Source organism: Mesorhizobium sp. C395A (assembly GCF_030323205.1).
In the GTDB taxonomy this organism is placed as follows: domain Bacteria; phylum Pseudomonadota; class Alphaproteobacteria; order Rhizobiales; family Rhizobiaceae; genus Mesorhizobium.
Map to the genome: position 1 here is coordinate 3,319,956 of NZ_CP100473.1, position 55,470 is coordinate 3,375,425.

At 62.2% G+C, this 55,470-nt stretch carries 57 protein-coding genes and 1 tRNA gene (2 of these 58 running past the window's edge); 35 read left to right on the top strand and 23 right to left on the bottom strand.

Going from position 1 to position 55,470, the window contains the following annotated elements; translation table 11 throughout:
• On the top strand, positions 1–461 hold the final stretch of the coding sequence (locus NLY37_RS16270) for a formate--tetrahydrofolate ligase (RefSeq protein WP_023741051.1). Its footprint begins 1,219 nt before the window's first position; the window shows 461 of its 1,680 coding nt (coding positions 1,220–1,680); the start codon falls outside the window, past its left edge; it ends in the stop codon at positions 459–461.
• A 73-nt stretch (positions 462–534) separates the two neighbouring features.
• Here NLY37_RS16270 and NLY37_RS16275 read toward each other — a convergent pair whose 3' ends face one another.
• A complete protein-coding gene (locus NLY37_RS16275; protein WP_023741050.1) occupies positions 535–1,173 on the bottom strand; it encodes an isochorismatase family protein in 639 nt (212 codons plus the stop codon).
• A 123-nt stretch (positions 1,174–1,296) separates the two neighbouring features.
• Between NLY37_RS16275 and NLY37_RS16280 the strand changes: the two genes are divergently transcribed.
• Positions 1,297–2,286, top strand: coding sequence for a helix-turn-helix domain-containing protein (locus NLY37_RS16280; protein WP_023741049.1), 990 nt, complete (start codon positions 1,297–1,299; stop codon positions 2,284–2,286).
• A gap of 73 nt (positions 2,287–2,359) precedes the next feature.
• Here the strand turns inward: NLY37_RS16280 and NLY37_RS16285 are convergent, their stop codons facing one another.
• The gene (locus NLY37_RS16285) at positions 2,360–3,316 is read right to left on the bottom strand and encodes an SEL1-like repeat protein (protein WP_023713957.1); all 957 of its coding nucleotides are present in this window, start codon (positions 3,314–3,316) and stop codon (positions 2,360–2,362) included.
• Between the two features lie 226 nt (positions 3,317–3,542).
• Positions 3,543–3,755: a hypothetical protein gene (locus NLY37_RS16290; protein ID WP_156933895.1), complete on the bottom strand. Its 213-nt coding sequence runs from the start codon at positions 3,753–3,755 to the stop codon at positions 3,543–3,545.
• Positions 3,756–3,934: 179 nt separating this feature from the next.
• Between NLY37_RS16290 and NLY37_RS16295 the strand changes: the two genes are divergently transcribed.
• Entirely contained in the window at positions 3,935–4,540 is a 606-nt protein-coding gene (locus NLY37_RS16295; protein ID WP_023683658.1) for a hypothetical protein, read from the top strand.
• A gap of 35 nt (positions 4,541–4,575) precedes the next feature.
• A complete protein-coding gene (locus NLY37_RS16300; RefSeq protein ID WP_023713959.1) occupies positions 4,576–5,025 on the top strand; it encodes a hypothetical protein in 450 nt (149 codons plus the stop codon).
• A 15-nt stretch (positions 5,026–5,040) separates the two neighbouring features.
• On the opposite strand, the gene NLY37_RS16305 is transcribed toward NLY37_RS16300, so the two are convergent.
• On the bottom strand, positions 5,041–5,598 hold the full coding sequence (locus NLY37_RS16305; RefSeq protein WP_023741047.1) for a sugar O-acetyltransferase: 558 nt from the start codon (positions 5,596–5,598) through the stop codon (positions 5,041–5,043).
• 154 nt (positions 5,599–5,752) lie between these two features.
• On the opposite strand from NLY37_RS16305, the gene NLY37_RS16310 reads away from it, so the two are divergent.
• The 4 genes from NLY37_RS16310 (at position 5,753) to NLY37_RS16325 (ending at position 10,043) form a co-directional block, all read left to right on the top strand.
• On the top strand, positions 5,753–6,214 hold the full coding sequence (locus NLY37_RS16310; protein WP_023695827.1) for a membrane protein: 462 nt from the start codon (positions 5,753–5,755) through the stop codon (positions 6,212–6,214).
• Positions 6,211–7,602: an FAD-containing oxidoreductase gene (locus NLY37_RS16315; protein WP_023741046.1), complete on the top strand. Its 1,392-nt coding sequence runs from the start codon at positions 6,211–6,213 to the stop codon at positions 7,600–7,602. Before NLY37_RS16310 ends, NLY37_RS16315 begins: the two co-directional genes overlap by 4 nt.
• A 115-nt stretch (positions 7,603–7,717) precedes the next feature.
• Positions 7,718–8,896, top strand: coding sequence for an MFS transporter (locus tag NLY37_RS16320; RefSeq protein ID WP_023741045.1), 1,179 nt, complete (start codon positions 7,718–7,720; stop codon positions 8,894–8,896).
• Positions 8,897–8,987: 91 nt separating this feature from the next.
• Entirely contained in the window at positions 8,988–10,043 is a 1,056-nt protein-coding gene (locus tag NLY37_RS16325) for a succinylglutamate desuccinylase/aspartoacylase family protein (protein ID WP_023741044.1), read from the top strand.
• 1 nt (position 10,044) lies between these two features.
• On the opposite strand, the gene NLY37_RS16330 is transcribed toward NLY37_RS16325, so the two are convergent.
• Positions 10,045–10,815: an isocitrate lyase/PEP mutase family protein gene (locus NLY37_RS16330; protein ID WP_023741043.1), complete on the bottom strand. Its 771-nt coding sequence runs from the start codon at positions 10,813–10,815 to the stop codon at positions 10,045–10,047.
• A 321-nt stretch (positions 10,816–11,136) separates the two neighbouring features.
• Here NLY37_RS16330 and NLY37_RS16335 point away from each other — a divergent pair, with 321 nt between their 5' ends.
• Positions 11,137–13,326, top strand: a complete 2,190-nt coding sequence (locus NLY37_RS16335; protein ID WP_023741042.1) for an anthranilate synthase — start codon at positions 11,137–11,139, stop codon at positions 13,324–13,326.
• A 23-nt stretch (positions 13,327–13,349) separates the two neighbouring features.
• Entirely contained in the window at positions 13,350–14,279 is a 930-nt protein-coding gene (locus tag NLY37_RS16340) for a cation diffusion facilitator family transporter (protein ID WP_196813681.1), read from the top strand.
• 6 nt (positions 14,280–14,285) lie between these two features.
• Here NLY37_RS16340 and NLY37_RS16345 read toward each other — a convergent pair whose 3' ends face one another.
• The 3 genes from NLY37_RS16345 to NLY37_RS16355 all read right to left on the bottom strand — a co-directional run bounded on the left by NLY37_RS16345 (position 14,286) and on the right by NLY37_RS16355 (position 16,067).
• Positions 14,286–14,672 (bottom strand): type II toxin-antitoxin system VapC family toxin, encoded by a 387-nt coding sequence (locus NLY37_RS16345; protein ID WP_023741041.1) that lies wholly within the window; start codon positions 14,670–14,672, stop codon positions 14,286–14,288.
• Positions 14,669–14,914 (bottom strand): antitoxin, encoded by a 246-nt coding sequence (locus tag NLY37_RS16350; protein ID WP_023711113.1) that lies wholly within the window; start codon positions 14,912–14,914, stop codon positions 14,669–14,671. The genes NLY37_RS16345 and NLY37_RS16350 overlap by 4 nt, the downstream gene beginning before the upstream one ends.
• A 64-nt stretch (positions 14,915–14,978) precedes the next feature.
• Positions 14,979–16,067, bottom strand: coding sequence for a hypothetical protein (locus NLY37_RS16355; RefSeq protein ID WP_023741040.1), 1,089 nt, complete (start codon positions 16,065–16,067; stop codon positions 14,979–14,981).
• Between the two features lie 100 nt (positions 16,068–16,167).
• Between NLY37_RS16355 and NLY37_RS16360 the strand changes: the two genes are divergently transcribed.
• The 5 genes from NLY37_RS16360 to NLY37_RS16380 all read left to right on the top strand — a co-directional run bounded on the left by NLY37_RS16360 (position 16,168) and on the right by NLY37_RS16380 (position 19,804).
• The gene (locus NLY37_RS16360) at positions 16,168–16,596 is read left to right on the top strand and encodes a DsrE family protein (RefSeq protein ID WP_023683648.1); all 429 of its coding nucleotides are present in this window, start codon (positions 16,168–16,170) and stop codon (positions 16,594–16,596) included.
• Between the two features lie 73 nt (positions 16,597–16,669).
• Positions 16,670–17,449, top strand: coding sequence for an SDR family NAD(P)-dependent oxidoreductase (locus NLY37_RS16365; RefSeq protein ID WP_023741039.1), 780 nt, complete (start codon positions 16,670–16,672; stop codon positions 17,447–17,449).
• A 79-nt stretch (positions 17,450–17,528) separates the two neighbouring features.
• Complete coding sequence (locus NLY37_RS16370; RefSeq protein WP_023691624.1) at positions 17,529–17,837, top strand: putative quinol monooxygenase; 309 nt, start codon at positions 17,529–17,531, stop codon at positions 17,835–17,837.
• A gap of 80 nt (positions 17,838–17,917) precedes the next feature.
• Positions 17,918–19,006: an AbrB family transcriptional regulator gene (locus tag NLY37_RS16375; protein ID WP_023741038.1), complete on the top strand. Its 1,089-nt coding sequence runs from the start codon at positions 17,918–17,920 to the stop codon at positions 19,004–19,006.
• A gap of 45 nt (positions 19,007–19,051) precedes the next feature.
• Positions 19,052–19,804 (top strand): SDR family NAD(P)-dependent oxidoreductase, encoded by a 753-nt coding sequence (locus NLY37_RS16380; protein WP_023669968.1) that lies wholly within the window; start codon positions 19,052–19,054, stop codon positions 19,802–19,804.
• A 56-nt stretch (positions 19,805–19,860) separates the two neighbouring features.
• Here the strand turns inward: NLY37_RS16380 and NLY37_RS16385 are convergent, their stop codons facing one another.
• Positions 19,861–20,757, bottom strand: coding sequence for a LysR family transcriptional regulator (locus NLY37_RS16385; protein ID WP_023669967.1), 897 nt, complete (start codon positions 20,755–20,757; stop codon positions 19,861–19,863).
• A 146-nt stretch (positions 20,758–20,903) separates the two neighbouring features.
• Between NLY37_RS16385 and NLY37_RS16390 the strand changes: the two genes are divergently transcribed.
• Positions 20,904–22,439, top strand: a complete 1,536-nt coding sequence (locus NLY37_RS16390) for an MFS transporter (RefSeq protein ID WP_023741037.1) — start codon at positions 20,904–20,906, stop codon at positions 22,437–22,439.
• Between the two features lie 10 nt (positions 22,440–22,449).
• Here NLY37_RS16390 and NLY37_RS16395 read toward each other — a convergent pair whose 3' ends face one another.
• From NLY37_RS16395 to NLY37_RS16405, 3 genes are read right to left on the bottom strand one after another with little or no spacing between them, the layout of a single operon-like run.
• Positions 22,450–22,764: a nuclear transport factor 2 family protein gene (locus NLY37_RS16395; RefSeq protein WP_031196475.1), complete on the bottom strand. Its 315-nt coding sequence runs from the start codon at positions 22,762–22,764 to the stop codon at positions 22,450–22,452.
• Positions 22,764–23,540, bottom strand: coding sequence for an esterase family protein (locus NLY37_RS16400; protein WP_023741035.1), 777 nt, complete (start codon positions 23,538–23,540; stop codon positions 22,764–22,766). The genes NLY37_RS16395 and NLY37_RS16400 overlap by 1 nt, the downstream gene beginning before the upstream one ends.
• A 5-nt stretch (positions 23,541–23,545) precedes the next feature.
• On the bottom strand, positions 23,546–24,712 hold the full coding sequence (locus tag NLY37_RS16405; RefSeq protein WP_023741034.1) for an ATP-grasp domain-containing protein: 1,167 nt from the start codon (positions 24,710–24,712) through the stop codon (positions 23,546–23,548).
• A gap of 482 nt (positions 24,713–25,194) precedes the next feature.
• On the opposite strand from NLY37_RS16405, the gene leuA reads away from it, so the two are divergent.
• From leuA to NLY37_RS16425, 4 genes are all read left to right on the top strand, one after another.
• Positions 25,195–26,871 carry a 2-isopropylmalate synthase gene (gene leuA / locus NLY37_RS16410; protein ID WP_023741033.1) on the top strand — a complete coding sequence of 559 codons (1,677 nt, stop codon included), beginning with the start codon at positions 25,195–25,197 and terminating at the stop codon, positions 26,869–26,871.
• Between the two features lie 193 nt (positions 26,872–27,064).
• Positions 27,065–28,834 carry a tetratricopeptide repeat protein gene (locus tag NLY37_RS16415; protein WP_023669961.1) on the top strand — a complete coding sequence of 590 codons (1,770 nt, stop codon included), beginning with the start codon at positions 27,065–27,067 and terminating at the stop codon, positions 28,832–28,834.
• A gap of 103 nt (positions 28,835–28,937) precedes the next feature.
• Positions 28,938–29,741: an alpha/beta fold hydrolase gene (locus NLY37_RS16420; RefSeq protein ID WP_023699706.1), complete on the top strand. Its 804-nt coding sequence runs from the start codon at positions 28,938–28,940 to the stop codon at positions 29,739–29,741.
• Between the two features lie 84 nt (positions 29,742–29,825).
• On the top strand, positions 29,826–30,443 hold the full coding sequence (locus tag NLY37_RS16425; RefSeq protein WP_023741032.1) for a hypothetical protein: 618 nt from the start codon (positions 29,826–29,828) through the stop codon (positions 30,441–30,443).
• On the opposite strand, the gene NLY37_RS16430 is transcribed toward NLY37_RS16425, so the two are convergent.
• The gene (locus NLY37_RS16430) at positions 30,444–31,370 is read right to left on the bottom strand and encodes a metallophosphoesterase family protein (RefSeq protein ID WP_023683636.1); all 927 of its coding nucleotides are present in this window, start codon (positions 31,368–31,370) and stop codon (positions 30,444–30,446) included.
• A gap of 70 nt (positions 31,371–31,440) precedes the next feature.
• Between NLY37_RS16430 and NLY37_RS16435 the strand changes: the two genes are divergently transcribed.
• Positions 31,441–31,941 carry an NUDIX domain-containing protein gene (locus tag NLY37_RS16435; RefSeq protein WP_031195394.1) on the top strand — a complete coding sequence of 167 codons (501 nt, stop codon included), beginning with the start codon at positions 31,441–31,443 and terminating at the stop codon, positions 31,939–31,941.
• 16 nt (positions 31,942–31,957) lie between these two features.
• Here NLY37_RS16435 and NLY37_RS16440 read toward each other — a convergent pair whose 3' ends face one another.
• Entirely contained in the window at positions 31,958–32,944 is a 987-nt protein-coding gene (locus tag NLY37_RS16440) for a glutathione S-transferase family protein (RefSeq protein WP_023741031.1), read from the bottom strand.
• Between the two features lie 271 nt (positions 32,945–33,215).
• On the opposite strand from NLY37_RS16440, the gene NLY37_RS16445 reads away from it, so the two are divergent.
• The 6 genes from NLY37_RS16445 (at position 33,216) to NLY37_RS16470 (ending at position 37,957) form a co-directional block, all read left to right on the top strand.
• Entirely contained in the window at positions 33,216–33,752 is a 537-nt protein-coding gene (locus NLY37_RS16445; protein ID WP_023741030.1) for a GNAT family N-acetyltransferase, read from the top strand.
• 106 nt (positions 33,753–33,858) lie between these two features.
• Positions 33,859–34,620, top strand: coding sequence for a 3-hydroxyacyl-CoA dehydrogenase (locus NLY37_RS16450; protein WP_023741029.1), 762 nt, complete (start codon positions 33,859–33,861; stop codon positions 34,618–34,620).
• Positions 34,621–34,626: 6 nt separating this feature from the next.
• Entirely contained in the window at positions 34,627–35,793 is a 1,167-nt protein-coding gene (locus NLY37_RS16455; protein ID WP_023741028.1) for a CaiB/BaiF CoA transferase family protein, read from the top strand.
• 35 nt (positions 35,794–35,828) lie between these two features.
• Positions 35,829–36,599, top strand: a complete 771-nt coding sequence (locus NLY37_RS16460) for a HugZ family pyridoxamine 5'-phosphate oxidase (RefSeq protein ID WP_023741027.1) — start codon at positions 35,829–35,831, stop codon at positions 36,597–36,599.
• 153 nt (positions 36,600–36,752) lie between these two features.
• Positions 36,753–37,091, top strand: a complete 339-nt coding sequence (locus NLY37_RS16465) for an ArsR/SmtB family transcription factor (RefSeq protein ID WP_023669951.1) — start codon at positions 36,753–36,755, stop codon at positions 37,089–37,091.
• 71 nt (positions 37,092–37,162) lie between these two features.
• Complete coding sequence (locus tag NLY37_RS16470; protein ID WP_023683629.1) at positions 37,163–37,957, top strand: TrmH family RNA methyltransferase; 795 nt, start codon at positions 37,163–37,165, stop codon at positions 37,955–37,957.
• 38 nt (positions 37,958–37,995) lie between these two features.
• Here the strand turns inward: NLY37_RS16470 and NLY37_RS16475 are convergent, their stop codons facing one another.
• Together NLY37_RS16475 and NLY37_RS16480 are read right to left on the bottom strand one after the other, a co-directional pair.
• Positions 37,996–39,156 (bottom strand): coiled-coil domain-containing protein, encoded by a 1,161-nt coding sequence (locus NLY37_RS16475; protein ID WP_023741026.1) that lies wholly within the window; start codon positions 39,154–39,156, stop codon positions 37,996–37,998.
• Between the two features lie 155 nt (positions 39,157–39,311).
• On the bottom strand, positions 39,312–39,848 hold the full coding sequence (locus NLY37_RS16480; RefSeq protein WP_245259859.1) for a DUF1134 domain-containing protein: 537 nt from the start codon (positions 39,846–39,848) through the stop codon (positions 39,312–39,314).
• Between the two features lie 391 nt (positions 39,849–40,239).
• Between NLY37_RS16480 and chpT the strand changes: the two genes are divergently transcribed.
• Entirely contained in the window at positions 40,240–40,869 is a 630-nt protein-coding gene (chpT, locus tag NLY37_RS16485; RefSeq protein ID WP_023669947.1) for a histidine phosphotransferase ChpT, read from the top strand.
• Between the two features lie 244 nt (positions 40,870–41,113).
• Positions 41,114–41,482 (top strand): response regulator transcription factor, encoded by a 369-nt coding sequence (locus NLY37_RS16490; RefSeq protein ID WP_023669946.1) that lies wholly within the window; start codon positions 41,114–41,116, stop codon positions 41,480–41,482.
• Positions 41,483–41,567: 85 nt separating this feature from the next.
• Here the strand turns inward: NLY37_RS16490 and ctrA are convergent, their stop codons facing one another.
• Positions 41,568–42,263: a response regulator transcription factor CtrA gene (gene ctrA, locus NLY37_RS16495; protein WP_006203583.1), complete on the bottom strand. Its 696-nt coding sequence runs from the start codon at positions 42,261–42,263 to the stop codon at positions 41,568–41,570.
• 449 nt (positions 42,264–42,712) lie between these two features.
• On the opposite strand from ctrA, the gene NLY37_RS16500 reads away from it, so the two are divergent.
• Positions 42,713–43,090: a flagellar export protein FliJ gene (locus NLY37_RS16500; protein WP_023669945.1), complete on the top strand. Its 378-nt coding sequence runs from the start codon at positions 42,713–42,715 to the stop codon at positions 43,088–43,090.
• A 108-nt stretch (positions 43,091–43,198) separates the two neighbouring features.
• Here NLY37_RS16500 and NLY37_RS16505 read toward each other — a convergent pair whose 3' ends face one another.
• Entirely contained in the window at positions 43,199–43,600 is a 402-nt protein-coding gene (locus NLY37_RS16505) for a winged helix-turn-helix transcriptional regulator (protein ID WP_023741025.1), read from the bottom strand.
• A 92-nt stretch (positions 43,601–43,692) separates the two neighbouring features.
• Between NLY37_RS16505 and NLY37_RS16510 the strand changes: the two genes are divergently transcribed.
• A complete protein-coding gene (locus tag NLY37_RS16510) occupies positions 43,693–44,622 on the top strand; it encodes an NADP-dependent oxidoreductase (RefSeq protein WP_023741024.1) in 930 nt (309 codons plus the stop codon).
• Positions 44,623–44,689: 67 nt separating this feature from the next.
• Here the strand turns inward: NLY37_RS16510 and sciP are convergent, their stop codons facing one another.
• Complete coding sequence (sciP, locus tag NLY37_RS16515) at positions 44,690–44,965, bottom strand: CtrA inhibitor SciP (protein WP_013529904.1); 276 nt, start codon at positions 44,963–44,965, stop codon at positions 44,690–44,692.
• A gap of 257 nt (positions 44,966–45,222) precedes the next feature.
• Between sciP and mnmA the strand changes: the two genes are divergently transcribed.
• Entirely contained in the window at positions 45,223–46,413 is a 1,191-nt protein-coding gene (gene mnmA, locus NLY37_RS16520; RefSeq protein ID WP_023683624.1) for a tRNA 2-thiouridine(34) synthase MnmA, read from the top strand.
• A 64-nt stretch (positions 46,414–46,477) separates the two neighbouring features.
• Here mnmA and NLY37_RS16525 read toward each other — a convergent pair whose 3' ends face one another.
• Positions 46,478–47,437 carry a Gfo/Idh/MocA family protein gene (locus NLY37_RS16525; RefSeq protein ID WP_023733399.1) on the bottom strand — a complete coding sequence of 320 codons (960 nt, stop codon included), beginning with the start codon at positions 47,435–47,437 and terminating at the stop codon, positions 46,478–46,480.
• 236 nt (positions 47,438–47,673) lie between these two features.
• Between NLY37_RS16525 and NLY37_RS16530 the strand changes: the two genes are divergently transcribed.
• Positions 47,674–47,750, top strand: a tRNA-Met gene (locus tag NLY37_RS16530).
• 305 nt (positions 47,751–48,055) lie between these two features.
• Here NLY37_RS16530 and NLY37_RS16535 read toward each other — a convergent pair.
• The 3 genes from NLY37_RS16535 to NLY37_RS16545 all read right to left on the bottom strand — a co-directional run bounded on the left by NLY37_RS16535 (position 48,056) and on the right by NLY37_RS16545 (position 52,404).
• Positions 48,056–49,210 (bottom strand): GNAT family N-acetyltransferase, encoded by a 1,155-nt coding sequence (locus NLY37_RS16535; protein ID WP_023696861.1) that lies wholly within the window; start codon positions 49,208–49,210, stop codon positions 48,056–48,058.
• A complete protein-coding gene (locus NLY37_RS16540) occupies positions 49,207–50,199 on the bottom strand; it encodes a sterol desaturase family protein (protein ID WP_023686296.1) in 993 nt (330 codons plus the stop codon). Before NLY37_RS16540 ends, NLY37_RS16535 begins: the two co-directional genes overlap by 4 nt.
• A gap of 198 nt (positions 50,200–50,397) precedes the next feature.
• Entirely contained in the window at positions 50,398–52,404 is a 2,007-nt protein-coding gene (locus NLY37_RS16545) for a heparinase II/III family protein (RefSeq protein ID WP_023671805.1), read from the bottom strand.
• A gap of 16 nt (positions 52,405–52,420) precedes the next feature.
• On the opposite strand from NLY37_RS16545, the gene NLY37_RS16550 reads away from it, so the two are divergent.
• The gene (locus NLY37_RS16550; protein WP_023741023.1) at positions 52,421–53,662 is read left to right on the top strand and encodes a glycoside hydrolase family 5 protein; all 1,242 of its coding nucleotides are present in this window, start codon (positions 52,421–52,423) and stop codon (positions 53,660–53,662) included.
• 223 nt (positions 53,663–53,885) lie between these two features.
• Positions 53,886–55,470, top strand: partial view of an asparagine synthase (glutamine-hydrolyzing) gene (asnB, locus tag NLY37_RS16555; protein WP_023741022.1) — the 5' portion only. It continues 305 nt past the right edge of the window; only the first 1,585 of its 1,890 coding nucleotides appear in the window; it begins with the start codon at positions 53,886–53,888; the stop codon falls past the right edge of the window.

Consider the following 55,470-nt stretch of genomic DNA (forward strand, 5'->3'; position numbering starts at 1 on the left):
TCCTGTGCAAGCATTGGGCCAATGGCTCTGCCGGCATTGAGGAGTTGGCGCGCAAGGTCGTCGAGATCGCCGAATCCGGCGCCTCGCAGTTCGCGCCGCTCTATCCCGACGCAATGCCGCTGTTCGAGAAGATCAACACCATCGTCCAGCGCATCTATCGCGGCGACGAGGCGATCGCCGACAAGTCGGTGCGCGACCAGCTGCATGCCTGGGAGCAGGCCGGCTACGGGCACCTGCCGGTCTGCATGGCCAAGACCCAATATTCCTTCTCGACCGACCCGAACCTGCGCGGCGCGCCGACCGGGCACACCGTGCCGGTACGCGAGGTCAGGCTTTCGGCGGGCGCCGGCTTCGTCGTCGTCATCTGCGGTGAGGTCATGACCATGCCCGGCCTGCCCAAGGCGCCGTCCTCGGAAAAGATCTTCCTCAACGAGGCCGGCCAGATCGAAGGCCTGTTCTGAAAATTTCGAGATCGTTGCGAGATCCAAGAAGGGCGGCCACTGGCCGCCCTTTTGCTTTTCGGGCGCAGATTGCCTATGCAGCGTTGCGCGCCAGCGCGCGCTGGTTGGACGCATAAGGCGTGTCGCGTTCGGGCAAAGCACCGGTCTTCAGGCAATCGATCCATTCGGCGGTCTTGAGCACGGCCGCAAAGCGCGACTGCAGGATGATGGACACCACGCGGTGGATCTCCTCGGCCGAGGCGTAGCCGGCGCTGTTGGCGTAAGGCAGCGAACCGGCGGCGTCGGACAGGAACTCGACCGCAAAGCCGACATGCGCAGCGTGGATGATGGTCGACAGGTCGCAATTATGCGTCATGTAGCCGATCACCGTTATCGTATCGATGGTATTGGCGCGCAGCCACGCCTCGAGGTCGGTGCCGGCAAAGGCGCTAGGCAGTGACTTCTCGACATAGTGGTCGCGGCTTCGCCGGGCGATCTCGGGATGCAGTTCGCCGCCATGGCTGCCCTTGGCGAAGACTGGCGAGGTCTCGGGCGCCATCTGCTTGACGACCACCACCTTCACGCCGGCCGCAGCGGCGGCATCCATAGCGCGCGCGACATTGACGACGCTGTCGCGGAACGGCGGACACTGGATGGCGAGGTTGCCGCCATCATAATCATTCTGGACATCGATAACGATGAGTGCGCGGCGCGGCGTGATATTGGCGGACATGGTGTTCTCCTTCGAGCTTGAATGGGACAGGAAATAGGCGAATCGCCCGACTGCCAAAAGTGGCCCGATTGACATCAGTCGAAAGAATTGGGACAATCCGCTTTTCGCTTGCTGGAAACACGCATGGCCGACCCGATCATTGTCGTTCTCGCCTTTGACGGCATCAGCCCGTTCCACCTCTCCGTGCCGTGCGTGGTGTTCGGCACCGACCGCACCAAGCTTGGCCTGCCGCGTTTCGACTTTCGCGTCTGCGCACTCGACGATGGAGCGATCCACACCGATGCCGGGCTGACCATCGCGGTGCCGTATGGCCTTTCCGCATTCGACGATGCCGACATCGTCATCATTCCGAGCTGGAAGGATCTCGAGGCCCCACTTCCGCCGCCGCTCCTGGCAGCGCTCACCCACGCGCACCGGCGCGGTGCGCTGATCGTCGGCCTCTGTCTCGGCACCTTCGCCATTGCCGCCGCCGGGCTGCTTGCGGGCCGGCGTGCGACGACACATTGGGCCTCCACCGACCGGCTGCAAACATTATACCCGGACATCGAAGTCGACGCCGACGTGCTCTATGTCGACGACGGCGACATCGTCACCTCGGCCGGCGTCGCCGCCGGGCTCGATTGCTGCCTGCACATTGTGCGCGCCCGCTATGGCGCAGAGGTAGCGCTGCGGCTGGCCAGGCACATCGTGCTGTCGCCGCACCGGCAGGGTGGGCAAGCGCAGTTCATCGAGCGCCCGCTGGCGAAAACCCCGGCCACCGACCGCTTCACCCTGGCGCTCGACACGGTGCGGGCAACGCTCGGACAAACGCACAACCTCGACCGCGTCGCGGAGGCCGCGGGCCTGACCCGGCGCACTTTCACCCGCCGTTTCCAGAAATCGATCGGCACCAGCTTTGGCGAATGGTTGGCCGGCCAACGCATCGAACTGGCGCAACGGCTGCTGGAGGCGACGGAAAAATCGATGGACATGGTGGCCTTCGAAGCCGGCTTCGGCAGCGCCACCTCGCTGCGCCAGCATTTCGCCGCACGACTGCGGACCTCGCCGGCGCAGTACCGGCGCGAATTCTCCAGGCGGACCGGCGAGCAGGCGATGTCCGCCCTGTCTCATTGATCATCGGCGGACACGTATTCAACAGGTGTTGCCCACCAGTTATGAGCTTCGAAATTCTCAGAAATAGCGAATCTTAGGCCTTTTTTGCCGGCGGATCCAACTTGATAAGATTGGCCTTGGCAGTGGAATCTCCTCGATCAGCGGCCTTGCGAATCAAAATGAGAGCTTGGGCAGTATCCTGCTTCACACCATGGCCATCCAGGTAAGCTACTCCAAGACTATTCTCGGCTTTAGCGTTCCCTTGGTCGGCAGACTTCCGCAGCCAGGCAACGGCCTGCACATAGTCTAAAGGAACCCCTAGCCCTTTGTAGTACGAAACACCTAGGTCGTACTCAGCACCAGCATTCCCCTGGTCCGCAGCCTTCTGGAACCACGAGTCGGCTTGCGCATAGTCAAGCGTAACTCCGAGACCCTCCGCATAAGCCACGCCAAGATCATGCTGCGCCAGTGCGTTTCCCTGCTCTGCCCCTTTGCGATACCATGCGATTGCCTCGGCATAATCCTGGGCGACGCCCTGACCTTTGGCGTAAGCCAAACCCAGAAAGTATTGGGCAATGGGCGTTCCTTGGCCGGCGGCCTCACGGAACCACGTGGCAGCTTCTCTATAGTCCTGCGGGACGCCTCTTCCATCTCTGTACAGCAGCCCGAGATTGGTCTGAGCGACCGCTAATCCTTGACCGGCAGCTTTACGAAACCAAATTGCAGCTTCGGCATAGTCCTGCTTGACGCCTAGCCCACGGTCGTAAAGAGAGCCGAGATTGTGCTCTGCTTGAGCATCGCCCTGGTCCGCTGCCCTACGATACCAGGCGACAGCTTGAACGTAATCCTGGACGACACCATGCCCTTCGGCGTAAGCGGTGCCAAGATTGTCCTCCGCCTGGGCATCACCGGTCTTAGCCATGACGCTCCACAATTCGACAGCCGTTGCGTAATCTCCTCTTTTATAGGCCTGTTCCGCTTGTCCAGCATGGGCGACGCCGGCCATAAGCATGCCGGAGACGAAACAAAGCGACTTCGAAAACCTCTGCATTGTGGGCCTCCGATTTAAGGATTCAACCATTCTTTGATTCCCTTCACTCCGATCCGAATCCTCTCGGAAAAAGGTCTCTCATTCAGCTTGGCTCTAATAAATCTTCCCTGTGCACGGGCCATTCTCGTATTAAACTTTGCCAAAAGATACGAATCCCAAATTATCAAAATAATTCCGGGAGCAAAAACAACTTTGTCCGGCAGTAAAATTATCTTTGATAATATCACTAGTACGACAACGGAGAAAAGAAATTATATATGACAAAGATGCCATCTTTCCACATACGATTTCGTGGGAGGTATTGTGTCATCCAAGGCATAATGAACGGGTTATCATCCCAGAATTGATCGATAGTAATGGTACCATGCGTAATACCGTCGGTCTTGGTAACTTCAGCCCCAGCCTCAGCAGGATTATTCGGACTGACCTCTTCAGCCATTCCTTCCTCCATTTCTCGTGATTAGAAGGAACTTGCTTCGCCTCTTTGAAGTCAATCCAAGATGGAGATCAACTTTGCGTTAGCGGAGGGGCGATGTGCCGACTGGATGCGGTCTGTTCCTGTTGTCAGTCGATTTAGCGAACGCTAATATCTGGACATGGAGAGAACAGGAAGGCGATATGGACCCTGTGACTGAAATCGAACTTCGGGCCATTCATGCGTTCGTTTCGGCCCGCATTCCTTATACGTCCAGAGTCGCCCGGCTTATGCGGACCACCACAGAGGCCTTTCACTTCTCTGGACGGTATTATGCGAGCACGCTCGCAAAGGGCATCAACCTGACAATAAGTCGGCATGCAGCAGAGTTGATGGCTGTTTCCAATAGGGCAGAATTCAGCAAGGGAACCATCTTGGAGCACATGCTCCCGCTGAAAGCGATGTATGCCGAAATGCTCACGTTGGGTAGCCAGGTGAGCTTTGAGCAGATTGTGTCATACTTCACCGACACGCTTCAGAAGTGCCCCCTGGTCACGGTGACCAAGGAGGAAGACCGCCGGCTTCGCAACGACTTGCCGCATCCTGAGCGCTACCCTGCCGCCGGCATCGAAATCGGATCTCTGGACGCAATGACGTTTGGTTCGATGCCGAGGTGGACTCCTTTGAAAAGGGAGGACCTTATTGTGCCTGGCAATCCCGAGGTCGAGGGCGAAGCCGATTTCGAGCCGGTTCAGGCAGCTCGAAGAGGGCATTTGAGCTGGGGTGCCGGAGACCTCGAATTCGAGTAGCTCGACATAGCTGCCAAACCACGGGAGGACAGAGGATGGGGCAAATTTCTGAAGCGCACTATGCCAAGATGAAAACGAAGTTTCGCTTAGACGTGGCCAGTTTCCTCGCCGCAGTGGCAACGGGGAAGGGGACAATCACCTACGGCGAACTTTCCAGAAAGTTCGGCGTGGCTACAAGAGGCTGGGGCGACATTCTCGGCGGCATAGCGATTTGGTGTTATGAAGTAGGGCATCCATTGCTCCCTGTGATCGTTGTGAAGGCTTCCACCAAGATGCCCTCAGAAGCGGCCGTTCTGTACTCCGATCTCGGCTTGCGGTCTGACGCCCTGATTATCCAGGAGCAGCAGAAATGCTTTCTGACCGATTGGGAAGCAACGCCCCTCAAAGCCAGCGGCTTAGCTCCGTCGAGCGGTAACTGTGGAGAATTCTCGTCCGCAACTCCGCCCGGCGCTGTCGCTCGATCCGTCGATAAACTCCCAAAATAACAATTGGCCACAAACTCAGCCGTGCCTGACCATCCGCGCCGGATTGCCGACCACCGTGGTGTTGTCAGGCACGTCGCGCGTCACCACCGCGCCGGCGCCGACTATGGCGCCATCGCCGATGCTGATGCCGCCGAGGATGATGGCGCTGCCGCCGATCCAGGCGTCATTGCCAATGGTGACCGGCCGGGCAATCTCCAGTCCCGCCTGACGGCCCGCGGCCTCCTTGTGGTGCTCGGCGCAGTAGATCTGCACATTGGGGCCGAGAAGCGTCCGCCTGCCGATACGCACCGGCGCGGTGTCGAGGATGGTGCAGCCGGCATTGAGGAAGGCGCCGTCGCCGAGATGGATGTTGAAACCGTAGGCGCAGTGGAACGGCGCCTCGATGCGGCCGCCCTCGCCCGCGCTGCCGAGCAGCGCCAATAGCGTCGGGCCGATATTGCCGCGTTGCTGGGGCGGCAGCGCATTGTGCTCGAACACCGCATCTCGCGCGATCACGCGGAGCGCCTCCAGTTCGTCGTCGATGCAGGTGTACCATTCGCCTGCAATCATCCTTGTGCGTTCGCTTCCGGCCATCACAGCGACTCCGTCCCTTCGTCGTGTTCGACTGTTTACCAAAGTACAATGCTCACTGATGGAAGAAGCACCATCGCCTACTCTCGTCAAACGCAGGACCTATGCTAGCTTGCCCTCGTGGGCCAGTCCCGGGCCTGCTTTCGAGGGGATCTACATGCTCTATTTGCTTGCACTTCTGATCGGCGTCATTGCCGGTCTTCGCGCCATGACCGCGCCGGCCGCGATCGCCTGGGGCGCGTATCTCGGCTGGCTGCCGGTGGCCGGCACCTGGGCAAGTTTCATGGGCCATTGGGCCGCCGTCGGTATCTTCACCATCCTCGCCATCGTCGAACTGGTCACCGACCAGCTGCCCTCGACGCCGAGCCGCAAGGTGCCGCAGCAATTCGGCGCCCGCATCCTGCTTGGCGCCTTCAGCGGCGCGGTGATCGGCGCCACCGCCGGTTCCACCATTGGCGGCCTGATTGCCGGCGCCATCGGTGCTGTCATCGGCACCTATGGCGGCGCCGAAGCGCGCGGCCGGTTGGCCGCCGCCTTCGGCAAGGATTTGCCTGCCGCCCTCATCGAGGACGCGGTGGCGATCATCGGCGGTCTGCTGATCGTGGCGGCGGTGGTATGACTGCCCAAGCCTCAGACGCCAAGACATACGACGCCATCATCATCGGCGCCGGACAGGCCGGCCCTCCTCTCGCCGGCCGGCTGACGTCAGCCGGCATGAGCGTGGCGCTGATCGAGCGCAAGCTGGTCGGCGGCACCTGCGTCAACACCGGCTGCATGCCGACCAAGACCATGGTCGCCAGCGCCTATGCCGCGCATCTGGCGCGGCGTGCCGCGGACTACGGCGTGACGTTCTCAGGCCCTGTCGGCGTGGACTACAAGAGGATCAAGGCGCGCAAGGACAAGGTCACAAACGACTCCCGCAGCAATCTGGAGACGTGGATCGCCGGCATGAAGGGCTGCACGCTTTATCGCGGCCACGCCCGCTTCGAATCCGCCAACACCGTGCGTGTCGGCGGCGACCTTCTGACCGCCGAAAAGATCTTCCTCAACACCGGCGGCCGCGCCTCGGTGCCCGACCTGCCGGGCGTCAACGACGTCGACTACCTCACCAACTCCTCGATGATGGATCTCGATGTTTTGCCGCGCCATCTTATCGTCGTCGGCGGCAGCTACATCTCTCTTGAATTCGCGCAGATGTTTCGCCGCTTCGGCTCTGAAGTCACCGTCATCGAGAAGAGTTCGCGCCTGACCGGCCGCGAGGACGAGGACGTGTCGGCGGCCATCCTGTCGATCCTCGAAAACGAAGCCATAGAAGTCCATGTCGGCGCCGACGACATCCGCTTTGCCAGACAGGGCAAGGACATCGCCGTGACCTTCTCATCCGGCAAGCCGCCGGCGGTCGGCTCGCATGTGCTTCTGGCACTCGGCCGCACCCCCAACACCGACGATCTCGGCCTCGATAAGGCCGGCGTCGCGGTCGATCTGCGCGGCTTCGTCACCGTCGACGACCAGCTGCGCACCAGCGTGCCCGGCATCTGGGCAATGGGCGACTGCAACGGCAAGGGCGCCTTCACCCACACCTCCTACAACGATTATGAGATCGTCGCCGCCAATCTGCTCGACGACGATCCGCGCAAGGTCAGCGACCGCATCGAGGCCTACGCGCTCTACATCGATCCGCCGCTCGGCCGCTGCGGCATGACCGAGGCGGCGGTGAAGAAATCCGGGCGCAAGGCGCTGGTCGGCCAGCGGCCAATGACCCGCGTCGGCCGCGCCATCGAAAAGGGCGAGACGCAAGGTTTCATGAAAATCCTGGTCGATGCCGACACCAGGCAAATCCTCGGCTGCTCCGTGCTCGGCCCCGGCGGCGACGAGGCGGTGCACTGCGTGCTCGACCTGATGTACGCCAAGGCGCCGGTCGATACGCTGGCGCGCGCCGTGCATATCCACCCCAACGTCTCGGAGCTGTTGCCAACCATCGCCCAGGAGCTGAAGCCGCTCGCCTGATATGACTCCGCGTCAAGCTCAGCGCTTTCTGCATTGGTGCGTTGCAGCAATGTGCATTGCGCGCGGCAAGGCTTCTCGTTCAGTCTGAATTGAACCGATTCAGTCTGGATTTTCCATGCCTTTGCCGATCCTTGCGCTTGCCATTGGGTCCTTCTGCATCGGCACCACCGAATTCGTCATCATGGGCCTGTTGCCGGAGGTTGCGGCCGATCTCGGCGTGTCGATCCCCTCGGCCGGCCTGCTGGTCACCGGCTATGCGCTGGGCGTCGTCTTCGGCGCACCCATCGTTGCCATGGCCACCGCGCATCTGCCGCGCAAGCCAGTGCTGGTCACGCTGACGGCGATGTTCGTCGTCGGCAATCTGCTCTGCGCCATTGCGCCCAATTACTGGCTTCTGATGGCCGCGCGCGTCTTCACCGCGTTTGGTCATGGCGCCTTTTTCGGCATTGGTTCCGTCGTTGCCGCCAGCCTGGTGCCGCGCAACAAGCGCGCCAGCGCCATGGCGATGATGTTCGCGGGATTGACGCTCTCCAACATTCTCGGCGTTCCTGCCGGCACCGCGCTTGGCGAAGCCTTCGGCTGGCGCTCCACCTTCCTTGCCGTCGTCGGCATCGGCCTGATCTCTGTTGCCGCCATCGCCTGGCTGGTGCCATCCAATGTCGTCGAACCGAGCGGCGGCGGCCTGCGCAGCGAACTGCGCGTGCTGGGCAAGCTGCAGGTCTGGCTCGCCATGCTGATCGCCTCGCTGGCCTCGGCCAGCCCGTTTGCCGTCTTCACCTACATCAAGCCCTACCTTACCGATGTCTCCGGCCTGTCGACCTCCGCGGTCACCTGGGTCCTGCTGCTGTTCGGCGCCGGCATGACCATAGGCAACATCATCGGCGGCCGGCTGGCCGACTGGAAATTGATGCCGACGGTCATCGGCACGCTGCTTTTGATGGCAGTTCTGTTTGTCGGCTTCATGCAGTACGGCGCGATCGCCAGCGTCGCCATCGGCATCGTCTTCTTGTGGGGACTGCTGATCTTCGTCGTCGTGCCGCCGCTGCAGATCCGCGTCGTCGAAGCGGCTTCGGAAGGGCCGAACCTCGCCGCCACGCTCAACCAGGGCGCATTCAATGTCGGCAATGCCAGCGGCGCCTGGATCGGCGGCGTGGCTCTGTCGGCCGGCGTTTCCTATGCTCATTTGCCGCTGGTCGGCGCGGTGCTGGCCCTGCTGGCGGTCAGCGTAGCCGTTGTCTCGCAGGCGCTCGAAGGATCGGCGCCGATAACGCCGGTTCCGGCCGCCGCCGAATAATTCCATTGCGCCCATGGCGGCGCGACCTGGACCAATCGACAGCCCTTCGGCAAAAGTGCATGTGTTCTGCCTCTTATCCTGGAGGCATCCCATGCAGAAATCGATCGAACGCATCGTCGGCGATACCGAAGGCGTTTCCTACGAATTCCCGGTGTTCCGCTTCGCCGGCGCCGACAAGGCAGCACCTTCGGCCTATGTGCAGGCAGCACTCCACGCCGGTGAATTGCCTGGTGTCGTCGCCATCGACGCGCTGATGCCGGCGCTGAACAAGGCCGAAGCGGAAGGCCGCATCAAAGGCAGCATCACGGTCGTGCCCTGGGCCAATCCGATCGGCCGCGCGCAATATCATTTCGGCGAGCACCAGGGCCGCTTTCATCTCGGCACCCGCAACAATTTCAACCGCGGCTTTCCGTTGCTCGCAGCACCGGACGCCAAGCTTTTGCCCGACACCACGCTTGGCACCCCCGACCAGCGATTGAAGACCCGTCTGGTGCAGCTGTCGCTCGGCCACGACATCGTGCTCGACCTGCATTGCGACGACGAGGGCCTTGCCTATCTCTACGTCCACGCCAGTCTGTGGCCGGCAATGGCCGATTGCGCCGCCGCCATGGGTATCGACGCCGTGGTGTTGTGGAGCGAGGACACGGACGGCACCTTCGAGGGCGCCACGATCATGCCCTACCAGAACGTCCCCGCCAACGTGGCGAAGCTCGACCGCCGCGTTGCCACTACGGTAGAATACCGTGGCATGCTGGATGTCGACGGCACGCTGGCAAATTCCGATGCCGCAGGCCTCTACCGGCTGCTGGTGGCGCGCGGCGTCATCGCCGACACCGCCCTTCCCCCGCCCAGCCCGTTCAAGGGCCTCGTCGCGCCGCTCGAAAACATCGACATGATGCCGGCGCCCAGGGCCGGCGCCATCCTCTACGACGTCAAGCCCGGTGACCGCGTCGCGAAGGGCGCGCGCCTCGCCACCATCGTCCACACACCGGGCGAGGCCGGCGGCCGCACCGAGGTGCTGGCACCGCAGGACGGCGTCATCCTGACCCGCCGCTCGCGCCGCATCATCCGCGCCGGCGAGGATCTCTTGAAGCTGGTCGGCGACAAGAAGAGCGCCGACGCGAGGTCAGGCACGCTGGAGGACTGAGCTAACCCGAAATCGCCAGCCGCGCCTTGGCCTCGAGCCATTCGGCCATCTGCCGGTACGGCACCGGGCCGTGGCTGACACGGGCGACACCAAGCTCGGCCAGGCGCTGGCGCGGCGGCACATGCGCCAGCGCGATGATGTTGACCGGCAGCACGGTGGCCTTGCACAGCGCCTCGATCAGACCCTCGTCGCCGAGCCCCGGCGCAAAGAAGCCGCTAGCTCCTGCCTTTTCATAAGCGTGCGCCCGCTCGATGGCCTGGTCGAGCAGCACGCTGTCATGCGCATCCGGCTTGGCCTTGAGGAAAATGTCGGTACGGGCGTTGATGTAGGCGGGAATGCCGGAAGCCTTCACCGCCGCCGCTGCCGCCTCGATCCGCTTCACCTGTACCGCGATGTCGTGCAGACCAGCGCCGCCGACGATCTGGTCCTCGAAATTGAAACCGATGGCGCCGGCCTGCAGGGCACGTGTCACCGTCTGGGCGACAGTCTCCGGCTCGACGCCGTAGCCGCCTTCGAGGTCCATGGTCAACGGCAGGTCGACTGCCGCCACGATGCGCCTGATGTTGTCCAGCGCTAGCTCCAGCGGAATTTTCTCGCCATCGGCATAACCAAAAGCAGCCGCGACCGGCCAGCTTCCGGTGGCGATCGCCTTGGCGCCCGCCCTCTCGACGATCTTGGCCGAGCCCGGATCCCAGGCATTGTAGAGAACGATCGGGTTGCCCTTGACATGAAGGGCATGGAACGTGCGTGCGCGCTCGATCTGCTCGGTCATTGCTGTCTTCCCGTCTTTCCGATGTTGGACGAACAGTCTAGGCAGGACCCCAAGCCTTGGCGATGTGCCATGGGCTGCAGAAGCGGCGGCCACAAACAGGCCTTTCAAACCTGTTGCGCATCCGGCTTTTCGCCGCTATGGATTTCGCCCATGAACATGCGCTCGATCAAGACCATTTGGTGGTGGGCTCGCTGACAGCGGCCTGTTCGAACGCGTGCGCGTGAAAATAGAGGGTGGCCGCAACGGAATGTCCGGGCGGCCATTTGTTTTTTCAAAGCCATTCCCGGGTCCGTTGCCCCAACAAGCCATATGGAGACGGCAATGACGATGAAGGCTCTGGAAAACGGCGCGGAAAGCTTCGTGACCGCAGGTGGTGTCACCATCACCCGCGAACGCCACGACAAGCCTTACGCCGGTGCGATCGATGCCTATGTCGATGGCTTGAACTCGCGCCGTGGTGCGGTGTTTTCCTCGAATTACGAATATCCGGGCCGCTACACACGCTGGGATACGGCCATCATCGATCCGCCGCTGGTGATTTCCGCGCGTGGCCGCGCCATGCGCATCGAGGCGCTGAATGGCCGTGGCGAAGTGCTGCTGCCGGTGATCGGCAAGACGCTGGCCGGCATTGCCGAGGTGACGATTGCTGAAACCTCGAAAAAGCTGATCCGCCTCGATGTCGCCAAGCCCGGCCGCGTCTTCACCGAGGAAGAGCGCAGCCGCGTCCCCTCTGTGTTTACTGTGCTGCGCGCCATCACCGCTTTGTTCAAGACCGATGAAGACGCCAATCTCGGCCTTTACGGCGCCTTCGGTTACGACCTCGCCTTCCAGTTCGATCCAGTCGACTACAAGCTCGAGCGCAAACAGAGCCAGCGCGATCTCGTGCTGTTCCTGCCTGACGAGATCCTGGTCGTCGACCATTATTCGACCAAGGCCTGGACCGACCGCTACGACTATTCCGGCGACGGTTTTTCAACCGAGGGGCTGCCGCGGGACGAAATTGCCGAACCGTTCAAGACCGCCGACCGCATCCCGCCGCGCGGCGACCATGAGCCGGGCGAATATGCCAATCTGGTGCGCAAGGCGATGGACAGTTTCAAGCGCGGCGACCTGTTCGAGGTCGTGCCCGGGCAGATGTTCTACGAACGCTGCGAGACGCAGCCTTCCGAAATCTCGCGCAAGCTGAAGTCGATCAACCCGTCGCCCTATTCCTTCTTCATCAATCTCGGCGAAAACGAGTATCTGATCGGCGCCTCGCCCGAAATGTTCGTGCGCGTCAACGGCCGCCGCGTAGAGACCTGCCCGATCTCCGGCACCATCAAGCGCGGCGACGACGCCATTTCCGACAGCGAGCAGATCCTGAAGCTGCTCAATTCCAAGAAGGATGAATCCGAGCTGACCATGTGCTCGGACGTCGACCGCAACGACAAGTCCAGGGTCTGCGATCCGGGCTCGGTGCGCGTCATCGGCCGCCGCCAGATCGAGATGTATTCACGCCTGATCCACACCGTCGATCACATCGAAGGGCGCCTGCGCGAAGGCATGGATGCCTTCGACGCCTTCCTGTCGCATGCCTGGGCGGTCACCGTCACCGGCGCGCCGAAACTGTGGGCCATGCGCTTCATCGAGCAGAACGAAAAGAGCCCACGAGCCTGGTATGGCGGCGCCATCGGCATGGTCAATTTCAACGGCGACATGAACACCGGCCTGACGCTCCGCACCATCCGCATCAAGGACGGCATTGCCGAGGTGCGAGCAGGCGCCACGTTGCTCTTCGACAGCATCCCCGAGGAAGAAGAAGCCGAAACCGAACTGAAGGCATCCGCCATGCTCTCCGCCATTCGCGACGCCAAATTGGGCAATGCCGCAGGCGCCGAACGCACCACCGCGCGCGTCGGCGACGGCGTCAACATCCTGCTCGTCGACCACGAGGACTCCTTTGTCCACACACTGGCCAACTATTTCCGCCAGACCGGTGCCAATGTCTCGACCGTGCGTTCGCCGGTGCCGGAAGAAGTCTTCGAACGGCTGAAGCCCGATCTCGTCGTGCTGTCGCCCGGACCGGGCACGCCGAAGGATTTCGACTGCGCCGCGACCATCAAGAACGCCCGCGCCCGCGACCTGCCGATCTTCGGTGTCTGCCTTGGCCTGCAGGCGCTGGCGGAGGCCTATGGCGGCGAACTCAGGCAGTTGCACGTGCCGATGCACGGCAAGCCGTCGCGCATCCGCGTCTCCAAGCCTGGAATCATCTTCTCCGGCCTGCCCAAGGAAGTGACCGTCGGCCGCTACCACTCGATCTTCGCCGATCCGGTGCGGCTGCCCGACGATTTCATCGTCACCGCCGAGACCGAGGATGGCATCATCATGGCCTTCGAACACCGCAAGGAGCCGATCGCCGCCGTCCAGTTCCATCCGGAATCGATCATGACGCTCGGCCACAATGCCGGCATGCGCATCATCGAAAACATCGTTGCGCATCTGCCGCGCAAGGCCAAGGAAAAGGCCGCTTAGAAACGATGGCGGCGACGGACAACATGGCGGCGATCGCAGCGAAGGCAGCGGCCAGGCAAAGGATCGCCAGCCTTGCCTTCTGGTCGATTGTCATCGCCTGCGTGGTGCTCGCGCTCAAGCTTGCCGCATGGTACGTCACCGGCTCCGTTGCGCTCTATTCGGATGCGCTGGAGTCGATCGTCAACGTCATAGCCTCGGCCGCCGCCTATTGGGCGGTCCTGGTCAGCTACAAGCCGGCCGACCAGGACCATCCGTTCGGCCACCACAAGGCCGAGTATTTTTCGGCGGTGCTGGAAGGCGTGCTGATCGTGCTCGCCGCGCTTTTGATCCTCAACGAGGTCTGGCGCTCCTGGCAGACGCCGACCCCGCTCGAACAACCCTGGGAGGGCCTGGCGATCAACGGCGTCGCCACCGTCATCAACGCCTTCTGGGCCTGGACGCTGATCCGCGCCGGGCGCAGCGCAAAATCACCGGCGCTGGTCGCCGACGGCCGGCACATCATGACCGACGTCGTGACCTCGGTCGGCGTCTTCGGCGGCCTCGTCGGCGCTATCCTGACCGGTTGGCAGATCCTTGATCCGGCGCTTGCCGTCATCGTCGCGCTCAACATCCTGTGGCAGGGCTGGCACGTCATCGGCTCGTCGATGAACGGGCTGATGGACCGCGCAGTGGACACGACCGAACACATGCACATTCGCGACATCATCTCGGCCAATTGCAAGGGCGCGCTGGAGGTTCATGACCTCAAGACCCGCATCGCCGGCCGCGCCACCTTCATCGAGTTCCACCTGGTCGTCGACGCCGACATGACGGTCGGCGCCAGCCACGTCATTTGCGACCGCATCGAGGACGCGCTGAAGGCCGAAATCCCCTCGGTGCGCGTCACCATCCATGTCGAACCGGACGACGAGGCGAAGCTGCCGAAAGGCACGACGGCGGTGCCGTTCGCGTGAGACGAGTTACCACGTTTCGATAGTGAGATCTTTGATCCGCTCGAATTCCCGGATATTGCGGGTTATCAGCGTGAGGTCCCGAGCACGTGCCTGCCCGCCAATCAGCGCATCGTAGGGACCAATCGGGGTTCCCAGTGCCGCAAGCCCAGCACGAATCTCACCGGCATGTCTCGCGTCGTCTCGGTCGAATTCAAGTACCGGGAACTGCAAAGCTTCGATGCGCGCCAGATTTTGGACCTTTCGCTGGCTCTTTTCAGCGCCGTAGTACAGCTCATGCAAAACGACCGCCGAGAGAGCAAAGTCTTGTGGTGCATGCCGTTTGAGCAAAGCCAGCAGACCCTCGTCGCCCGAGATGATCGCTATGACGGCATTGGTGTCGAGCAGGTAGGTCACTTAAAGAGGTCATCCAAAGCAGGTCGATCCTGACCATCCTGACGCTCCAGCGCTCCCTGGGCGAAATCGTCGTCAACCGGTCCGATGACCTGGTCGAGCCATGCCCAATCCTGCGCAAGCGGCTCCAAGATGACAGTTTGCCCATGACGACGGATCGAAACCTCGTCTGCCTCGAACCGAAACTCCTTAGGCAAGCGCACAGCTTGTGACCGGCCTGACCAGAACACCTTTGCCTTGTCCATGTGCATCCTCAAATGAGATATAGCAAAGATATATACCATGGTAGCGTCATAGACAAGATCGAACTCAACGAGTGCAGGCCGACTGCGGCATAGCCTCCAACCGGTAGACCTTGTCATCGGACTTGGTCTTGCCATCCGCCGAGCACAGATCGACAATCGCCAGGCTGCTATTGGGGTTGGCCAGCATGAGGGTGCCGTTGGCGCCGCGCTTGAGGAAGATTTCCTTTTGCGCGATATCGCAGGAAAAGTTGCTCATCTTCGAACTGGCCGCGCAGCGCCATTGATCCGCTTCACCCTGGCAGGAATAGGTCTGCGTGACCTTCGTCCCGTTCTTCCTGGTGGTCACCGAAACGGCGACATCGGAGCCGTCGGGCCAGTTGGCGACATCGCCTGAGGCAAAGGAGGCGAGTTCGACCGGCCCGCGGAAGACCCGGATCGACTGCGTCATCTGGTCGGGATGCGAGGAGAGATGCGCGGCATCGTAATTGCGTCCGAAGCAGAAAGGCTGGTCCGGCTTCAGCCGCTCGCGCAACGGCGCACCCAGCGCCGGATCGATCGGATCGATCTTGGCGAATTCAGCCTGGCAGGTTGCGGCCGGCATCGGCTCGAGGCGGAAATTATCGTCCGCCGAGCCCAGAGCCTGCCGGTCATATTCGGCTTCGCCCAGTTCGTCTTCCGATCCGGCGTCGAGATAGAGATCGGACGAGACGTCGGTGAGGATCAGGCGGCCTTTGTCATCGAGCTTCAGCGACGCCATGGTGCGGTCGCAGTCCATGCCGCAGCGGATCGGACCTGACTTGCCGTCCTCGGACTCGTGATTGCACCAGCCGCCGGCCCATTGCGGCGCCTTGGCGCCGCGCACCGTGGTGGTGAGAAAACCGTTGTAGGAGGTGTCGGCGTTTGCCATCGGCTCCTCGTTCGGATGGCTCACCGGATCATGGCCATAGAGGAAGAAGATCCGCGCCACCTTCTGCTTTGGATGCACCTTGAGGTGCGCCGCATCATAGACGCGGCCGAAACAGGCATCGGCGCCATTCGGGCTGAGTTCGGGTAATTTAAGCACATCGTCGGCCGCGGCCGAACCCGCAAGCGCGCCGAGCAGCACGGCGCCAAATCCAGCGCTGGCAACAACCTTCCACTTCCTGAACGCCATGTGACCCCCTCCTCGCATCGACAGGACGTAACGTGAATTTATGCTAGTATCATGGCCGCAGCCACGCAATTTGCGGGGAGCGCCAAGCCGAGAGGATGCCATGCGTCGACGCGACATGTTCCGGGCCAGCCTTGCCGGTGCCGCCGGCCTGTTCGGGCTGAGCCGGGCCGCCGCCGCTGAAGACAGACCGAAGGTCGCCTATCACCTCAGCGACCTCGATAAGGTCAACTTCGTGCTCGGCAACATCAAGAACCACTATGAAGGCACCGGCGGCAATGTCGACATCGTGTTGGTCGTGCATGGTCCGGCCCTCGCCGGCTTCAAGTCGAAAGGCCTATCGGCGGCGATCTCGGGACGCTTTGCCGGCCTCGTCCAGCAGGGCCTTGAGCCGCATGCCTGCGGCAACACCATGCAAGGCATGGAGATCACGCTTGCCGACCTGCTCGAGGGCTTCCACGCCGCCGACAAGGGCGGCGTCGTCAAGCTCGCCGAACTGCAGCGCCAGGGCTACGCCTATCTCCGGCCCTGAGCCGCCACGGGCTTGAACGTGAAGGCCATGAGAGCCTACGAAGGGTGGCCAAACAGCCCGAAGGAAAGTGCTCATGACCGCGACCACCCTCGTCATCCCCGATCTTGCCGGCAAGGCGGTGCTGGTCACCGGCGCTTCGACCGGCATCGGTGCCGCCCTTGCACTGGCCTACGCCGCCCAGAAATGCCGGGTCGCCCTGCACTACAATTCGAGCCGGGAGGCCGCAGAAACGCTGGCCAAAAACATCCGCGACAGCGGCGGTGAGGTGTTCCTGACACAGGGCGACTTTTCACAGGCAGCCGATGTCGAGCGGGTAGTCGAGGAGAGCGCCGAAAAATTCGGCCGGCTCGACGGGCTGATCAACAATGCCGGCGGCATGCTCGGCCGAGTGCCCTATGCGGAGCAGACCGAGGCGCACTACGACGCGGTGATGGACCTCAACGCCCGCTCGGTGCTGACGGCCTCGCGCAAGGCGATGCCATGGCTGAAGAAGCAGGGCGGCTTCATCGTCAACACCTCGTCGATCGCGGCGCGCAATGGCGCCGGCGGCGGCGCCGGGCTGTACGGTTCGGCCAAGGCCTTTGTCTCCAATGTGACGCGCGGCATGGCCAAGGAACTGATCGGCTTCGGCATCCGCGTCAACGCGGTGGCGCCGGGCACCATCGCGACACCCTTCCATGAGCGCTATTCCACCGACGAGCAGATGAAGGGCATGGTCGCCACCATTCCTCAAGGGCGTGCCGGCACGGCCGAAGACTGCGTCGGCGCTTATCTGTTTCTGTCCTCCGATCTTTTGAGCGGCTACATCACCGGTCAGGTCATCGAGGTGAACGGTGGCCAGTTGATGCCGTGAGCCGGCAATTGCATACTGCGTCTCGAAACCATGCATGTCGTGCGCACGTTTGCTGAGGTTGGAAGAAAGGGGAGAGGCAATGTACGGATTGATCGGAAAGATGCGGGCGGCGCGCGGCCAGCGCGACGCGATCATGGATGTGCTGCTCGCCTCGACCGGCGCCATGCCGGGTTGCCTGAGTTATGTCATCGCCCGCGACCCGGCCGATGCCGACGCGATCTGGGTGACCGAAGTGTGGACCGACGCCGCAAGCCACAAGGCTTCGCTGCAACTGCCGGAGGTCCAGGCAGCGATCGCCAAGGCCCGGCCGATCATCGCCGGCTTCGAATTCCAGGTCGAGACCCATCCGGCCGGCGGTTTCGGCCTGCCCGCCATCAAGAACGAGTGACATCCCAACGCGGGGTCGGGGTCGTGAATTTAGTCCGAGACAGCGTTCGCATTTTTCTCTTCCAGGTCTAAGACCCAAACATGGACTCTTCGCCAGACCAACCGGCCGTCGAACGCATGGCGCGCATGCGTCCGGTTCGGCAGTGGGTGGTGCTGCTGATCGTCTCGCTGCTGTTCGCCGGCGCGCTGGAATACGCCGCACTGCCGGCGGCGCTGCTGATCGGCCCGATGCTGGCGGCGATCCTTGCCGGCACCAATGGCGCCACGGTGCGCGTGCCGCGGCCGCTGTTCGCCGCCGCCCAGGCCTTGGTCGGCTGTCTGGTCGCGGCGTCGATCTCCACCGACATTTTTTCGGTGTTCTACAAGGAATGGCCGCTGGTCCTTGTCGTGGTGCTGGCGACCCTTGCGGCGTCCAGCCTGCTTGGCTGGTTGATCAGCCGCTGGCGCATCCTGCCCGGCACCACCGCGGTCTGGGGCTCGTCGCCGGGTGCTGCCACTGCCATGGTGCTGATGGCCGGTGCCTTCGGCGCCGATCAGCGCCTCGTCGCCTTCATGCAGTATCTGCGCGTCATCTTCGTCTCGATGACGGCGGCGCTCGTCGCCAAGATGTGGGTCGACACGTCGGGCATCGAGGTACCAGCCATCGTCTGGTTCCCGCTGATCGAACCGGCAGCCTTTGCCGCCACGCTCGGCGTGGCGCTGGTCGGCGGCCTGCTTGGCCGGTTGTGCCGGCTGCCGTCACCCTTCTTCCTCGGCACTTTCATCTTTGGCACCATAGTCCATCTCGGCTTCGGCGCGGCGATGCAATTGCCGCCATGGCTGCTGGCGCTCTCCTATGCGATGGTCGGCTGGTCGATAGGGCTGAATTTTACCCGGGCGATCCTGCGTCATGCGACACGGGCGCTGCCGCAGATCGTCGGCTCTATCGTCGTGCTGATCGCCTTTTGCGGCGGGCTAGCCTGGCTGATCAGCCACGTCCTTGGTATCGATCCGCTGACCGCCTATCTCGCGACCAGCCCCGGCGGCATGGACAGCGTCGCCATCATTGCCGCCGCCGCGCAGAACGTCGACATATCCTTCGTCATGGCCTTGCAGTCGACCCGCTTCCTGGTCGTGCTCATCGCCGGGCCGAGCATAGCGCGGCTGGTGGCGAGAGCCGTCAGGGACTGAGATTCAAATATCAAGGGAAGAGGAAAAGTGCCCATGAAACGTCGTGTGAATGCCGTCGATCTCTCAGGCCGGGTCGCCGTGGTGACCGGCGGCGCGCAAGGCATCGGCCTTGCTGTCGCCCGGCGACTGCTGTCATCGGGCGCCAGCGTCGCCATCTGGGATGTGGACGAGACCGCCATGGCGAAGGCCGTTTCCGAACTCGCCCCGCTCGGCCGGGTCGAGGGTTTGCTGTGCGATCAATCGCTGATGGAGGCCGTCGACAGCGCCGCGACCGAAACCGAGCGCTCGCTTGGTCCGGTCGATCTGCTGGTAAACAATGCCGGCATCGCCGGACCGGCAGCGACGGTGGCGGATTATGATCCTGCCGCCTGGCGCCAGATAATCGACATCGACCTCAACGGCGTCTTCTACTGCTGCAAGCGCCTGGTGCCCGGCATGATCGCGCGCAGCTACGGCCGCATCGTCAACATCGCCTCGGTCGCAGGCAAGGAAGGCAATCCGAATGCCGCCGCCTATTCCGCCGCCAAGGCCGGCGTGCTCGCGCTGACAAAATCGCTCGGTAAGGAACTGGCCGGCCACGACATCGCCGTCAACGCGCTGACCCCATCGCCCGCCCGCACCCGCATCCTCGAACAGCTCACTGAGGCCCAGGTCGCCTACATGCTGGGCAAGGTGCCGCGAGGCCGGTTCGTCGAAGTCGAAGAGGCGGCTGCGATGATCGCCTTCATGCTATCGGACGAAAATTCCTTCACCACCGGCGCGACCTTCGACCTGTCCGGCGGCCGCGCCACCTACTGAGAAGCAGAGCTATTCCTCGCTGTCTTCGTTATCGCCGTCGGCCGCGAAGGACTAATTCAAGAGCCGCTCAGCGTCGCGGCAAGCCGGTCGGGAAGGAAATCGACGAAGGCGCGAACCTTCGGCGACAAATGACGATTGGACGGCCACAACAACCGGAACTGGCCGCGGCCGTCGACATGGTCGTCCAGCACCGTGCGCAGCAGGCCGTCACGCAGCGCCTCGCGGACCAGGAAATCGGGCATCGAGCTGATGCCGAGCCCGGCCATCGTGGCGCCCTTCAGCGCCTCCGTGTTGTTGCAGGTCAGCATCGAGCGGACCTGCGGCTCGGCGCTGCCGCCGATGAACGGCCAGCCTTGCAGCTTGCCGCTGTTGGGAAAGCGGAAGCGGATGCCGTAATGGTTCACGAGATCGTCCGGGCGGCTCGGGTTGCCGTGCTGCTCGATATAGGAGGGTGCCGCACACAACAGCAGCCGGAAGGGTGCAAGCGGCCGCGCCACCAGGCGCGAATCCGGCAGGTCGCCGCTGCGGATCGCGATGTCGACGCCTTCGTCGATGAGGTCGACGATGCGGTCGTTAAAGTCGATGTCGAGTTCGATTTCGGGATAGCGCGCCATGAACTCGGACAGCACCGGGAACAGCAAATGATAGGTCACGATCGGCGTCGAAACGCGCAGCCGCCCATGCGGTGTTTCGCGGCTCCGCGACAGCATCGCCTCGGCATCGTCGATGTCGTCGAGGATGCGCCGCACCCGCTCGTTGAACAGCTTGCCCTCTTCGGTCAGGCCGATGCGGCGCGTGCTGCGCTGAAGCAACCTGACGCCGAGATCCTGCTCGAGCCTGGCGACGCTCTTGCCGACGGCCGATGCCGAGATGCCGAGCGTGCGGCCCGCAGCGATGAAGCTGCCGAACTCAGCCGTGCGGGCAAAGGCCAGGAGCCCATTGAGGCGTTCCATCGCATCTCTCCATTCGAGCGTTTCAGTCCGGTATATCTGGAGATTTAACACTATTTTTCTCGAAGTGTCGCGAGCCTATCTTCCCGTTACGACCGGCGCAGCAAGCTTGCGGCAGGCCGGCGGATCCTGGTTCAGATAGGAAATCCATGACCTCGAAGACCACAAACGGCGCGGTCGCGCCATGGCTTGTCCTGTTGTCGGTATGCCTTGCCGCCATGACAATGCCCTTGACCTTCACCGGCCCGGCCGTCGCGCTTTCCCGCATTGCGGCCGACCTCGGCGGCAGCCCGATCGCGCTCAACTGGGTGACCAACGCCTTCATGCTGACCTTCGCCGCCACCTTGATGGCATCAGGCGCGCTGGCCGACAATCATGGCCGCAAGCGGCTCTTCCTTGTTGGCCTCGCCACCTATGTGCTGGCATCGCTGGGATCGATGTTTGCCCCTGATATCGTCTGGTTCGATGTGCTCAGGGCTGCGCAAGGGCTCGGCAGTGCCGCCGCCTTTGCCGGCGGCGCCTCCGCTCTTGCCCAGGAATTCGATGGGCCATTGCGGCTGCGCGCCTTCTCCTTCCTCGGCACCAGTTTCGGCATCGGCCTCGCTTTTGGGCCGATCGCGTCGGGCCTGCTCATAGATGCTTTCGGCTGGCGATCGATCTTCGTCTTGGTGGCAGTGCTCGCGATTGCAGCCGCTTTGCTCGGCCTGCGCACCATCAGGGAATCGCGCGATCCGGATGCGACCGGCCTCGACTGGGCGGGAGCCGGCACCTTTACGATCGCGCTGGCATCGCTGACCTACGGCGTGCTGCAAGCGCCGCAGAGCGGCTGGACCGATCCCCTGGTGATCGCGCTTCTCGTGGCGGCCGCCCTTTGCTTTGCCGCTTTCGTCGTCGTCGAGCGGCGCGTGCGCCGGCCGATGCTCGATCTCTCGCTGTTCCGCTTTCCCCGCTTCGTCGGCGTCCAGTTCCTGGCGGCCGCTCCCGCCTATGGCTTCGTCGTCCTGCTGGTGCTGTTGCCGATCCGCTTCATCGGCATCGAGGGGATGAGCGAGATCAAGGCGGGGCAGTTGATGATCTGCCTGTCGGGACCGCTGTTGATCCTGCCACTGCTCGCCGGCCAGGTAGCGCGCTGGATCGCTCCGGCAACGATCTGCGGTGTCGGCCTGCTTGTGGCCGCCGGCGGCCTTGTCTGGCTGAGCCTGACACCGCCTGTCGCCGCAGCGCTGGTGGCGCCGCTGATCCTCATCGGCGTCGGCATCGCCTTGCCCTGGGGGCTGATGGACGGACTTGCCGTCGGCGTCGTGCCGAAAGAGCGTGCCGGCATGGCGGTCGGCATCTTCAACACCACCCGCGTCGCTTGCGAAGGCGTGGCGCTGGCGATCGTCATGGCAGTCCTGTCGGGTTTCACGGCAGCCCAACTGGCGGCTCAGGGAACGGCGTCTTCCCTGGATGCAACCGCCGCCGCGCAGCTGCTGGTGACCGGCAACATCGGCGAAGCGGCAGCCCGCTTGCCGGGTGCCGGAGCCACGGTCCTGGTCCAGGCCTATGAGATCGCGTTCGACAGGCTGCTGATCGTGCTGGCGGCAATCACCATCGTCACCGCCCTTGTCGTCTTTCTCGGCTTGCGCCGTGGATCGGCGGTGGAACACGAGTCCATTGCTCTGCCGGTTTGCCAGGAAGGTTAGCTGAGCCGCGTCAGGAGATGACGAGGCTCGCTATGCGGTGGCCGTCCAGCACGAAGGTCATGTCACCCTCGCCGTTGAAGCCATTGCCTTTCACGGCAATGCGGACGCGGTAGCTGCCCTCGACCTCGGCGATGCGGACAATGCGAAGATTGGAATTCACGCCGATATTGTCCGACTGGTTCCAGCGCGCGATCTGCTGGCGGCCTTGGAAGGACCGCCCCCAGTCGGTCAGGGACGCGTCGGCTGTGAACGTGTGGAGAACGGCTTCGCTATCACCCGCATTGGTGGCCTCGATAAAGCGGCGGATAGGTTCGGGTGTGGTCATCAATCGAGCCGGTGCATCAGATCATCATCCAGCCAGCGGCCGAAGAAATAGACCAGCTGCTTGTGCCACCATGGCCAGTCATGACTGACATCGCCGCCCCAATAGTCGACCCAGGCGGGAATGGATTTGTCGCGCAGGATCTGTTCCAGCCTGCGGGTCTCGACCAGCATCCGCTCTTCCCAGGCGCCCTGCCCGCAGCAGAAGATCATCCTCAGCGACTTCAGCCGGGCAAGCAGCTTTGGGTCTACGGTGCCGGGCAGATAGTCGAGCGGTGAATTGTAGAAGATATCACCTTCCAGCGCCTTGCCGAAGAAGTCGCCCGCCGAATAGACGCCCGACAGCGCGATGACGCCGCTGGCGAGTTCGGGAAAGCGAAAGACGAAGTTCGTGGAATGATAACCGCCCATCGAACAGCCGGTGAACAGCGGCTTTAATTTGCGCCCGCCATTGGCTTGCTCGGCGGTCGCCAGAAACTCCGGCAGCGCCTCCTCGCGCACATATCGGAAATAAGCCTCGTGGCGACCGATGCGGTGGGCGACGCCGGCATGCTTGTTGAAGAACGATTCCGAATCGACGCCGTCGACCGCAAACAGCTGGATGCGGCCGGTATCGATGAATTCGGCCAGCGCTCCAACCCCGCCGGAATCCTCGAACTGGTAGAACCGCCCCTGCGACGTCGGGAACACCACCACCGGCCGGCCGGCATGGCCGTAGCGCTTGTATTCCATGTCGCGGCCGAGATTGCCGGAGAAACCCTTGTGATAGGAGATGTCCATCGCCTCTAAGCCTTTTCCGCGTGGATGTAGGCGACGGCCGCGCGCAGCTCTCTCTCGTCCTTCGAGCGCATCTGATAGGCGTAATTTCCCATGGCGCGGCTGAAAACATTTTCTATCGGCTGATGATGGACGATCTTGTCGCGATGCGCGGCTAGCACGTCCTCATGGCTGTGCAAATAGTGGAGGTGCTGCTTGCGGCTGGCATAAGCGGTGAAATACTTGCCCTCATAAGGACCACCGGCGGCATCCTTCACCACCATGTCCGCCCAGGCCGCGTAGACGTCGATGTCGAACGTGTAGTTGATCGCATCGGTCATCCAGGCGCCGGGCGGCCGCATGTTGACCTCAAGCGCGATGACGCGGTCGTCCTTGGTTTCGAACAGCTCGATGTGGAAGAAGCGCTCGCGCACGTCGAACGCCTTGAGGATTTTGCGGCCGGCCTCTTCGATCGCCGGTCGGACCTTGGGAAAGCAGGTGTAGCTCATGTGGCGATCCTTGTTGACCACTTCCATGATGCTCTGGTCGTAGCGGTGGCTGGCCGCCAGCACCACCTCGCCGTCACGGTTGACCAGCCCATCGAAGGTCACCACCAGCCCCTCGATGAATTGCTCCATGACGAAGGTCACGTCCTCGGGCTTGTCTCTGAAGAACTGGTCAAGCTCCCTGGCGTTGGAAATCTTGAAGGTGTTCGAGGCGCCGGACCCGGAATCGGGCTTCACCACCACGGGATAGCCGACGCGGCGGATGAAGGTCATGGCGCCGGCCCGGTCGGAGCATTTGCGCTGGGCGATGGTGTCGACGCCGCTCTTGCGGAAGAATGCACGCATGCGGCTCTTGCGCTTCAAATTCTTCACGAAATCGAGCTTGGTGCCGTAGATGTTGAAGTCGGTGCGGATGTTGGCTTCCAGCTCCAGCCAATGCTCGTTGAGTGACTCGAAGCGCTCGATCCGGCCCCATTTGTGGATGAAATGACCCACGGCCCGGAACACCGGATCGTAGTCCTCCATGTCGGCGATGCGGTAATATTCCGACAGGGCCACCTTCAGCTTCCCGTCCAGCGCCTCATAAGGCGCATCGCCAATGCCCAGCACCGTAGCGCCGGCCTTTTTCAGCCGGTCGCAGAAATCGGCGCCGTTGGCGGGAAAATGCGGCGAGAAGAAAACAAAATTCACGGATGATCCCTCCGACGGCGAAGCATTGCGGCCTCGGCCACACGCAAGTCTGGCGCATTTGCCGCGCATGGGGAAGAGTGCTCGCGAGTGGTGGAATGGCAGCCCACTTGCCTGTCCATGGCGGCTCCTGTATGAACCCCGCCATGAACACGCGCGTCTCCTCCGTCGCTTCCCGTCCGACCGGCTTTGCCGGCGAGACCGTGCGCGCGCTGGCATCGACCCTGCTTCTTCTCGGCCTTATCGGCGATCGCCGGGTTCGCTGAAGGAGCGCCCGGCGGTCGAACCGCCGCTTACGCGCACGCTCCTTGGCCAGTTCAGAAATTGGCAATTCACATCAAGCGAACGAAAATCTGATAAGGCGCTGCTCGCCCTGGAATCCGTCCGAAGACCGATCCGCGAGCCGCCGGGAGAACAAGACGATGAACGCACGAGAAGACATCCGCGCCGGCGAAGCCGAAAGCGTAAAACGCGCGGCCGGCCACATGCCGGGCGCGGCCCGAAAATACCAGCCCTACCCGACGGTCGGTCTCACCGACCGCACCTGGCCCAACAAGGTCATCGACAAGGCACCGATCTGGTGTTCGGTCGATTTGCGCGACGGCAACCAGGCGCTGATCGATCCGATGGGTCATGAGCGCAAGGCGCGCATGTTCGCCCTGTTGCTCGACATGGGCTTCAAGGAGATCGAGATCGGTTTCCCCTCGGCCTCGCAGACCGATTTCGATTTCGCCCGCTGGTGCATCGAGGAAGGCAATGTGCCGGCTGATGTTTCGCTACAGGTGCTGGTGCAGTGCCGTCCCGAACTCATCACCCGCACCTTCGAATCTCTGAAGGGCGCCACCAACCCGATCGTGCATTTCTACAATTCGACCAGCGAGTTGCAGCGTCGCGTCGTCTTCGAGAAGGATGTCGGCGGTATCAAGCGCATCGCCACCGACGCGGCCAAGATGATCACCGACATGGCGGCCAAGGCCGGCGGCGGTTATCGCTTCGAATATTCGCCGGAGAGCTTTACCGGCACCGAACTCGACGTGGCGCTGGAGATCTGCAACGCCGTCACCGAGATCGTCAGGCCGACGCCCGACAACAAGCTGATCATCAACCTGCCCTCGACGGTCGAGATGTCGACGCCCAACATCTACGCCGACCGTATCGAGTGGATGTGCCGTAACCTCGACAACCGTGAAAACTTGTTGATCTCGCTGCATCCCCACAATGACCGCGGCACCGGCATCGCCACCACCGAGCTCGGCCTGATGGCGGGTGCGGACCGCGTCGAAGGCACGCTGTTCGGCAATGGCGAGCGCACCGGCAATGTCGACATCGTGACGCTGGCGCTCAACATGTACACGCAAGGCGTCGATCCCCAACTGGATTGCTCGGACATCAACCGGATGAAGGACGTCTACGAATATTCCAACCAGCTGAAGATATCCGAACGCCATCCTTATGTCGGTGAACTGGTCTACACCGCCTTTTCCGGCTCGCACCAGGACGCCATCAACAAGGGCATGAAGGCCTTGAAGAAGGCCAACACGCCGGTCTGGGAAGTGCCCTATCTGCCGATCGATCCGGCCGATGTCGGGCGCAGCTACGAGGCGATCATCCGCATCAACTCACAGTCAGGCAAAGGCGGCATCGCCTATGTACTGCAGGCCGATTACGGCCTCAATCTGCCGCGCAACCTGCAGATCGAGTTCAGCCAGGAGATCCAGGCGATCACCGACGCCGAAGGCAAGGAAGTGCCGGCAAAACGCATCCATGACCGCTTTATCGAAACCTATGTCGACCAGCCCGGCGCACGACTGAAGTTCCTCGACCATCACACCTATCCCGATACCGAGAAAAAGGGCCGGCGCGTGGTCGAGGCGGTGATCCTCGACAACGGCAAGGAGACGACCATCGCCGGCTCCGGCACCGGCCCGATCGACGGCTTCGTCGATGCGCTGTCGCGTCATGTTGGCGTCGACATGTCGGTGCTTGATTATTCCGAACATTCGCTCCAGCGCGGCTCGAACGCCTCGGCGATTTCCTATGTCGAGATGGAATATCCCGGCGGCAAGCTGTTCGGCGCCGGCATCAACACCAACATCGTCGCCGCCTCGCTGGAAGCCGTTGTTTCGGCCGCCAACCGGATAATCGGCCGCAAGGCCGGCTGATATTTTCCCGGGCGCCGAATGTCCGCGGCGCCCGGAAATCCCCCATTTGCCGAGGGAAATTCCGGTCTTTTGTGTCAACCACCGGCAACTATCCGGTGTGTTACGCGATCGCATAACATAAGCATGCTTGTATGGAAGTGCAGGCTCTATATGATTGCGCCTCAACCTGTGCCGACTTCGAGAGGATCGACACTTGCAGCATGCCACGCCTGCCGCCCCCGCAGTGCGCGAGACACTGGAGCGACTGCTCGCCAGCGAAACGTTCGGACGTTCCGAGCGCGCGCGCAAGTTGCTGCGCTATCTTGTTGAGCGCGAGCAGGCCGGCGAAGCCGACAGGCTCAAGGGTTTCTCCATCGCCATGGACGTCTTCGGCAAGGACGGCGATTTCGATTCGTCGACCGACGCCGTTGTCCGGGTGCAGGCAGGCCGGCTGCGCGAACTTCTCCAGCATTATTTCGCCAATGAAGGCATAGCCGAACCGGTTCGCATTGCCATTCCGCGCGGCGGCTACGTGCCGTCCTATGAGCTCAACGCCATACGCCTGCCGGTTGGGCAGGAGCCGCTTGCGGCGGCGGTAGCCGCCTTGCCCGGATCGCCCGACCAGGCGGCTCTTGACGCCGTTCCCGCTGCCGCGACAGCTTCGGGGGTTACAGAACCTGGGCCTTCGCTGGCGCGCCATCTCCAGTTCTTCTGGGTCGCCATGACGCTGGTCATTCTCATGCTGGGCGTGCTCATCCTGCGCCAGGGCAGCGGCGCATTGCTTGCCAGCAGCGATCCTACCGCAGTGGTCGAGACCGCGGGCGTAACGAGCAGCATCGCATCGCCGTCGATGGAGGCCCTGCCCCTCGTCTACATCGCGGTGAAGGCCACCGGCCCCGAGGCCGGCCGCGTCGCCGCTTCGCTGCGCGCCGGCCTTGCCGGTTTCGACACGATCGACTTCATCGGCCGCGACGCCGACAGCAAGCGCGATCCGAGCACCGACCCGACCAGCTTCGTTTTCGATGTCCTGCCGGGACCAATGGCAGGTGACGTGACGCTCGAACTGCAGAGCGTGGCGACCGGCCGCGTGCTTTTGTCCCGCAGTCTGACGGCCGCCGACAGCGCACCTGGCACCGTCGAGGATCGTATCGCCGCCATCCTCAGCTCGACCGTTCCCGCCTCCGGCCCGCTCTACAGCTACATCGAACAGAACGGCATTCAGACCGGGCTGACGAGCTGCCTGATCCTCAACGACAGATACTATCTCGACCAGAGCACCAGGACGCACGAGGCCGCCTATCGCTGCCTGGACAACCTCGCCGGCCAGGGTGCGAAATCGTCGTTGGTCTATTCGGAACTGGCCTCCCTGACCCTTGAGGCCGCCACCGATCATTACGCCTATCCGCCTGGCGCGACGGTCGAACAAGCAATGTCTTTCGCCCATCGCGCCATCCAGATGGGACCGACCAGCCCCTATGCGCACCGCGCCTATGGCTACCTCAATTCGCGCCTCGGCAACACCGAGGAATCGATCCGCTGGATGCGCAAGGCCTATGAGCTCAACCCCTACGACCTCGGCATGGCTGCCGCTTACGGCTATGGCCTGATCTTTGCCGGCAAATATGCCGAGGGAACACCCATCCTGACCCATGCCGTCGAGACGTTCAGCGGCCATCCGACATGGTGGGATTTTGGGCTCTTCGCCGGGCAATTCATGCTGGGCGACATGAACAAGGCCGCGATAGCCAGCGAGTCGCTGCGCACGACGGCGATGAAATCGCATTATCTGGCGGCGCGGCTGATCGGCGCCAAGGCTGCCGGCCGCGAACAGCTGGCAGCCAAGCTTCTGGATGAGCTGACCACCAAATTCCCGAAATTCGCCGCCGATCCGCGCGCGGCCTTCGCCGAGCGCAAATATCCCGCCGATCTGACCGACCGGCTGGTTGAGGCGCTGCGCGCCGCGGGCCTCGGCAACGCCAGCTAGTCTTTCCGGATCGCGAAAACTTTACTGGCCATCGGTCTGGACTGGGAGCAATCCAGCCTCGATTCGAATTTCCTCTCCAGTCTTGCAATAATCGCACATTTTCATGGTCTCATCCCTCTATGTTGCCGAGCGGGGCGCCGGGCCGAAGACGGTCGTCCTGCTGCATGGCTTCGGTGGTTGCCATGATATCTGGCGCGAGGTGACCGCGTCGCTAGGGCCCGATGTCAGGACCTTGGCCTACGATCTTCCGGGACACGGACTGTCTCTCGAATTTCCTGGCAGCGGCCCGGCCAAAACAGCGGCGCGAGCGGTTCTCGCCGATATCGCCGCACGCGGGATAGCAAGGGTGCATGTCGCCGGTCATTCGATGGGCGGCGCGGTCGCCTCCCTGATGGCGCTTGCCGAGCCTGAAAGGATAGGCTCGCTGACGCTTCTGGCGCCGGGCGGTGTTGGCCCCGAGATCAACGGACCGCTGTTGCGCCGCTACGCCGCGGCCGCCGACAGACGGGAAATCCGCGCCTGCCTTGCCGCCATGTCGGGACCGCGAAGCCCGCCGCCCGAACGCATCGTTGGCGTCCTGGCGGACGTACGCCGTCGCCCCGGCCAGTTGCGCAAGCTGATTGAGATATCAGCCGTCATGACCAGGAACGAGCGGCAGGGGGTCATACCCCGCGAACAGCTGGACACCCTCGACATGCCGGTGATGGTGGTTTGGGGAACGGACGATCCGGTGTTGCCCTTTACCCAGGCTGATTGTCTGCCGGCGCATTTTCATATTCATCACGTGCTCGATGCCGGCCATATGCTGGTCGAGGAAGTGCCTGATGTGGTCGCCCAGGCCGTGCGCCGAAACATGGCACGCCGCGGCAGGCGCCTGCGTCCGACATTCGAGGCCGCGGCGAGCTAACTTACTTGCGCCCCGCATCTCGCCAGTGCATTTTGCCGCCGCCTGTGTTAACTCGCAATTAACCATATCAGCGAGGCGACGCCGATGAAGGACACTGGCGAAAACATCACCCCCATCGACACCTCCCGCAAACTGTCCGACGCCGTTCGCGATGTGAAAAATGCCTTCGCCGATCGCGACGATGTCGTGGTCGACATGCGCGAGGCGCACCGGATGCGGCTTGATCTGCTCGCCGCCGAGCTCGCCCCGGTCTTTGCCGACGTGCCCGCCGACATGGACAATTTCGACTTCGTCGTCTCCTCCGGCCTGCAGCCCCGCCTGTGGATCGACGCCGTCAGCCATGTCGCCATGGGGCGCGACCGCCGCACCTACCGCTTTCTCAGGGATACCCGCATCGGCCGCGTCGTGCTCGCCGAATCGACCGATATGAAACCGGTCGCCGATCAGGTCACGCGCTATGTGGCGGAGCGTATCGTCGAGCGCCAGCGCATGATGGAGGGCGGTGTCGAGCCGGCCGTCGCCGACCTGAAACGCGCCGCCGTGCCGGAAGCTGAGCCGCCCTTGCAAGCAGCCGCGCCAGGCAAGAGCTGGTCAACCTTCTTTGCAGGCCTGGGCTTCGTCGCCGCCGGCGCGCTTGTTGGCCTGGCGGTGGCGGCCGCGCTGTTTTGGGATCGCCTGATGGCGATGAAGATCAGCTTCTGATCAACGATCTGGAGGCCTCGGTGTCTGCGCGCCGAGTTCAATGACCTGCAGGTCCGACGGCGGCAAGGCCGGCCCGGTCAGGCCGCGCCGCGTCAGGCGAATCAGCCAATTGCCCTTCTCCCCGTCAATGTCGAGCAGATTGTACTGTGCCGCCGGGTTCTTGCTGCCTGGCGACTGCCCGGCGGCGGCGACGCCGACGACCGGAATCCTGGCGCCGCGCCCGCCAATGAAGAACAGCGACGGCAGATGCGAATGGCCGTGCAGCACGAGTTCGGCGCCATGCCTATGAACGGTCTTGTGGAAGCGGGAGATGCCGAACAGGCGCTTTTGCTGGGCGACGGCGCCGCGCACCGGCGGATGATGGATCATGATCACCCGCAACAGGCCGCGTTTGTTCGTTGCGTCGAGCACTGTCGCCAGCCTTTGCGCCTGACCTTCGAGGAAGAAGCCGTTGGCCATGAACGGCGCCGTGGCGCGCGCCGTCGAAACGCCGATCAGCGCGACATTGCCGCGTACGCGCAGATAGGGAAAAGCGTTGCGGTCGATCGGCGCAGTCACGCCGTCGCCGCTCATCCATGCCGCCCAGGAGCGGCAGACCTTGTCGAAGGCGCCCGGCACATAGGCGTCGTGGTTGCCCGGCACCACCGAGACATCCTCCGGCGAACCCAGCGTCTCAAGCCAGTGCTTGGCCATCTCGATCTCGCCGTCGAGCGCCAGATTGACCAGATCGCCGGTAACGGTGAGGTGGTCGGGTGTGCTCGCCTTCATGTCGGCGACGATGGTGTCGATGACGGCATCGTGCATATGGCGGCGGCGGTTGCGCTGCCAGTTGACGTAGCCGACGACGCGCTTGGACGCGAGTTCGCGATAGGTTACACCGGGAAGCGGCCCCAGATGGACATCGGAAATATGCGCGAGCCTGAACATCCTTCCTTCATAGGCGACGCGCTCCCCGCTTTCCACTCACTGTTTCCTGCCCATCCACGGTTTCGCTAGCATGGCTATATCGGACCCGGAGCAGGCGTTTCGCCAGACCGGCTGGGCAGGCCTCAGGGCAAGGCTGTTCCATCTCTATTTCCTGCTGCGGCGGCCGATGACGCTGGGCGTGCGCGGCCTGATCCACGATCGCGCTTCGAACACAGTCTTCCTCATCCGCCACACCTACGTTCCCGGCTGGCAATTGCCGGGCGGTGGCGTCGAAGTCGGCGAGACGCTTGGTGAGGCGCTGGTGCGCGAACTGGCCGAGGAAGGCAACATCGCGCTGACAGCCCAGCCGGTGCTGAAATCGATGCATTTCAACCGCCGCTCCAGCCGCCGCGACCATGTCGGCCTCTATCTCATCGAAACCTTCAACCAGACCGCGCCGAAACTGCCGGACCACGAGATCGCCGAAGCAGGCTTCTTTCCGCTCGACCGCTTGCCGCATGGCACGACGCCGGCGACGCTGCGGCGGCTTGCCGAGGTTTTTGAAGGCGAGCCCGTATCGCCGTACTGGTAGGCTGTCAATCCGATGCTCACGCCGCCTGCCTGAACCGCGCCCGGTCGTGCAGCGCGCCATAGTCGAGCCCAGGCCCGACCGGCACGATGCGCGTCGGGTTGATGCTCTCGTGGCTGCCGTAATAGTGCATTTTGATGTGGTGCAGGTTCACCGTGCCGGCGATACCGGGCACCTGGTAGAGGTCGCGCAGATAGTTCGAAAGGTTCGGATAGTCGGCGATGCGGCGCAGATTGCATTTGAAATGGCCGACATAGACCGGGTCGAAACGCACCAGCGTGGTGAACAGCCGCCAATCGGCCTCGGTGACACGCTCGCCAGTGAGATAGCGCTGTTTTGACAGTCGGCCCTCCAGCGTGTCGAGCGCCGCGAACAGCTCGCCGAACGCCTCTTCATAGGCCGCTTGCGTGGTGGCAAAGCCGGCGCGGTAGACGCCGTTGTTGACGGCGGGAAAGACCAGCGCATTGACCTTGTCGATCTCGCAGCGCAGGCCTGGCGGATAGGAATCGAGAGCGGCATCGCCCCACTCGTCGAAGGCCGAATTGAGCATGCGGATGATTTCGGCGGATTCGTTGGAGACGGTGGTCTCTTCCTTCTTGTCCCACAGCACCGGCACCGAAACCCGGCCCGAATAGGCTGGATCGGCCTTGGTGTAGATTTGGTGCAGGAAGTCGAGGCCGTAGAGCGTGTCGCCGGTGGCGCCATCCTCGGCCAAAAACGTCCAGCCCTCAGCACCGAGGAAATGATGCACGACTGAAACCGGGATGATGTCTTCTAGCTTCTTCAGCGCGCGAAAGATCAGCGTGCGGTGCGCCCACGGACAGGCGAGCGAGACATAAAGATGGTAGCGTCCGGGCTCGGCCTTGAAGCCGCGCGTACGACCTTGCGCCGACGCGCCGTCGCGCGTGATCCAGTCACGCCACTGCGTCTCGGCGCGGATGAACCTGCCGCTGCTATCGACATTGGCCGGACGGTCCTGCCATTTGCCTTCGACCAGCAATCCCATACGAAATCTCCTTGCGTGCCTTGGCCAATGTAGTCGCAAGGCGGCAATGTCGAAGCCGTCATCTGCTGAACAGAGCGTCACTCGTATGAAACGCCGGATGAAAACAGCCGATTGCAGCCGCCGGAAATTGATGCTAGCGGACACTCCGCATGTTCGATCTTGGCTTGATCCGGTTTGACCGACGACGAAAGGGCGCCCGCGCTTAGAAAGCGCTGACTGGCGAACGCTGCCGCTTGCAGCAACCTTTGCTCTTTATCGGACCGCGAAGACCATGAGCCTTGCCGACGTGAAATACCTGCCGGAAACTCCGGCGCATGATCCCGAAATCGAAGCCATCAACGACGAAGCCTTTGGCCCCGGCCGTTTCGTGCTGGCCGCCTACAAGATCCGCGAGACCGGCGGCCACGAGCGCTCGCTATCCTTTGTCGCCATGGATGGCGACGTCGTCATTGCTTCGGTGCGCATGACCCGCATCGCCGCCGGCGCCGGACGCGCGCTGATGCTCGGGCCGCTCGCCGTGCGGCCCGCCTTCAAGAATCTCGGTATCGGCCGCCGGCTCGTGGCGATCGCGCTGGAGGCGGCCGCCAAGGCCGGCGCGCCGGCGGTGATCCTTGTCGGCGACGAGCCTTATTACGGCCCGCTCGGCTTCAGAAAGATCCCCCGCGGCCAGATCTCCATGCCGCGCCCGGTCGACCTCGACCGGCTGCTGTCGCACGAGATCGTGCCCGGTGCCGTGGCACGGCTCTCCGGCGAGGTCGGCCATGCCAGCTTTGCCAGGATCGCGGAGCAGGCACCAGTGATGGCCTGAGCTCCAGGATCGGTCGCGGCACCGGTCGCGATGGATCCCCATTGGTCAGGTTGCACCATGGCGGCGACCTCCGTAGCATGACCCGGAGCAGCACGGAGCACGCAGCATGAACCCGAACGGCCAGATTGCGATCGTAACCGGCGGCGGCTCCGGCCTCGGCGAGGCAACCGCCCGCGCGCTGGCCGACAAGGGCGCGCGCGTCGCCATTTTCGATATCGGCATCGACCGGGCATCGAAGGTGGCGGGCGACATTGGCGGCGCCGCCATCCAGTGCGATGTGAGCAGCGCCGACAGCGGTGCGGCCGCGCTCGCCGAGGTGGAAAAGAGACTTGGGCCAGCACGCATCCTGGTCAATTGCGCGGGCATTGCCATCGGCTTGAAGACCATCGGCAAGGATGGTCCACATCCGCTCGACCAGTACCGCAAGGTGATTGAGATCAATTTGATCGGCACCTTCAACATGATCCGCCTCGTTGCCGACCGTGCCGCCAAACTCGAACCGCTGCAGGGCGGCGAGCGCGGCGTCATCGTCAACACCGCGTCGGTGGCCGCTTATGATGGCCAGATCGGCCAAGCCGCCTATGCCGCATCCAAGGGCGGCGTCGTCGGCATGACGCTGCCGGTTGCCCGCGACCTGGCGCGCTCCGGCATTCGCGTCTGCACCATCGCGCCCGGCATCTTCAAGACGCCAATGATGGCCGGCATGCCGCAGGAGGTGCAGGATTCGCTCGGCGGGGCCGTGCCCTTCCCGTCCCGCCTCGGCGAGCCGTCCGAATATGCCGCGCTCGCCCTGCATATCGTCGAAAACCAGATGCTGAACGGCGAAACCATCCGCCTCGATGGGGCAATCCGCATGGCGCCGAAATAGACGGCCATGGCGGCCGGCGCAGTGAAGACCGGTCCGCTGGCCGGCCTGAAAGTCATCGAGATGGCTGGGCTCGGCCCGGTGCCGCTGGCGGGGCTGATGCTGTCGGACATGGGCGCCGAGGTGCTGCGCATCGAGCGCACCGGTTCGGACCAACCCCTGCTGCCGCTCTCCGATGCGCACAATCTCGACCGTCACGGCCGCTCCATCCTGCGCGTCGACCTCAAGCAGGCAAAAGGCACGGAACTGCTGCTGCGCCTTGCCGAAAAGGCCGATCTGTTTGTCGAAGGCTTTCGCCCCGGTGTGATGGAGCGGCTTGGTCTCGGCCCGGATGCTGCATTGGCGCGCAATCCGGCGCTGATTTACGGCCGCATGACCGGCTTCGGCCAGGACGGGCCGCTCGCAGGTCGTGCCGGCCACGACATCACCTACCTCGCCTATTCGGGTGTGTTGCATGCCATCGGCCGGGAGGAAGGTCGGCCGGTGCCGCCGCTGAATCTGATCGCCGACAATGGCGGCGGCGCCATGATGCTGATCGCCGGGGTGCTTGCAGCGCTGTTCGAGCGCTCGCGCTCCGGCAAAGGCCAGGTGATCGACGCAGCGATGGTCGAGGGCGCTTCGATGCTGGCGGCCCCCATACACGCCTTCATGTCGGCAGGTCTGTGGAGCGACCGGCGCGGCGCCAACCTGCTCGATTCCGGTGCGCCCTTCTACGACACCTATGAGACGGCGGATGCACGCCACGTTGCGGTCGGTTGCCTTGAGCCGCGCTTCTTCGCCGCATTCGCAAGGCTGCTGCCGCTCGGCGAGGATTTTGTCCGCGGCCAATACGACAAGGCGTTGTGGCCGGACATGCGCGCGGCCATTGCCGACCGGTTCCGGCAGAAGACACGCGACGACTGGGACGCGCTGTTTGCCGCAAGCGATGCCTGCGTGGCGCCGGTTCTGTCGCTGGCCGAAGCCAGGGATCATCCGCACAACCGGGCGCGTCACGCATTTGTGAAGGCCGGTGCGCTCGAGCGCCCCGCGCCCGCGCCACGCTTCTCGGCCTCGCAGCCGGCGCTTGCCGGCATGTCTGAAGATGACGATCAGCTGCCCCAGACTGTGCTGGCGCGCTTCGGCTTTTCGACAGCCGAGATCAAAGCGCTTGTCAAAGCCGGCATGATTGGCCAGTAACTGGATTTAGAAAATCAACTTACCTGGTGAGCATTTTGGACCAGCCGAAGAAGGACGTCATTCGCGCGACGGACGCCGAGGCGATCAGGCTGGCCGCAACGCTGATTCGCAGCGCCCGTTTCGGCGCCCTCGCGGTGATCGAGCCGTCGACCGGCGCACCGCTGGCCTCCAGGGTCGGAGTCGCCACCGACATCGATGGCACGCCTCTGATCCTTGTCTCGGCGCTGTCAGCCCATACCGGCGCCATCCTTGCCGAGCCGCGCTGCTCGCTGCTTGTCGGCGAACCCGGCAAGGGCGATCCGCTGGCGCATCCCAGGATAACGCTGGTCTGCCGGGCGCAGCCGCTGGAACGCGGGTCGAGCGCGCATGCCCGCGCCGAGCGGCGCTATCTCAACCGCAATCCCAAGGCAAAGCTCTATGCCGGGCTCGGCGATTTCTCGATCTTTCGCCTCGAGCCGGAGCGCGCCAGCCTGAATGGCGGCTTCGGCAAGGCCTACCTGCTCGACCGTGCCGATCTCATCACCGAGGGGCCGATCGTCGACGAGCTGGCCGCCAGCGAACAATCCGCTCTCGACCACATGAATGCCGACCATCTCGACGCCATCGCCGTCTATGCCCATCATTTCGCCAGGGTTGAAGGTGATGGTTGGACCATCACCGGCTTCGATGCCGATGGCATGGACCTGGCATCGGGCGACACCGTTTGCAGGGTCTATTTTCCGCAGCCATTGAAGACCGCGCGCGACCTGCAGCCGGTTCTGGTCGACCTGGCCAAAGCCGGTCGTGCGCCAGCTACGCAAGGATAATCGTCATGAATCAAAAGCACGTCTTGAGATTTGGGCGAAATGATCTACGATTCAGGCGACGCTGAATCAGCAGCGTGATCCATAGCTGAATTATAGCAGCCAACGCTATTTGCCCCCATAGCGTTTGGATGAGCAGGAAAACATGGGGCATCGATGGTCTCGACCAAACTAATCGCCAATGCCGAATCGGCGGCGACATTTCTGACCCTTATGGGCAACGAAAAGCGGCTCTTGATCATGAGCTATCTGGCCGACGGTGAAATGTCGGTCGGCGCCATCGCCGAAAAGGTGATGCTCAGCCAGTCCGCTTTGTCGCAACATCTGGCCAAGCTCAGGGCGCTCGATCTTGTCGAGACCCGCCGCGACCGGCAGATGATCTACTATTCCTGCAAGTCCGAAGCCGTGCGCGAACTGTTGCGCATGCTGGACGGCATTTTCGGGATAGGCGACTTGTCCCAGATGGCAACGCGTCTGCGCCGCGCCGGGACTTGACCTGCAGGGCTTTACTGGCGGCTCCGATCGCTTCTTACCTCGCTGACGATTTTTCGCCGGCCGAGGTATTGATGGATCCGATCCAGATCGACGACGCGCGCGATCCGCGGGTCGCCGCCTATCTCGACATCCGCGAGCGCGATCTCACCGGCCGCCATGGCCGGTTCGTTGCCGAAGGCAAGGTGGTGCTGGACGTCCTGCTGTCAGCCGGACGCTTTGCTGCGGAGTCGGTCCTGGTCCTCGAAAACCGGCTGGCCGGGCTCGACGACATCCTGCGCAAGGCCCCTGCCGACCTGCCGGTCTACGTTGCGGCAAGCGCCGTCATGGACAGGATCGCCGGCTTCCACATGCATCGCGGTATATTGGCGATCGGCAGCAAGGGCACGCCACAGCCCGCCGAGGCCTTGCTCGACACCTTGCCTGCCGAAGCGTTGATCGTCGTTCTCATCGGCATCGCCAACCATGACAATATCGGATCGATCTTCCGCAATGCCGCCGCCTTCGGCGCCGATGCCGTCTTCGTCGACGCCACCTGTTGCGACCCACTGTATCGCAAGGCGATCCGCGTCTCCGTCGGCGCCGCGTTGAAGGTGCCCTTTGCGTCCTTCGGCGACACTGAAGCTTTCATCGCGAAGCTCGGCGAGTTGGGCTTCGGCCAGGTCGCTTTGTCGCCGCGTGGTGAGGCTGACATTCGCGATGCCGCGCGACCGAAACGACTGGCGCTCTATCTCGGTACCGAAGGCGAGGGCCTCCCGGAGAGCCTGCTTGCCCGCCTGCGGACGGTGCGGATCGCGATGTCGGAAGGGTTCGACAGCCTGAATGTTGCTGCCGCGTCAGCCATTGCGCTGCACCATTTTTCGCCCTGATAGGCGTAGTCAGGCAATTCCAAGCCGGGGCTTGAAACTCAGCTCGGCAAATCTGCCTTCTGCAACGCCCGGACGCGATCGGCCAGGCTGGTGGTTCCTGACCGCGTTTCCTGCGGCGCCGCCAGCGCCTTGGCGATCGGTGAATCAGGTCCTTCGAGCTTGGCCGTCAAATGGACGACCTCAGCCGCCAGATTGTTCATCTGTTCGCGCAAGGCAGAACCGGCATCATTGCCATTGCCGGAACCATTCCCGGGCTTCGCGGATCCAGAACCGCCAAGCTCCGCCTTCATCCGCTTGTTTTCGCGGGCCAGCGTCGTCAGCCTGGCTTCGAGCCGCTCTCGGTCGCCTTCGAGCTTGGCGAGCGTCTTGTCCATGTCCTCGTTCCTGGCGCGGGCACTGTCTTGCGCACCAACCAGGCCAGCAGCCGCGGCGCCTCCCGCAGCCTCGCCCTTCACCCGTTCGCGAAGCCGGGCCAGTTCCTTTTCGCGGCGATCGAGCTTGTCCTCGCGATCGGCAAGCGTGGCGAGCAGGCGCTCGAGCTTTCTGTCGAGGTCGGCGGTTCTTTTCTTTTCGGCCTTCAAGGCATCGCGCGTGGCCTTGGCCTCGGTGACGACTTCCTGATGGCGCCTGTCGGCCTCCTTGCGCTGGCCGCGCAGCACTGAAATGTCGTTGGCAAGTTTTTCCAGCTCGGATTCGCGAGCCACCAGTTCGATCTGACGATTGCTGGAGGAGAAGGACGCGTCGTCGTACATATGCTCGAGCTTTTCCAGCTCGAGCGCGCGCTTTTCCATCGTGCGCTCTGTTTGTGCAAGCCTGTCAGACAGCTGTTGTATCTGCTGCTCGCGATGCAGGAGCAATTCGTTTTTTTCCCCGAGCTCCGAAAGCGCCTGCTTCTTGTCCTTGCGCTCGACCGCCAGGCCCTTCAGCGCCTCGCGGCCGCGATTGATTTCGACGAGTTGCTCATTCGCCTGCTCACGCAGCGTCTTGATGCTGATTTCGAGCCGGCGCGTCGTCATGGCGAACTCGGCCCGCAAGCTGTCCTTATCGGCCTGGATCTCGGCCAGCGTTCGCGGCACCGACGCCTCGACACGCTTGCGTGTCAGCACAACCGCCCGCCGCCAGATGGCCGGCGCGACCAGCAGCGCCAGAAAGCCTGCGCACAGAAAGCCGAGGGCGAAGAACAGGATCGACTGAACCAAGGTGACTACCCGTTACGGGCGGGCCGCTATCCGGCAACCGCCAAGTCTGGACTTTGCCATGTTCGCATGACGCAAATCCAGCGCTGCGGCAAGGGTTTGCCGCAGCTGCAGCGGGTCAGAATCTGTTGATCGGGTCGAAGTGTGGTCGGAATCGCTCAGAAAGGATTCCAGGTCGGCCTCTGCGTCAGCTTCAGATAGCCGAGATTGACGCCAAGCCGCGCGCCGACGCCGGTGCGGATCGGCACCAGCAGCACCCTGTTGTTCTGCAGCACGTTGAAGCCGACGCCGGCCACGACATAGGCCGAACCGGCAACGCCGCCGAACCGATTGTAGAGATTGCTGACGTCGTCGAGGTTATAGACGAGCATCATCACTCGCGATCCCTCGCCGCCGAAATCCCAACCGAGCGAAGGCCCTTGCCAGAACACCTTATGGTCGCCGGCATTCTTGGTGTAGAGCGTACCTTCGCCATAGGTCAGGCCCCCGATCAGCGCGCCGGATCCCTCTTCGCCGAGCAGATAGCCATTGGGCAGGCCGTAGGAGGCAAAAATCTTCTCGACGACGGTTGCGAGACCGCCCGACGTCGCACCGAAGAACTTGTGACCGGAATCGACGATCTCCTGAGCGGTGTATTCCTGTGCCCGCGACGCAGAGGTTGAGAAAGCGAGAGCGCCCATGAGGGCAATCGCCATGAAGAAGACGCGGACAAACGTCCGGTCGTAGAATCGGGAAACCATGCTTCCAATCTCCGTCAGGGAGCACTTTCGCCGACGCCTCGCACCCCGTCCGGCTCTTTAGGCGGCCGTTAAGGATGACTGTTACGGGCAAACTATGCCGTAATCCTTTTTCAACCATTAACCTCCCACATGAACATGGCGGTTCGAAGGCTGTTTCTGACTGTCTGCACGGGCTCCCATCCTGTGCAAAGATGCCGTTTTTCTCACAAGAATTGTGGATTGTTGCTGCACGCTCGGGCGCTGTGTATTCAGAATGCCTGGGGGGAGAGAGCGTGATTCGGGTGGTGAGCGTGGCTGTCGGCCGCGCGGCCACCAGGATGTGAATTTTAGCAGGGATTTTTCGCCGATGGCTGAGCTTTTCTCTCTCTCCGCACCCGATCTCGCAGCCTTGTTGTGCAGCCGAGTCTGCCACGACATCATTTCGCCGGTCGGCGCCATCAACAACGGCCTTGAACTCCTGGACGAGGGCGGCGCCGACGAAGACGCTATGAAACTGATCCGGCAGAGCGCCAGAAACGCTTCGGCCCGCCTGCAATTCGCCCGCATCGCCTTCGGTGCCGCCGGTTCGGCGGGCATGATGATCGACACCGGCGATGCCGAGTCCGTCGCCATCGCCTTCCTGAAGAACGAGAAGCCGGAATTGATCTGGAACGGGGTTCGCGCCCTGCTCCCCAAGAACAAGGTCAAGCTGCTGCTCAATTTGCTGCTTGTCGCCAATGCCGCCATCCCGCGCGGTGGCAGATTGGTGGTCACGCTGGAAAACCTCGACACCGAGCCGCGCTTTGCGCTTGCCGCAAGCGGCCCGATGCTGCGCGTGCCGCCGAAATTCCTCGAACTCCATTCCGGCAACAAGCCCGAGGAGCCTATCGACGCCCATACCGTCCAGCCCTACTACACGCTGCTGCTGGCGCGTGAGGCCAACATGACGATCTCGATTCATGCGACCGCCGAAGAGATCGTGCTGTCCGCGGCTTGAGCGAAGCCGTTCGGCAGGACGTCCGAGCATCAAGAACAATCAAGTATCTTTTCCCGCTGATATTTGCGGCAATTCAGAACAGGAAAGTTTCATTGCCGGCAATGCCCCTGCCGAATGGGGCTGCAGACGACATGTTTGTAAAAACTTTACCTAACGGCTTTTCTGCTTCTTTACCAGATCGGCCTAGTGTGCATCCCGATACCCGGATGCCGCCGGTTCGCCCCATGGCAAAGAGGACCCGGAAATGAAGCGCTGCATGTTTGTCGACGATTCGAGCGTCATCAGAAAGGTTGCAAAACGGATTCTTGGCGGCTCCGACATGGTGGTGATCGAAGCGGCAACTGGACTTGATGCTGTCGAGATGTGCGCTGCCGAGATGCCTGATGTGATTGTCGTCGACGGCGCCCTGCCGGACATGCAAGCGGTCGACGTCATTCGCCAGGTTCGCGCCATGGAGAGCACGATCAAACCGCAGATTCTGATCTCGCTGGTCGAGGTCGATGTTGCCTCGATCATGAAGGCAAAGCGCGCCGGCGCCCAGGGTTATCTGTTGAAGCCGTTCAACCGGCCGCAACTGCTCGAACGATTTCGTACCTTGAAGGTTGCCGCTTGATTCGGCTCGTTTTCGGCCAAAAAGGACAGCAAAAAACCCGGCCTGAGCCGGGTTTTTTGCATTGGTTCAATCGGATGGTGTTCGCTCAGGCGCTGACGCGGATGTCTTCCGGCTCGCGCAGCACATAGCCGCGACCCCAGACCGTCTCGATGTAGTTCTGGCCACCGGATGCTGCGTCGAGCTTCTTGCGCAGCTTGCAAATGAAGACGTCGATGATCTTCAGTTCCGGTTCGTCCATGCCGCCATAAAGGTGGTTGAGGAACATTTCCTTGGTCAGCGTGGTGCCCTTGCGCAGCGAGAGCAACTCCAGCATCTGGTATTCCTTGCCGGTCAGATGCACGCGTTGACCGCCGACTTCGACGGTCTTGGCGTCGAGATTGACCACCAGGTCGCCGGTGGTGATGACCGACTGGGCGTGGCCCTTGGAACGGCGCACGATGGCATGAATGCGGGCGACCAGCTCGTCCTTGTGGAACGGCTTGGTCATATAGTCGTCGGCGCCGAAGCCCAGGCCGCGCACCTTGTCCTCTATACCGGCCATGCCGGACAGGATCAGGATCGGCGTCTTCACCTTGGACAGGCGAAGTGTCCGCAAGACTTCGTAGCCGGACATATCGGGAAGGTTGAGGTCGAGAAGAATGATATCGTAATCATAAAGTTTACCGAGATCGACACCTTCTTCGCCGAGGTCGGTCGTGTAAACATTAAAACTTTCAGATTTGAGCATCAGCTCGATGCTCTGAGCGGTTGCACTGTCGTCTTCTATCAGCAGAACGCGCATTTCATTCCCCTTTTCTGCCGCCGGACCATGTCACGACCCATCCGGGACCGGAGCAGTGATTGCCTGAACAGAGGCTGCCATCGAATGGTTAACAAAACCTAATTCCGCACCAAGGACGATACCAGATTTTTTAACCCCTTTCTACACCCTCTTGAATCTAATGATGAATCACAGAACCAAATCGCTAATGCAACACATTAATAAGTCGGACTAAGTGACTCAAGGGACTCGCTGGCCGGCTTCCGTATCGGGAGCCGGAATTTTTACCCGGCCTTAAGTCCTCGCCCTTATGATTAACAATGCGCGTAAACGAATGGTTACCGCCGGCAAAAAACTTTAGGGATTTGTTTCCCATAGTTCGGGGAATGCCGGTGGATACGGGCGGCGCCAGGCCCTGGCGGGCGGATTGGACGATATGTGCAGGTGTGCGTTTCCGGGAGTACCGAATCATGAAGTCACGTGAAAACCTCGTTCGGCTGAAGCAATTTCAGGTGAATGAGAAGCGGCGGCAGCTGCTGCAGCTCGACATGATGATCGCCGAGTTCGAGCGCATGGCCGTTGAACTGGAGCTTCAGATCACCGCCGAGGAGAAGAAGGCCGGCATCACCGACATCAATCATTTTGCCTATCCGACCTTCGCCAAGGCGGCGCGTCTGCGCCGTGATAACCTCAGAAACTCTCAAAGCGACCTCGCCCAGCAGCGAAGCGCTGCCGAATCATTACTCGGCGAAGCTGAAGCGGAGCTTTCCAAGGCCGAGATGCTGGAATCGCGCGACACCAAGATCCGCGACGCGGAACTCGGCGGTCGCAGCGCCATGATCGGCTGACGGCAGGGTTTTAACCCGACCGGCGCCGCCTGACGCCGCGCTTTGCTTTGCGTGTAGCGCGCCAAAAGGCTCCGGCGCTGCTGACCTGGCCGCAAGGCGGCCGCAGCTTCAGGACCGTGTCAAATCCCCGTCCTGGTTCGCCGCCGCCCTCGCCCGCGCTTGCTTGATGTCAGGCACATGCTCTTCCGACCAGGAGCGTATCTGGGTGAGCAGCCGCGCCAGGTTCTGGCCAAGTTCGGTCAATTCATATTCGACCCGCGGCGGGATCACCGGAAAGATTTCGCGCCGCACCAGCCCGTCGCGCTCGAGGACGCGCAGGGTCTGCGTCAGCATTTTGGGTGTGATGCCTTCCAGCTTGCGCGCCAGTTCCCCATTGCGCATCCGGCCACGGCGCAGCGCACAAACCGTCAGATAGACCCATTTGCTGGCCAGCATCTCGAGCACGGCGTGCGAAGGACACGTCCGCTGGAAGGCGTCATAGCCGGAGCCGCAATCATTATCACTATCCATGAGGTTCCTATATATGGAAAAGGTACATACTGGACAAGGGAATGTTACTATCGAAATGATAGTGGCTCAGAAAACCCCAGCAGGAGCCTCCCATGCGTGCCGTTGTCCAGAATTCCGTCGGCGGGCCCGACGTCCTCGTCATCGCCGATCGCCCCGCGCCCTCGCCCAAGTCAGGCGAAGTGCTCGTGCGCGTGCATGCTGCCGGCATCAATCCGGTCGATGGCTCGGTGCGCGCCGGCTACTATCCTTTGCTGGGCGAACCGCCCTTCACTTTGGGCTGGGATATTTCAGGCACGGTCGAGGCGGTGGGCCCAGGCGTCGATGGAGGCCTCAAGGTCGGTGACGCCGTGTTCGGCATGCCGCATTTTCCCAAGCAGGCCGCAGCCTATGCGGAACTCGCTGTCGCCCCGGCCGATGAAATCGCACCGAAGCCGCAAGGCATCGATCACTTTCATGCAGGCGCGCTGCCGCTGGCCGGCCTGACTGCCTGGCAAGGCCTTGTCCGCCATGGCGGCCTGAAGCGCGGCCAGCGCGTGCTGATCCATGCCGCCGCCGGCGGCGTCGGGCATCTGGCCGTGCAGATCGCCAAGGCGCGCGGCGCTTATGTCATCGCCACCGCCAGCCCGAAGAAACTCGATTTCGTCCGCTCGCTCGGCGCCGATGAAGTGATCGACTACACCAAGGGAGATTTCGCCGCCGAGGTCAGCGACGTCGACCTGGTGCTGGAGCCGATGGGCGGCGACCATGCCGACCAATCGCTGACAGTCCTGAAGGACGGTGGCGCCCTGGTGTCGCTGCTCAATGTCCACGACACCACCCGAGCCAAGGCTGCTGCGCGTGGGATCCGCGTCGAGCGCATGTCCGTCGTGCCCGACCGTGAAGGCCTCGTCGAACTTGGCAAACTGGTCGATGCGGGAAAGCTTGCGGTCCATGTGGCAAAGAGCTTTCCGCTCGAACAGGCGGGCGCCGCGCACGCTTTTCTCGCCACCAGGCCGATCGGCAAGGTGGTGCTGACGGTCTGAAGCAGCAGGCATTACCGACAGGCAAAAGGGCGCGGTTACCGCGCCCTTTTCTATTGTGGTCCTGGCTCTAGTGCCGGTATTGCTGGATGCGCGTCGTGCGCAGCCCGGCAAGGCCGTATTCGTCGATCGACGCTTGCCAGGACAGGAATTCCTCGGTGGTCAGCTTGTAGCGCTGGCATGCCTCGTCGAGGCTCAAAAGCCCGCCGCGCACCGCAGCAACCACTTCCGCCTTGCGCCGGATAACCCAGCGACGTGTATTCGTCGGCGGAAGATCGGCAATCGTAAGAGGGCTGCCGTCAGGCCCAATAACATATTTGACTCGCGGTCTAACAAGATCGGTCATCGTACTCTCTACTAAAAACTCAAAGACCCAATCCCCACCACATTACCGCCACAGCTTTAAAAATTGCCTAAGCGAACCCTAATGAGTAGGTAAGGATCATGAACGCCGCGTTAGTCTTTTCGTCGGCATTTGAGGCAACGGCGGGCAGACGCGCAATTTTCCCGCAAAATCGGCACCGCCGCAAAGCTGGCGCCGCTGGTGTGGTTGACCTATATTCGCGCCACTGCCATTGAAGCGCCGCGCAGAACGAAAGAACCATGAACAGCCTCGACCTTCCCGCCAGCCCGCAAAACACCCGCATCGTCGTCGCCATGTCGGGCGGTGTGGATTCGTCTGTCGTTGCCGGCCTTTTGAAGCGCGAAGGCTATGATGTCGTCGGCGTCACGCTGCAGCTCTACGATCATGGCGCCGCAACGCACCGGGCCGGGTCGTGCTGCGCCGGCCAGGACATTGACGATGCCCGCCGCGTTTCCGAGACATTGGGCATTCCGCATTACGTGCTCGACTATGAGGAGCGCTTCCGTAAGGCGGTCATCGACCCGTTTGCCGAGAGCTACGTTGCCGGCGAAACGCCCATTCCGTGCGTCTCTTGCAATCAGACGGTGAAGTTCGCCGACCTTTTGGCCACCGCCAAGGACCTTGGCGCCGATGCGCTCGCCACCGGCCATTATATCCGCTCCGGAGCCAATGGCGCCCACCGCGCGCTATTCCGGCCCGTCGATGCCGACCGCGACCAGAGCTATTTCCTGTTTGCCACCACGCAGGCGCAGATCGACTATCTGCGCTTTCCGCTGGGTGGGCTGTCCAAGCCTGCGGTGCGGGCCATCGCCGAAGAAATGGGGCTGACCGTTGCCGCCAAGCAGGACAGTCAGGACATCTGCTTCGTGCCGCAGGGCAAATATTCCGACATCATCGCCAAGCTGAAGCCAGCTGCCGCCAACCCAGGCGACATCGTCCATATCGACGGCCGCGTGCTCGGTCGCCATGACGGCATCCTGCGCTATACGATCGGCCAGCGCCGCGGCATCGGCATCGCCTCGGGCGAGCCGCTTTACGTCGTCCATCTCGACGCCGACCGGGCCCGTGTCATCGTCGGCCCGCGCGAGGCGCTGGAGACCCACAAGATCTATCTGCGCAACATGAACTGGCTGGGCGATCGCGCGCTGTCCGACATTCCGGCCGCCGGCATGGAGCTGTTCGCCAAGGTCCGCTCGACGCGGCCGCCGCGCCCGGCCGTGCTGCATCACCGCGCCGGCAGCACCTTTGTCGAACTGGTCGACGGCGAGTCCGGCATCGCGCCGGGACAGGCCTGCGTGCTCTATTCCGACGACGGCAACGAAGCCCGCGTCTTCGGCGGCGGCTTCATCGAGCGCTCCGAGCGCGGCGCCGAGGCCGAAGCCATGCTCAGCCGGCTCGCAGCCAGGCCGGCGCAGATTCCCGCAGAGTAAACACTACCCTCTCGGAGACAGTTTTAGTTTCGATCTGCCTTAAAAGCAGAGTTTCGAAACGGTCTCAGGACTTTGTGTGCGTGACTGTACCCGCCGTCAGGATGCGCAGCACCCTGATGGCTTCCTCGCCGCTGGTGCGCGGCTCGGCCCGCGTCTCGATACACTGGATAAAGTGCTCGAGCTCGCGCGTCAGCGGCATCCCCTGGCCGACCGCGACATAGGACGGCTCGTTGGTGGTGAAGGCCCACTGGCCGCTGTCCTGCCACACCGCGTGGCGGTAGACGGCCAGCTTGCGCTCCCAGGGCTCGACATCGTCGAACACCGCCATTGCCTTGGTGCCGACCACGGTCAGCCGCCGCTCGCGATAGGGATTGAGCCGCGAGGTGAAGAGATGGCTGCGCAGCCCGTTGGGAAAACGCATGTGCAGATGCGCGAAATCGCTGAGATTGTCGAGGAGTGCCGCCCCCTCGCCCCTGACCTCGATCGGCTCGGTGCCGGTGATGGCCAGGATCATCGACAGATCGTGCGGCGCCAGATCCCACAGTGCGTCGTTCTCGGTGTGGAATTTGCCGAGGCCGAGCCGGTGCGAGTGGATGTAGCGGACCTCGCCGAGCTCGCCATTGTCGATCAGCGCCTTCAGCGTCTCGAAGGCGGGATGGAAGCGCAAGACATGGCCGACCATGAACACGCGGCCATTGTCCTTGGCCGCCTGCACGGCGCGCTCGGCGTCGGGCACGGTCAACGCAATCGGCTTTTCCACCAGCACGTCCTTGTCGGCCTCAGCGGCGCGCACGGCAAGATCGGCATGGAACTGCGGCGGCAGCGCCATGACGATGGCGTCGATATCATCACGCACGAACAGCTGGTCGGGCTCGATCGCCAGGCAGTCCTGCTCGCTGGCAAAGCCTTCGGCCCGCGCCCGATTGGCATCGGAAACCGCATGCAGCGCGCCGAGCGCCTTGAGGGTGCGGATGTGGTTGCTGCCCCAGTATCCGCAACCGAGGACTGCAATGCGCGGCTTCATCAGCTTCAAACTCTAATTTCTTGGCCGAGACATAGCGGCGTGCCCCGTCGAACTCAACCCCGGTGGCTTACCGGAGATGCCAGCCCGGCAAAGCTTTTACCGGCGACAATATGCCGGCGCCCCTCGCGCATCGATGCTTGACAGGCTCGCCCTCCCAACCTTATATCCGCGCGACCTTGGCGAACGCCTCGAAATGCCTTTCGATTTAAGGCGGATTTCGGGCCTTTCGCCGCCCTGGCGGGGTAGCTCAGTTGGTTAGAGCACGGGAATCATAATCCTGGGGTCGGGGGTTCAAGTCCCTCTCCCGCTACCAGCCTACCTAAGCTACTGAAATCATAGTAAAAACGCCGACCTATGGTAGCGCCCTGTCCGAAAAAATCTTCAATGATTCTCAGGACCTAGCCTGCTACCGTTGTGACGCCAACGAACGTGTTGCAACGCTTCGCAGACGACAAACTGCGCCTCGAGAGACGTGATTTGCGGGAATTGAAGTCTGCACCTGCGGACCCATTCGGTCCCAATTCCGAGGCGCAATCGACGCGGATTTTCGAATGGCGCGCCCATGTCGCACGCCAGCCCTCAACGCTCGGCGGCTTATGCCCAAGTTATCCAGCTAAATTAAGCAGTCTCATCGGGCGGGCGCTCTGGATTCGCCGACGCCAATCCGCGTGAGCGTACGCGGATCGTCTGACAGATACGATCAGCGAGAGAAGCGAGCGCGCCCTGCACAGTGCGTGCCCCAAGAACGGATTGGAGGGTAACGGCCTGTGTTGCAAACCTATGTTTGAAGGCCTCTCCGCCACAGAGGAAATCGACCAATCCCAAGCCGTGATCAAACGACCACTGTATATACTCCGTAATCAGGACCGCACCCGGCGACGCTCGGCTAAAGTCAGGGTCGTAGGTGGTAACGAATGCCATCATGACGTTGTGCTGGACGATGTTGATGGAAACCGCGACCATCGCACCATTGCATTCAAGTACGAAAATGCGCAGCACACCGGCGCGTGACAGCGCGTCCACCAGGGCGGCAAGAACCGGCTCGCCCTCTTCGAAAAGGTCGGATTCACGCGTGTGCTTTTCCAGCCATCTGCGCTTCAGCGCCGACAGTCGCTCCAGCAATGGCTGCAGCGGCTCGTCGGCCGACAGGAGGCGGAATTTCACTTCGCCTGTTTCTTCCAGTATCTTGATGCCGCGCCGATAGTTCTGGCGCATCTTTTTCGGCTGGTCCGCCAGCCATGCTGCTCCGCTGGCCCACTGTCCAGCGACGCGATAACTGACTTCCTCCCGGTGATTGGCGCGAAGCTTGACGCCGCTGGAAGAGCCCGGTGTAAAAATCCTGCGGGCTGCCGCATCCGGCGACAGACGATTGATAAAAGCAAGATCGAAGCCACCCGCCGAACAGATCCGGTTCCAGAGGTTCTGGAGGGCCGATAGGGAGCATTCCGGCGCGACAAGAATATCACCATAGTCCGTATAGCTATTGGCGGCCCATTCGAGGAGCCGAAGTCCTTTTCGTCTGCCGATCGCCAGGGGAATGACAGCGACCAGCCTGTCATCGCTCCATACCAGGCCGATCCGCAGCGAGCGCCGGTCGCGGTCACGCACGGTGCTCCACCATGCCGAAACCCAGGCATGGCTCTGAAAGATCAGTGCATGGGTACGATGCCATAGGTCTACCCATTCGGCTTCGATGGCGGCCAGGCGATCCGTCGAACTGACGATTTCCAGTCGCTCCGCACCAACAGCGTCAATCGAAGCCATTTTGTTCATGGTTGGAGACGGTCCTGCGGCTGCGCGACATCGATGCGCTTTTGAAAAAGTCGCATGATATGGTTTGCCATTTTCTTGAGCGGCAGCACGTAAAGTCCGAAAAGCGACTGATAGTCGCGTACGTCGCGATCTATCAGTCCAAACTTGAGGTCTTCGTCCGGATCCGGGATGAACTGCGTTCCGAATATGCGATCCCAGAATGAAAAAAGCAGCCCGAAATTCTTGTCGTAGTGGCGAGGGTCGACACTGTGATGCACCTGGTGCCAGTGCGGACACAAGATGACGCCGTTCAACCGGCCGAAGGAAATCTTCAGATGCGTGTGGCGAACAAAGTCCATCATGAGAATGTTGCGAATGACATAGACGTTGATGCCAAATATGGCGATCTCGACCGGATCAAGCGCAATCAGGCTCCACAAGCCGAAACTGATCCCCGGTATGACGCCGTCCCAGATCCGGTTCATCAGATCGTCCAGGGGGTGAACCCGGTCCTTGGTGATCCCAACCATCACTTCGGCCGAATGATGCACCTTGTGCAATTCCCACAGGAACGGGAAACGGTGCTGGGCAACGTGATATAGGTAGTAGGAGATATCGTAAGCAACGAGCATGGTTGCGGTGAAGAGGATGATCGTCACTGGGCCGGCGGGGCCGGGTATCAGCGGTTGCGAGATGCTGAAGAGCCAGCCGACTGCCTGGTTTGTTGCATATCCCGTGGCGGCAACGAAGGTGACACCGGCGGGAATGAGCAGGAAGGGCATCACCAGCCTTTTCGTGATCCAGAACAATGCGTCCGCTCGCGCCGATGGGTGCATGATGACTTCCGCGGGAAAGGCGAAGTCGAAAAAGTCCCGGAAGGATTTCTGTTCGACCGTTCGCCAGTAGGCGACCACCGCGCTCCCCAGCGCCGTGAGCAACAGGAGACCGAGTGTCAGCAGATCGATGTGTGAGAGTTTTTCCACGATCACTCTGGCGAATTCCGAAAACATCGATGCAGTGGCTCCTAGGTGGTGAAATGGTGATCCGGCTCGTCGCGAAGCACATATTGCCAGGCCTATCATATGCTGCCCGCAACTGTGTATCGGGATGCGACTGGCAGAACAATCATGGCCAAATTAGCAGATCAACGGTGTCAAAACCGCTAAATATTGTAATTAATGTCGAACGCTGCGCCTGCAACCTGCCCGTTATCGGGTCTGCGGCGGACTTGGCGCGAGCCGGATGACTACTCCCTTTTCGCCTACTTGGCCACGCCATGCGAGGCGTTCGGCTGGCTGCCTTGCACCAAAACGCGGCGAAACCCAGCCGCCTTGGCCCGGTGTGTCGCCGCCGGAACGGATGTGGATCGCTGCGTCTGGAAAGTGGATAGTCATCAAAGGTTCAGCGCCGCGCAATATCGTGACAATGTTTCCATCCCTGTTGGCGTGGAGGTCGGCGGCGAGTTGGAAGACGATCTCAGCGACGCGGCTGCCGCCGAGCAGTTGGTCGGTCACGAGGATGCCGTCGCCATCGCGTGTCACGGCGCGTTGATGCACAACGCCGAAGCGGCCTTTGTACCCGTCATGTCGGGCACACAGCCTCCAGTGCGGCCCCGGCTCGCTCTCCACCAATGTCGCAACCGCCTTGTGCGACCAGTTGAACGCCCCGGAGATGATGCTTTGGCTTTTACCCTCTAGGTTCAGCGTGTTGTGCGCCGGCGTCGAGCGGAACCAGTCGCGCCAGCCTCCCCCCGAACCATAGAGCCATGTGCCGGGGTCGACCAGCACCGGATCGCCGTCAATGCACAGGGTGAGCGACAGCGCGTCGGCATGACCGTGCGCCGCTATCGAAAGGTAGCCCAGCGGGCCGTGGTCGTATGTCAGATGGACGTTGCGACCATTCATCTCGCCGCGCCAGACGGAGAGCCCGCCTTGCGTGAATGTATGCAATCCATTCGGCACCGGCGCCGGCCGCGGTGGCGCGCCGAAGAAAAGCGCACGAAAATCGCCAGGCTCCGGTGCGCTGCCCGGCATCCGTAGAAAACCACGGATGGCGGCCGCGACCGATCCGACATAATCGGTTTCGCCCCCCAGCGTGATCACGCGGCCTTCATCATTGTCGCCGAAGCCGCTGGTTTTCGGCGGGAGCCAGCCTGCGAAATTGGCGAAAGCGGCCAAACGCGCTTCGACGGGCTGGGGAAAAGGCAGTCCGGCCTGGCGCGCCGCCGCAGCGCACAGCAGGAAAAGTTCGGCACTGAAGGCGGCGTAGGTCGGGGTCTGCTCGGCCCCGGCGCCATCGGCCAGGATCTGTTTGAGCACCTCAGCCAGGAGCGACTCGCGAGCCACCTCGGCCCCGAAAGCCAGACCGATCAAATATTCGCCAGCCAATTCCGCGACGAGATGGTTGTTGGCGGACGAAAAACGGGAGGGAAACCGCGGCAGCCAATAGGCGCTTGCCGCCAGTATTTCACCGACTTTTTCTCGCGTCGCCGCGCCAAGCCGGTCGCCGACGAGGTCGAGCGTGACAATCAGGCTGATGGCTCGTAGCGCGACCTCGATGCCCGAGGCCCAGCCAACGCCCCGAAATGGTGGGTTGGCGAAATGCCAGCTCTCGATCGCCGCCTCGATGGCCGCACGGGATTGATCGTCGCCGGTGAGAAGCAGATGGGCAGCCAGTGGCGGCAGTTGCTGCAGCCGGTTGATTTCCCAGACATATTTTACATCGCCACGGCCGGTGGCATGGCGAAAATCGATATCGAAAGTATGGGTCTTGGGGCCTGGCCAAAGCCGGCCGGTCACCGGATCAAGGCGCCAGAGCTCGGGTGGAAAGAGAGTATAGGGGTCTCGCTGTGGCCAGGTCTGCCCAAGTGCTGAAAACTGGCCCCGAAGAGTGTTTTGCGCAGCCGCCTCGATAGCTTGCCGCTGGGCTGGTGTCGCAGCGGCCGGCACAGCATTCCGCAATCCGTGCAGCACCGGGTGCAACTGCGGCGACGCATAGCGCTGCCAGCCGTTGTCGCGGCGGCGCGAAACGGTCCTCCGGCGCTGCTCGTCCAACCGATGCAATATCTCGGCCAACTCCATGCTGCGCAATCGGTTGAAATACCACCCGACCCTCATCCGCGCTCCGCCAAGATTTTGATCCTCATACACCATCCCGTCGAAAAAGCGTGTGGCGGCATCCTCTTTTCCGTTCCCGCGGTTAATATCTTCGGCCATGACGCGGAGTTTTGCGATGAGAAAAGTTGTCTACGTCATAGCGTGCGCGCTTGGCATGGCTTTGTCAGCCGAGGCGGCGCCGATCCCGCTTGAGCGCGGCGTTGGCGTCCATGAATGGCTCAACTGGTCGCCGGTGGAGAAAGATGGTTCCTACAAATGGCCGCCCTATCGCAGCGAGAAGGAATGGCTTGCGGGCGGCAGGCCGCTCACCGATTGGCCGGACGGCGACCAGTTTGGTCGCATTCGATCCATGGGCTTCGACTTTGTCCGGCTGAGTGTCGACCCTGGCCCTCTGCTTGCCAGCGAGGGCGCCAAACGACAACAGGCGCTGGACATGCTTGCCGCTGCGGTGCAGCGGGTGGTTTCAAGCGGGCTCAAGGTGGTTTTCGATCTGCATGGCGTCAGCCAGGTTCCGGCCTACAGCATGGAAATGATCCATGGCGGGGCCGACAGCGAGGGTGTTGCCCGCTATCGCAAAATGGTAGTGGCGGTGGCTGCCATGCTGATCAAAATTGGCGCCGACAAGGTCGCCCTCGAGCCCTATAACGAGCCCGCCTACTACCCTTGCGATTCAAGCGGCAGCGATGACTGGCAGCGGATCATGGCAGGCACGGTTCGCGATATTCGCGCCGTCAGCAGCGAACTCACCATCGTCGCGACCGGCGCCTGCGGCGGGAGCATCGCGGGACTGGTCAACCTGGACCCCAACTTCGACGACCCCAACGTCTATTACAGCTTCCACATGTATGATCCGCACAGCTTCACGCACCAGCGGGCCGATGACAAGAACGTTTTCTCCTCCGGCCTTCCCTGGCCTGCCGACGCCAGCACGCCCGAAGTGGTCGCCGAAACCCTCAAGGCGCAGATGGACGCCGCCGGCTTGAGCCAGATCGAAGAGGTGATGAACATGGCCTCGGCGCGTGAAACGATCGCCCGATACTTTGAGCAGAATTGGGGGCAGAGCCAGCTCGAAGCGGGTTTCCGTCAGGCGGTCGACTGGGCTGAAGCCCATGGCATAGCGAGCAGACGCCTGTTCGTGGGCGAATTCGGCGTTATCCTGATGTCTGCGGATGGCCGCATGGGAGCTTTCGATGCTGATCGCCTGCGCTATCTCATGGCAGTGCGCAGAGAGGCGGAACGCTTCGCGATGCCGTGGTCGGCCTGGGAATTCTCCAACCCTTACGGAATGAGTGTTATCCAACCCAAGGGGCCTGCGATCCCGGACCGGGAGATGTTGCGGGCACTGGGCCTGCCATAACTCGTCATCGGATCAGGATCGGTTCGAGCGGTCTGCCTGGTTGCTGGCGATCAATCGCGTGAAACCCAAGGACTGTCGTCTCCAGTTGCAGCCGAGAGGGCCTGATCGAACCAAATCAGGCTCAGTTTTAAAATCACTCCACCGAGCAGCTATTTAATATATTCGCTGTAGATTGGTGTCCTCGATCATACGCAAAACAAGGGAAAGAGGGCCAAGGGAAAGAATGTGCGGAATTGCCGGCTGGATTGGGCGCAGGGTCGAGAAGCCACAAGATCGGGCCGCCGGGATGTCGAATGCCTTGCAGCATCGTGGTCCCGATGCCGAAGGCATCGAACTCCTGGACCTGAACACAGGCGAGGACCAGTTGGCATTGGTGCATCGCCGCCTGGCGATTATTGACTTAAACGCCGATTCAAATCAGCCGATGCAGACCGAGGACGGACGGCTCCGGATTATTTTCAACGGCGAAATATACAACTACATCGAGCTGCGTGAGGAGTTGATCGGTCTCGGTCACCGTTTTCGCACACGCTCCGACACGGAAGTGCTGCTCAGGGCTTATGACCAGTGGCGCCTGGCCATGTTCGACCGGTTGAGCGGGATGTTCGCTTTTGCGCTGTGGGACGCTCAACGGCGCGAATTGATCCTCGCCCGCGACCCCTTTGGAAAAAAACCCCTTTACCTCATGCAAGGCAGAAATTTGCTGTCGTTTGCCTCGGAGATCAGCTCGTTGTTGTCTGCGCAGCCAGATGGCCAGCAGCTCGATCTGGATGGAGTGCGCGAGTATCTGACCTGGCGTTACGTGCCTGGACCGCGGACGCTTTTCAAACAGATCCGCAAGCTCAACCCGGGAAGCTACGCTGTGTGGTCGCAAGGGGAAGTAACGGAAACGCGCTATTATGCGCCCCCGGATCAGACCGATCTGACAGCGGATATCGATCCAGGAACCGCCAAGCGACGATTTCGGGAATTGCTCGACCGTTCTGTCGAGATCAGGATGCGCAGTGATGCGCCGTTTGGCGCCTTTCTGTCCGGGGGGCTCGACTCGTCGGCAATCGTTGCCCTGATGACCAGGCACAGCGACAACCCCATTCGTACGTTTTCGGTCGGTTTCAGCGAACAGGCTTACAGCGAGCTTCCATTCGCCCGGCGCGTCGCCGATCATTTCAAGACCGATCATTGCGAAATCGTCATCCAGGCGGATGACCTGATGAATCATCTGCCCAAGATGGTCCGCCATCGGGGGGCACCTGTTTCACAAAGTACGGACATTCCAATTTACCTGATGTCGGTTCGAGCCTCGCGGGACGTCAAGATGGTGCTTACGGGCGAAGGGGCGGACGAGATTCTCGGCGGCTACCCCAAACATCGCGCAGAGTCTCTGGCGGGTGTCTACCGGTCACTTGTTCCAGCGTCGCTTCACAACAATCTCCTCGCCCCTTTGATGCGCGCATTGCCCGGCGCATCGGCCAAGTTCGACATATTTGCCCGAAGCGCGGGTGAACGGGACTTTGCCACCCGGATGATCTCCTGGTTTGGAGCCATGACGGCGCGGGAACGCGATTCGCTCCTCGGTGGATTGGCCACTTGCGGCCATGACCGCAATGATTTCCCGTTCTCTTCGAGTGTGACGGAATCTCATCTGCGCCGTGTGTTGTTTTTTGATCAGACATCGTGGTTGCCCGACAACCTCTTGGAACGGGGCGACCGAGTGATGATGGCCGGTTCAATCGAGGGGCGAATGCCATTCCTTGATCGCGATCTGGTTTCCTTCGTCAGCCAACTGCCCGATCGTTACAGGCTGGGCT

Coding starts and splice junctions, on each gene's coding strand:
- NLY37_RS16420 (WP_023699706.1), top strand. CDS start 28,938: ATGGTCTCATCCCTCTATGTTGCCGAGCGGGGCGCCGGGCCGAAGACG.
- NLY37_RS16510 (WP_023741024.1), top strand. CDS start 43,693: ATGCGTGCCGTTGTCCAGAATTCCGTCGGCGGGCCCGACGTCCTCGTC.
- NLY37_RS16450 (WP_023741029.1), top strand. CDS start 33,859: ATGAACCCGAACGGCCAGATTGCGATCGTAACCGGCGGCGGCTCCGGC.
- NLY37_RS16375 (WP_023741038.1), top strand. CDS start 17,918: ATGGACTCTTCGCCAGACCAACCGGCCGTCGAACGCATGGCGCGCATG.
- NLY37_RS16470 (WP_023683629.1), top strand. CDS start 37,163: ATGGATCCGATCCAGATCGACGACGCGCGCGATCCGCGGGTCGCCGCC.
- NLY37_RS16340 (WP_196813681.1), top strand. CDS start 13,350: ATGGCGGCGATCGCAGCGAAGGCAGCGGCCAGGCAAAGGATCGCCAGC.
- NLY37_RS16500 (WP_023669945.1), top strand. CDS start 42,713: ATGAAGTCACGTGAAAACCTCGTTCGGCTGAAGCAATTTCAGGTGAAT.
- NLY37_RS16370 (WP_023691624.1), top strand. CDS start 17,529: ATGTACGGATTGATCGGAAAGATGCGGGCGGCGCGCGGCCAGCGCGAC.
- NLY37_RS16435 (WP_031195394.1), top strand. CDS start 31,441: ATGGCTATATCGGACCCGGAGCAGGCGTTTCGCCAGACCGGCTGGGCA.
- NLY37_RS16275 (WP_023741050.1), bottom strand. CDS start 1,173: ATGTCCGCCAATATCACGCCGCGCCGCGCACTCATCGTTATCGATGTC.
- NLY37_RS16440 (WP_023741031.1), bottom strand. CDS start 32,944: ATGGGATTGCTGGTCGAAGGCAAATGGCAGGACCGTCCGGCCAATGTC.
- NLY37_RS16350 (WP_023711113.1), bottom strand. CDS start 14,914: ATGGACAAGGCAAAGGTGTTCTGGTCAGGCCGGTCACAAGCTGTGCGC.
- NLY37_RS16480 (WP_245259859.1), bottom strand. CDS start 39,848: ATGGCGATTGCCCTCATGGGCGCTCTCGCTTTCTCAACCTCTGCGTCG.
- NLY37_RS16300 (WP_023713959.1), top strand. CDS start 4,576: ATGGGGCAAATTTCTGAAGCGCACTATGCCAAGATGAAAACGAAGTTT.
- NLY37_RS16550 (WP_023741023.1), top strand. CDS start 52,421: ATGAGAAAAGTTGTCTACGTCATAGCGTGCGCGCTTGGCATGGCTTTG.
- NLY37_RS16545 (WP_023671805.1), bottom strand. CDS start 52,404: ATGGCCGAAGATATTAACCGCGGGAACGGAAAAGAGGATGCCGCCACA.
- leuA (WP_023741033.1), top strand. CDS start 25,195: ATGCCGGGCGCGGCCCGAAAATACCAGCCCTACCCGACGGTCGGTCTC.
- NLY37_RS16295 (WP_023683658.1), top strand. CDS start 3,935: ATGGACCCTGTGACTGAAATCGAACTTCGGGCCATTCATGCGTTCGTT.
- chpT (WP_023669947.1), top strand. CDS start 40,240: ATGGCTGAGCTTTTCTCTCTCTCCGCACCCGATCTCGCAGCCTTGTTG.
- NLY37_RS16280 (WP_023741049.1), top strand. CDS start 1,297: ATGGCCGACCCGATCATTGTCGTTCTCGCCTTTGACGGCATCAGCCCG.
- NLY37_RS16330 (WP_023741043.1), bottom strand. CDS start 10,815: ATGACCGAGCAGATCGAGCGCGCACGCACGTTCCATGCCCTTCATGTC.
- NLY37_RS16430 (WP_023683636.1), bottom strand. CDS start 31,370: ATGTTCAGGCTCGCGCATATTTCCGATGTCCATCTGGGGCCGCTTCCC.
- NLY37_RS16505 (WP_023741025.1), bottom strand. CDS start 43,600: ATGGATAGTGATAATGATTGCGGCTCCGGCTATGACGCCTTCCAGCGG.
- NLY37_RS16285 (WP_023713957.1), bottom strand. CDS start 3,316: ATGCAGAGGTTTTCGAAGTCGCTTTGTTTCGTCTCCGGCATGCTTATG.
- NLY37_RS16390 (WP_023741037.1), top strand. CDS start 20,904: ATGACCTCGAAGACCACAAACGGCGCGGTCGCGCCATGGCTTGTCCTG.
- NLY37_RS16535 (WP_023696861.1), bottom strand. CDS start 49,210: ATGAACAAAATGGCTTCGATTGACGCTGTTGGTGCGGAGCGACTGGAA.
- NLY37_RS16455 (WP_023741028.1), top strand. CDS start 34,627: ATGGCGGCCGGCGCAGTGAAGACCGGTCCGCTGGCCGGCCTGAAAGTC.
- sciP (WP_013529904.1), bottom strand. CDS start 44,965: ATGACCGATCTTGTTAGACCGCGAGTCAAATATGTTATTGGGCCTGAC.
- mnmA (WP_023683624.1), top strand. CDS start 45,223: ATGAACAGCCTCGACCTTCCCGCCAGCCCGCAAAACACCCGCATCGTC.
- NLY37_RS16425 (WP_023741032.1), top strand. CDS start 29,826: ATGAAGGACACTGGCGAAAACATCACCCCCATCGACACCTCCCGCAAA.
- NLY37_RS16335 (WP_023741042.1), top strand. CDS start 11,137: ATGACGATGAAGGCTCTGGAAAACGGCGCGGAAAGCTTCGTGACCGCA.
- NLY37_RS16400 (WP_023741035.1), bottom strand. CDS start 23,540: ATGGACATCTCCTATCACAAGGGTTTCTCCGGCAATCTCGGCCGCGAC.
- NLY37_RS16325 (WP_023741044.1), top strand. CDS start 8,988: ATGCAGAAATCGATCGAACGCATCGTCGGCGATACCGAAGGCGTTTCC.
- NLY37_RS16445 (WP_023741030.1), top strand. CDS start 33,216: ATGAGCCTTGCCGACGTGAAATACCTGCCGGAAACTCCGGCGCATGAT.
- NLY37_RS16355 (WP_023741040.1), bottom strand. CDS start 16,067: ATGGCGTTCAGGAAGTGGAAGGTTGTTGCCAGCGCTGGATTTGGCGCC.
- NLY37_RS16385 (WP_023669967.1), bottom strand. CDS start 20,757: ATGGAACGCCTCAATGGGCTCCTGGCCTTTGCCCGCACGGCTGAGTTC.
- NLY37_RS16395 (WP_031196475.1), bottom strand. CDS start 22,764: ATGACCACACCCGAACCTATCCGCCGCTTTATCGAGGCCACCAATGCG.
- ctrA (WP_006203583.1), bottom strand. CDS start 42,263: ATGCGCGTTCTGCTGATAGAAGACGACAGTGCAACCGCTCAGAGCATC.
- NLY37_RS16490 (WP_023669946.1), top strand. CDS start 41,114: ATGAAGCGCTGCATGTTTGTCGACGATTCGAGCGTCATCAGAAAGGTT.
- NLY37_RS16290 (WP_156933895.1), bottom strand. CDS start 3,755: ATGGCTGAAGAGGTCAGTCCGAATAATCCTGCTGAGGCTGGGGCTGAA.
- NLY37_RS16315 (WP_023741046.1), top strand. CDS start 6,211: ATGACTGCCCAAGCCTCAGACGCCAAGACATACGACGCCATCATCATC.
- NLY37_RS16365 (WP_023741039.1), top strand. CDS start 16,670: ATGACCGCGACCACCCTCGTCATCCCCGATCTTGCCGGCAAGGCGGTG.
- NLY37_RS16540 (WP_023686296.1), bottom strand. CDS start 50,199: ATGTTTTCGGAATTCGCCAGAGTGATCGTGGAAAAACTCTCACACATC.
- NLY37_RS16465 (WP_023669951.1), top strand. CDS start 36,753: ATGGTCTCGACCAAACTAATCGCCAATGCCGAATCGGCGGCGACATTT.
- NLY37_RS16360 (WP_023683648.1), top strand. CDS start 16,168: ATGCGTCGACGCGACATGTTCCGGGCCAGCCTTGCCGGTGCCGCCGGC.
- NLY37_RS16320 (WP_023741045.1), top strand. CDS start 7,718: ATGCCTTTGCCGATCCTTGCGCTTGCCATTGGGTCCTTCTGCATCGGC.
- NLY37_RS16310 (WP_023695827.1), top strand. CDS start 5,753: ATGCTCTATTTGCTTGCACTTCTGATCGGCGTCATTGCCGGTCTTCGC.
- NLY37_RS16525 (WP_023733399.1), bottom strand. CDS start 47,437: ATGAAGCCGCGCATTGCAGTCCTCGGTTGCGGATACTGGGGCAGCAAC.
- NLY37_RS16305 (WP_023741047.1), bottom strand. CDS start 5,598: ATGGCCGGAAGCGAACGCACAAGGATGATTGCAGGCGAATGGTACACC.